Source organism: Melioribacteraceae bacterium (assembly GCA_019638015.1).
Taxonomy (GTDB): Bacteria; Bacteroidota; Ignavibacteria; order Ignavibacteriales; family Melioribacteraceae; genus JAHBUP01.
In genome coordinates this window covers 3,575,629-3,633,299 of sequence record JAHBUP010000001.1, presented here as the reverse complement: position 1 = coordinate 3,633,299, position 57,671 = coordinate 3,575,629, and the positions used below count along the sequence as shown (strand labels likewise).

The window sequence follows — 57,671 nt, the reverse complement described above, 5'->3', positions numbered from 1 at the left end:
AAGTAGTACAAGGAGGAAAGTTTGTTGTTAATGAATCACTAACAAATATGACTCCGAAAGAGTGGATAATCCATGGTGGATTTTCAGCCGACGAACCACAGGTTCCAGCGTCTCTTCGCCATTTTTATGATCCGGTTAGAATCGACGGTGTTTCATATTTAACTGACCTTGTTGAAAATTACGCAATAACTTATAATCAACCTCTACCTAAAATGGATGCAAAAGAATGGGCGTTGACAGCTGTTGATAATCCTTATAATTGGAAATATGCTAAAGAGTATTTGAGTAACGCCTTTTATAATGATACTAAAAGAAGCCAATACTTAGGCGATGCATACAGGGCTTTAGGGGAAACAATGCATCTGTTTGCGGATATGGGATGCCCTCCACATGTAAGAAATGATGCTCATCCAGCTTTTGCGAATGGGTATGTTGGTGATCCTGATCCCTATGAAGAATTGATAAAATCAGCTCAAGTTTTGGACTATGGTACTTCAAATATTCAACCTGATCAGGTAAGTGCGGCGGCTTTCAAAAATGCGAGAACTGCTGATGCAATTTTCGAAACAATGGCATTATTTACAAATAAAAATTTCTTTACTCTCGATACACAATATGGTACAGGAATCACTCCAACAATAAACGACCGAATGCCTTATACTTCCCCCGCGGTTGGATCCGATGTGCTTCTTAACTCGAGCGACAGTTATTACTACAAAACAATCAATGGTAAACAAATTAAAATGCTTGGAAAGAGAAGCTTTTTTGGATGGGGCAATCATACTATTGATTTGGCGTGTGTTAAATCGCAGGCAAGCGTACTTATCCCCACAATTGTTGAGGGAGGTGCCAATTTAATAAAACTGTTTATTCCTGTAATGTCTGTTACTATTTCTGATGCAAAAGACGATGGCAGTTTGTCGGGATTAATTAAGCATACACTAAATTCGGAATACACTAAAGAAATTAAGTATAATGGAAAAATAAAAATATATAAAGGAAGTGCTATAATTGGTGAAGCTACATGTGTAAATAATGTTGTCAGCGGAACTGGATTGAGTATAAAGAAAGATGAGAAGATTTATGCTCAACTAGAAATTGGAGGAATTTTCTACAAATCGGATGACTTCACAGTTAAAGCTAGTTCTTCAGGAGGTGATAATTCTGAATGCATGAACACCATTAAGTCAAGAAAATTTATTAGTGCTAATTTGGATATTGAAGGCGTCGGAAAGGATGGCTCGGCAATTTGGTTAACAATATATATCCCAAAATCTTCCAACATTCATGAATCACTTAAATCGACCGATATCGAACAAATTAAATGGAATGGAAATACGTTTAAGCAGGAACAAACAATTATTCGGACACACAATAATCCGTCAGCACAACTTTATACAACAACTTCGGATACAATTCACTATAAAGTAGAGGGAACTATTTCAGCTGATGTAACAAACATTCAGAACGCAACGGTAACATGGACTCAAAGGTCGTCGGGCTATTCAACTGATAAACAATTTTTAATGAGAGATACCTATGAATTTAGTTATAAAATCACAAATCTTAGCTCAAATACATACTGCGGCGGATTTAATTTGTCCGATGATAATCAAATAAAATCAACCGTGTCGGATTTGAAATATCTTGAATCTCGAATTACATATTTTAAGAATGCTTCAACAGGAAAGTATGAGATGCCAAATGTGATAACTAATAAACAGTTGGATAAAGTAACAAAGTGGAAAAAATTAAATGTTTCATACATGAATTCACCATTTTAACAAAGTATTCTAGAGGTCAAAAATATAGTATAGATTTGAGGGTACAAAGCCTGACTTCTATTCTGGGTCAGGCTTTTTTATAAGCCGAACTACTTTCTTGATTCAATTATACTAATGGCGCAACCGCCCCCTTCAGCAAGATTTATTTTCAATAAATCTTTTGATGTAACTTGCTTAGTACTAATTTCATAAGCCATTGGATTTTTTTCCCAGTGTGCATCTTTTGAATCGGCATAGACTGTTGCTTTATAAGATTTATCTTTATCTAAAAATGACAGATCAATATTTGCAGTTCTTGAATTTTCATCCGTAATAGCACCCACAAACCAATTGTTTGTACCTTTTGCTTTTCTTGCTATAGTAATATAATCTCCCGGTTCTGCTTCAAGATATTTTGTATCATCCCAATCTACCGCTACATCCTTAATAAATTGAAACGCGTCGAGATGTTTTTCATAATTCTCAGGTAAATCCGCCGCCATTTGTAGAGGGGAGTACATTGTTAAATAAAGAGCCAGCTGTTTTGCCAATGTAGTGTGAACCTGTTCTTTTTTATTTGAATCATAATAGCTCATCTTAATTTGAAATATTCCCGGCGTGTAATCCATCGGTCCCCCCATTAATCTGGTAAATGGGAGAATTGTTTCATGCTCGGGGGGATTCCCAACACTCCATGCATTAAATTCGTTACCGCGAGCGGCCTCGGATGAAATCCAATTTGGATAAGTTCGGTGTAACCCGGTTGGTCTTACTGATTCATGTGAGTTAAGCATCAATTTATTTTTAGCTAAACTCTCGGCGACGCGAATGTAATGCTGCACCATCCATTGCCCGTCGTGAGCTTCGCCTCTTGGAATTATTCTTCCCACATAACCGGTTTTTACTGCGGGGTAATCATACTTTTTCATTAATGAATAAGCTTCATCCATTCTCCGCTCATAATTTGTAACAGAAGAGGAAGTTTCATGATGCATAATTAGTTTTACATTCTTTTCTTTTGCATACTTTGATAATTCATCAATATCAAAATCGGGGTAGGGAGTTACGAAATCAAAAACCTCCTCTTTCCATGAGCCGAACCAATCTTCCCAGCCAACATTCCATCCTTCAATTAAAACTGCATCAAAACCATGTTTAGAAGCAAAATCGATATACCTTTTAGTATTTGCTGTAGTTGCCCCATGTTTACCATTTGGTTTTAATGATAACCAATCGAATCCCTCCAATTTTATATTTGAGGCATCGGCGTAATTCCATGATTCAACACCGACATGCATTCCCCACCAAATGCCGATATATTTCATTGGTTTTATCCAATCGGTGCTTTCAATTTTTGAAGGTTCATTCAAATTAAGAATCATTTTTGATGCGAGAATTTCCTCTGCTTTATCGCTAATTATTATTGTACGCCAGGGTGTTTTGCATGAAGTTTGTAGATATGCTTTGTTCCCATATGCATCCGGTACAAGTTGAGATTTTAGAACAAAATTTACTTGATCAACTTCTAAATGCATTGCGGAGTAATCAACTAAAGCGGCTTCGAAAATGTTAATATATAATCCATTCTGAGATTTCATCATTAAAGGAGTTTGCACATAATTTTTCCCAATAACTCTGCGCGTGGAAATTTCTGTAACTGAATTTCCATATAGAGCATCAACTTCGCTTAATTTTGATTTCTTGTAATAATATTCATTAGAATCATAATCACCAGGAATCCAAAACGCAGTATGATCTTCTCCCAAATTAAATTGGGTTAATTCATCAATAACAGTGAAGTAAGACAAATTAGGTTGTGCGGGAAATTCATAACGGAATCCGAGTCCATCATCAAACAAACGGAAAGTTAATATTATAAAACGGTTGGCCGACTCAACCTGAGTTAATGTAATTCTTAATTCATTATAATTGTTTCGTATCGATTTTACCTCTCCCCAAACCGGCTCCCATGTTTCATCGAAGCTCAAAGTTTCTGTTTTGGAGACTGTAAATCCCTTTGCTAATGAATTACCTTCTGCCAATATTAATCCCAGTTTACTTGGCAATAATATTTTATGTTCATTCCTAGATAATTCATAAATGGGTTCGCCAGAACTTGTAACTGAAAATTTCAATTCCAGGCTTCCGTTCGGAGATTTTAATGTCTGTGCCTTAACAGCATTAAAAGAAACTATTAATAGAAATAATGTTATGTAATTAATATTGGGTCTCATTTTTTCCTCAAGCTTATAGTCTATCAATTAAAACTTATCGAATTAATCTCTGATGGGTTAATAACTTTGTGTACTGGATAAGGCAAAAATCCGCTTCCCCATTGGGGAATAATCCATCTGTCTAAAAAATTCCAGATCAATAATCCATCATCCGATTCGGGTTCTAATAAATAGGTAACAAGATTTCCCAGTGGCTGTGCAGTTCTTACAAGAATAATTCCTTTTGCAAATTCTTTTGTCTCGGAAAAAAAATCTCCTTTTAGTTGATTCATGTAATGTCCTTGATTGGAGCGGGGTGAAGGTTTTAATTCAATCATTTTATATGACTCAACTTCAAGTGTAACAGTCTGAGAGAGTTTTTCCAGCTTAATTCCGTGAGCGGTTAATAAATTTATTATCAACGGGTCTGAAATAGTTAAAATATATGCAAAAGGATACTTTACACTTTTAACAGGAATATAATCTGCAAAGAATGGAATTGTAACTTTTTTCTTCACATCAGTCTTTCTTAATCTTTCTCTTCCGTTTTGATCTGTATATTTCTCAAGTTCATAGGAATTCACTGTTACCGGTTTCTTGAGAGGAATCGCCTTTTGCGTAACGGCGAATGAATCTTTGAGTCCTGGGTTCATTCCTTTGGCTATTGTTTTCTTATCGGCATCGTTAATTTTTGATATCATCTCATTCTTGTTTTGAGCCGAGTATTCTACAATTGACCACAATAAATTATAACATCCTATTACTCTAGATTTGAAATCAGCGTAAACATAGTTCTCATTCAATATAGCCAGTCGATTTCGAAGTCCCACATAATTAACAATATATCTAGGTTCGAACGCGTATGAAATCCACCCTTTTGAATAATCGCGCTGATCAATAAACTCGCCATAAAAACAATTTAATGTATTATACTTATTTGATAGAGTTGATGAAACTTCGGGCATCATTTTGTCTCGCATGTACGAAATAAGAGAGGTATCGCCATTGCAATTCATTTGCCACACAAAAGTAACCGGTTCTTCATGATATGATCCATTTGTAGTATGGCAATCAACAAATACAGCCGGATCATATTTATTTAAAACATTTTTAACTAATCCTCTCACTTCGGGGGATTCAAGCTTTATTGCATCTCGATTAAGATCCAGATTTTGTCCATTATACCTTATTCCAACTCCATTTTTAGGTCCGTTTTGATTAGTTCTATTTTTAGGGGAAATTGGCTCATTGCCATCTGCATTAAAAATTGGGCATAGTAGAAGAATTACATCTTTTAACAATTCCTTGTTTCCATTTAAAATGTCGCGCGCAAACATTAGGATAGCTTCCTTTCCCTCAACTTCACCGGCATGAATATTTCCTTGGATATATACTTTAATTCTATTGTCAGATTTAATTTGTTCAAGACTTCTTGGTAAAGGATCTGCAATAATAATGAGGGGAATTTCATTTCCTTCCACAGTGGTGGCAATATTCTCAACATGTACAAGATCAGAATATTTTTTTAACATAGATATAAAATGAATTACATCATTATAAGTTGAGGTGGATTCATAATTAGATAATTCCGCTATAGTTTTTAGTGATTTGATTTCATGTCCAAAGAGAAAAGCAGGTAAAAGTATGAGTGCAACTACAAAATACATTTTCTTCATATTCAGCCTTATAGAATTAAATTAATACTTAAAAATAAAATTGTTATTTTGAGATACCAAACGGTCGGATTATAAAGATGGCAAAACTTAAAATGAGTCAAATTCAAATGCTGAATGAATTTTTAAGTATCAAAGAGGAAGCTAATAAACTATTTAGCTCTATATCTGATGAACAATTCAATAAAAAACCAAATGAAGATAGCTGGTCGGCCGCTGAATGTATTGCCCATTTAAATTTAATCGCACATGGCTACACAAAATATTTCCCTGTAGAACTAAATACACGTAAAGAGTTACCTAATTTATCCGATAAACAATATCAAACTAGGATACTTGCAGGAATATTTATTTCGAAGATGATGCCTGAATCAAAATTAAAGCTTCATACCCCCTCGGAGTATCAAGCGGCTGAATCAGAGCTCCCAAAATCAATAGTTGTTGACTTTCAGACAATTCAGGATCAGTTTATTCATTTACTCAAAAGAACAGAATTTATTGAACTTAAAGCGCGATCGGTCCGAAGTCCAGTTGCCTCATTTCTAAAATTTCAATTAGGTGAATTATTTATACTCCACATCGGTCATCAAAAGAGGCACTTAAATCAAGCAAAAAATGCCATTAAATTTTAAAAGATTGCTTTGATTGTAATCCGGGGAATAAATTAACTATATGCACACTTCAGTTATATAAAAGTTACATTACTTTGAAAGGATGTTGATATGAGGAAAATAAAAAACACAACTCTTCTTCTACTTTTCTTTGCGGCACAATTTGTAATTGCACAGCAGCATAAGGCTTCTCCCGAATCGCTGCAAAAATTATTTGATGGAAACTCAAGGTTTATTTTGGGTAAGTCTATTCACGCCAATCAATCATTAGATAGAGTTAAAGATGTAGTTAAAGGACAACATCCATTTGCTATAATTGTTGGATGCTCTGATTCCCGAGTTCCTCCCGAAATAATTTTTGATCAAGGAGTTGGTGATCTTTTTGTGATAAGAACCGCAGGCAATTTGGTAGATGATGTTGCTCTCGGTAGTATTGAATATGCTGTTGAACATCTTCATGTACCATTGATAGTTGTGCTGGGACATGAAAAGTGTGGCGCGGTTGATGCAACTTTACAAGGCGGTAAAGAGCCGGGACAAATCCAAAAGCTAATCGATAAAATTAAACCGGCGGTTGATGAATCCGCTAATCTTTCCGGAGATAAATTAGATAACGCCATACTTGCAAATATTAATAGAATTGTTGATCAACTAAAGCACTCGAAGCCTATTATTGAAGAGTATCTTCATCATAGAAAACTGAATATTATTGGCGCCCGCTATGATCTTGATGAGGGTAAAGTTACTTTGGTAAATTAATGCAGACAAGCCTCTTAAAAATATTGTATGAAGATGAAAATATTATTGCCGTCGATAAGCCCGAGGGAATTTCCTCCATTGCCGAAAATGATCTATCCGCCTCAACAATTCACTCGATGCTCGAGCTATCTTTAAAACAAAAAATATTGATTGTTCATAGAATCGATAAGGATGTGAGCGGAGTTATCTTATTCGCCAAAAAAATAAATGCCCACAAACAATTAAATAAACAGTTCTTTGAAAGAAGTGTTAGTAAATTTTATACTGCGCTGGTTTCCGGACAATTGCCAAATTCATCGGGAATCATTAATAAGCCAATTAGAGAATTCGGCTCCGGTAGAATGGGCATCGATCAAAAGGGAAAACAAAGTGTTACAAACTATAAGGTTATAGAAACATTGACTGGATATTCATTAGTGGAGTTGAACCCATCAACCGGAAGAAGACATCAATTGCGGGTTCATTTATATTCAATGGGAACTCCAATTGTTGGAGATACCAAGTACGGCGATAAGAACATTCAGCAAAATTATAAGCGTTTGATGCTGCACGCTCGCAGTGTTGAATTCTCTCTCAATGATAAAATAATTAAAATTGAATCGAAACTGCCCCCTTCTTTTATTGAGGTAGTGGAACAGTTAAAAAATTTAAATATAGTATAGGAAAAACTATGTACGTAAAAAATATAGATAATGTACCTGTTGAAAAAATTGAAGCAGGCGAAAATACTTTTAAACAGGTTTTAATCGGTCATGATGAAGCCCCAAATTTTGCGATGAGAAGATTTATTATTGAACCTTATGGGTTTATGCCACTTCATACAAATGCCGTTGAACATGAACAGCTCGTTCTCAATGGTAAAGCAAAAGTAATTATTGGAGATAATGAGTTTGAAGTAAAGAAAAATGATGTTGTTTTTATTCCCGCGAATACGCCGCATTCATACAAAACCATTGGTGATGATGCATTCGAGTTTTTGTGTATAGTCCCAAATAAGGAAGATAAAATAATTGTAGTTAAGGATGAGTGTGCATAAGGGATTAACAATTAAACTTGCATCACTTTTAATTTGGATTGTTTTCTTCTCTGGTTGCAGTATTACTTCCGAACCAAATCCACAATCGGTGGAAGAGTATTTTCGAGAATGGAAATCGAAGAATATTAAAAATTATACAATTGAGCAGCAGCGGCTCTGTTTCTGTAATGAAGCAGGCTACACCGCAAAGATTAGTGTAACTAATAATATTATTACAAATGTTGTTAATACTTCTACCGGCGAGCAAGTAAAACCCGAGAGGTGGTATTTATTTAAAACAATCGAGGAACTATTCAGTATACTTTTAGAAATTGATGAAAGCAAAGTACATTCATTAAAAATAGAGTATGATGAAAAATATTATTTCCCAACATATTTTTATGTCGATCCAATTAAAGAAGCCGTTGATGAGGAGTACGGATATAGAATTCTTAATTTTACACTAAACGGGAAGTAAAATGGTTCTATCTTTTTATTCTCGCAATGATTTTTTCATTTGTTAATTCTCTAATAGCGTCACTCGCAATCCACTTAGCCGATTTTGAATTAAACTGTTTTATTTGGTAAGCGGTATCTAATGCTTCCCGATTTAGAAACATACTTCGTTTACCAATTTGTCGAAGAGCCCAATTGACAGCTTTCTTTACCATATTTCTATCATCTACAGAATGTTTAACAATCAATGGAAGAAAGGGTAAAAACTCCTCATCACCTCTTTTTTTATGATGAACCGCGACAAAAGCGATCAGTGAGAAAGCTGCACGGCGCACAAATTCTTTCTTATTGTCGGCCCATTCAAAAATCATTTCAATAGCATAATCAGTTTTCCTAAATAAATTTGAGCACGTACTATCGCAGATATCCCAGGAATATAAATCGCGTACCCATTTATTCATCATTGATTTTGTAGTTAATTTTGGATCGGCAATTAACGCCGCTATATGATGAGCTTCATGCACTCCGCAATTCCATAGTTCCTTTGCCAGTTCATGATTTTTTCCGATTTCTTTTGCGATACCCCGAATCACCGGCGCGCTAACTCCGAATGCGTTATCAACCTTAATTCCGTAACGAGCCATCCCCTTACGGTTATATACGCTTCCATTCTGCTTTAATTGCTTTACAATCTCTTTAACTGTCATCTGCTCGCTCCAATTATGATATGCAATTTAAAAGATTTGTTCATTAATTATTGATGGAGAAAAAGAGAAAGAAAAAGGGTTTAATTATTATTATTTCTTATTGTACATTTAAAGCAATAAAAATGAAAAGGGTTAATGAAAAAATTTCTACTGCTTTGCATGGTAATAATGACAATTTCAGTTAATGCGCAAAACCCGAACAGGGGAATATTGAGAGGCTTTGTTGCCGATTCTCTTAGTGGCGAAGTACTTCCATTCGCTAATGTTTATATTAAAGAATTTAATCGGGGAGCATCTACAGACCATCGTGGTTTTTTTGTGATGGCTTCATTGCCACACAACAAACTTGCGACAGTGACAATTTCATACGTCGGCTACGTTTCAAAGATTGTAAAATTGAGGCTTGATGAATTTAGAGTTACCGATTTAAAGGTAGAATTAGTTCCTGTAAGCATTGAGTTGAGAGCGATCGAAAAAATTGGAGAACGTGTGGCTAAGGAAAACGCAACTGATCTTAGTTTACAAAGAATTACGTTGCGGGATCTGGAGTCGTTACCTAAAGGTGTGGAACTCGATATTTTTAGATCAATTCAAAGTTTACCGGGTGTACAAAGCGCGGGGGATGTTTCGGCACGATACTATGTACGTGGAAGTTCTAGTAACCAAAATTTAGTGCTGCTGGATAATACTGTAATTTATAACCCCTATCATGCGCTTGGAATTTTTAGCTCGATTGATCCGGAAATGATTAACTCACTGGAATTTTACAAAGGCGGATTCCCGGCCGAATATGCACACCGGCTCTCATCTGTATTAAGAGTAGTAACAAAAGATGGGAATAGGAATAAATTTGGTGGTAAAGCAACATTAAGCTTATTAACAGCAAAAGGATTATTTGAAGGACCAATACCGGGCGGTTCATTTATTTTAAGCGGAAGAAAAAACTATTCTGATGTAATATTGAAAAAGTTTAGGAATAGTAACTCAATACCGGCAGATTTCTATGACTTATTTTTTAAAATTAATTTGGCCGATCCTTCAATTGCTGAAGATGCAAAATTTACAATAAGTGCTTTCTCCAGCAGAGATAAAATTATGAATGAAAATATAAGAAGGGAAGATTTTGAATGGGGGAACAGTTCATTTAGCTTTAATTATTTTCAAGTATCCGATTCACCATTATTTTATCAGGTTGAGGTTTCATCAAGCACATTTGATGGAAGAAGAATTCCAAACCAAACAAACGCAAAAGGGGTAGAAAATAAGATTTCTGATTTAACAATGAGAATGGATTTTAATTATATCTATGATACTAAAGATGAATTTGCCGGAGGATTTAAAATTATTGAGCTTCACTCAAAATTAATATTAGAAAATTTTAGAGGGCAGCTCACCGAAAATATAAATCATGGCGTTAATATCAGCACATATTTAAAATACAAACTGCTTCGTTGGTCCTGGTTGGGCGCTGATATTGGATCGAGATTGAATGCCACAAGATTGGCTGGAGGCGGTCCGGCATATTTTTTTGAACCGCGCGCGAGTGTTACGCTTAGACTTTTGCCTCAATTAGCTTTTAAATCCTCATGGGGTATTTATCTACAGGATCTCGTAACAATCTCGGATGAAAATGAAGTTGTCACAATATTCGAACCATGGCTGATTACCCCCTATTACCTCGACCCCTCAAATTCTACTCATTATATCAGTGGTTTCGAGTTTACTCCCTCAGAGTATTTCACGTTTAATATTGAAGGCTACTATAAAATTGTAAAGAACTTAGCAATCGTTAATGAAAATAAATTTTTTCAGGACGATAGGGATTTTGTTCCCGGAACAGGAGAATCGTATGGGCTGGAAACACAAAATAGATTTGTAATGTCACCTCTTAGTTTAACCGCCTCATACTCATTGATGTGGGCATTTAAGGATATTAATGGAATAAGATATGCGCCAAGATATGATTCCCGCCATAATGTTAATCTTTCGGCCGAATATGATTTTGGCAAAGGTTGGACTGCTAGTGTTGCATGGAGTTATTCGTCGGGATTGCCATTTACACAAATCGCTAGTTATTACGATAAACTTTCTATAGATGATCTTTCGGGAGGAGGATATCTTCTCGAATCTTATATTCCATTTATTCTCTTAGGTGAAAAAAGTATTGGTAGATTACCAGATTACCATCGACTCGATCTCAACTTATCAAAAAAAGTTCAAGTCGGAAATTTTAAATTGTACTTCGATTTGAGCGTGCTGAATGCGTATAACAGAAAGAATTTATTTTACTTCAAAAGAGACACAGGTGAAAGAGTGGATATGTTACCATTCCTACCTTCAGCATCAATAAAGGTGGAATTATGAAAAATTATTTAATTCTTCTTTTCGTTTTAATTTCAGCTTCATTTTTTGTTTCGTGTGATGATCAGGTAGAGCCAAAGGCCGAGTTTGAACAAGTATATATACTTAATTGTGTTTTAAGAGGGGATACTACATATCAAATTGCTACCCTCACAAAATCATACGAGATTGATGGATATGATCCATATTCTAATGTAACAGACCCCGCAATTTATGGTGCCAAGTTAAAAATTATTTATAATGATAAGGAGTATTATTTCAGAGATACAGTAATTAGCAGAAGTGATAATTCAAGATATAAAACCCCGCTTCATTATTATTATTTAGAAAATTTTCAACCTACTGAAACAAAAAAAATAGAGCTATTGGCGGAATTACCAGATGGTACAATTTTAAACTCTACTTCGGAAACCTTCGCAATAAATGTAATTTATTTTGAAGATGGAGTTCAGCAGATACCAGAGGTTGGAACAAAAAGAGAAGCAATATTTTTTTCATGGAAAAAATTAACAGGCTCATCATTGACCCCAAATCAATATTTTGCTCCCGAATTAGTAATTTCATATACAAGGGAAGAAAATGGAATTAATGTTCCCTACACAAAAAAAATACCCATGTTTTATATGAACAGTAATACAGGCTCATTTCCGGTCTATCCTTCGGTTCAAGCAAATACCAACAGAGTTGGATTTGATACTCTTGCTATTAATAAGGCGCTTGAAGAAATTTCATCTAATGATCCTAATAAAAAAAGATATCAGATTAAGAACGCAATATTTAGATTATTAATCCTGGATAAAAATCTTGCTGTTTATTACGCGGCACAGAAGACATTCCTTGATGAGTTTTCAGTCCGGTTTAGTCAGCCCGAGTTTACAAATATCAAAAATGGTCTGGGAATATTTGGAACCTACTCGGTGAAACAAAAAATAGTGGCTTTTGATGAGAGTTTTGTAACCAAATTTGGTTATAAACTGAGCAATTAAAAAAAGTAAGTTAGTGATACAGCGCATATGAAATTAATTCTCCAAATTATAACTTTGCCCCCGTATCGGGATACTTTGGCTGGTAGACTGATTTGTGAGGGCGTGGGAAGCATAACTAGCTTCCCATTCTTTTTATCACCACAATCACGATGAGAAGAAATTGTAATTACATAATATTAACCCTCGCTGTTTTACTATCAGCATGCGTTTCCTCCCCTCGTTTTACTAATGTTTCTTACAAACAGAATGAATCTAATGTAAGATTTGAATATGATGATCTAACTGATTCTGAAATTCTTGAAAGCAGTGAGGGCTTAGCATCTTTTTATGCGGATAAGTATAATGGCAGGCCCACCTACAGCGGAGTAATTTATGATATGAATGGGATAAGTGCGGCTCATCAAAAATACCAGATGGGTACTATTGTTCGTGTTACAAATCTTAAAAATCAAAAAAACATTGTTCTGGAAATAAATGATAGAATGCCCTACTGGGAAGATAGAATTTTGGATCTCTCACTCGGTGCCGCAAAAGAACTTGATATGATTAACGATGGACTCGTTAAAGTGAGAATCGATGTACTAAAATGGGGTGAGGGGAAAAAGTAGCATAAAAACATCTTTGTAAAATATTTATCTCACAAATTTCCACCAGTAGAAATATTTATCTTCCAATTCATTAATGGAAGGCATCGCAAAAAATTTCAATTCATCACCACTCGCAAACCAAAATCCATGTTTAATAAATTTGTATGAAATTTCTCTTAATAATCCACCAAGATGAATCGTTTTAGTGAGTTTTTCGGGATTATCATTTAATTCCTTTATGCAATCGTAAAAATGATATGGATTTACCCCCGGCATTTCAATCTTATATATCTCTCTATTTTTATTACTTTCAAAAAAATGATCAAGATCGAAATCAATTTGTGTAAATAACATTTTAGGGGCCCCTTTGGAGGTGGCTTCTGATGTTATAAATTTCCCAAATGTTCTCTGATCTTTATTAGATGCAATTAAAGTATCAAGCGGACAAATTTCCTGATAAATTCTAATTTTTTCTGGCTGTTTTACCGATGTATATTCAGCCGGTTTTATTGGAAGAACTTTCCCGTTTGTGGTAACAAGGTAAAGTGTTTGAATAGAATGAAGATCTACGAATTCTAATACCCCATAAGATTTAATAAACTTTGTTTTTTTGGGAAGCCCATCTTCGTGAGGAACAGTCATCTCCAAATATTTATCGATCTCGAAATAGGGATGCCGAAAATTAATATCAATCTCCGTAAAAATAACTTTGCCACTGTAATGCTTTGAACTTCCTGTCGTATAATGTTCTCCAAATTGCTCGGCATCCAGTTGTGAGGCAACTAAAGCATTTATAGGAAATACTATCATATATAAATGTTTTTCAAAATCGGCCATACTTTCTCCCAAATCTTAGATATTCTATCTAAAAATTAAATAAACCTAATTTTAAGAGCAAGGTAGAGATGAATCCTTTCCACGAATTCAACATCATACCAATAAAAAATGAGGAAAAAATGTTTATTGATGATAAATTAAAATCGGAGTTACAAGGAATATTTGCCGACATCACTAAGAAAGTTAAGATTGTACTTTTTACTCAAGAGCTTGAATGCCAGTATTGCCGGGAAACCAGACAATTATTAACAGAACTATCAGAAGTATCGAATAAATTTGAACTTACAGTTAAGAATTTTGTTAATGATAAAGATGATGCCGATAAATATGGCGTTGATAAAATTCCTGCTACAGTTCTGTTAGATGAAAATGATAAGGATTACGGAATTAAGTTTTATGGAATACCAAGCGGTTATGAGTTTTCTTCACTATTAGAGGGTTTAAAACTATTAGGTACCGGCAAAACGGGATTACCGGTGGAACTAGAAAACCAAATTAGAGCAATCGATAAAGATGTTCACATGCAGGTATTCGTTACTCCAACTTGTCCATACTGTCCACAAGCTGTTGTGACGGCACATAAATTTTCCTACTTAAATGAGAAAATAAAAGGAGAAATGGTTGAGGCAACAGAATTTCCCCATCTGTCTCAAAAGTACAATATTCGTGGTGTGCCGAGAACTGTAATCAATGAATCCACTTATCTTGAAGGCGCCGCTCCGGAATCAATGGTATTAAGCAAAATTTTTGAATCACTAAATTGAGTTTCAAATGCTGAATAAAAATTTCCTTCTCAAAAAAGCATTACCTGTATTTCTTGGGGCACTCGCTGGATATGCTTACTACTTTTTTATTGGATGTACCAGCGGCGGATGCCCATTGACAAGTAATCCATTTGTTTCAACTATTTACGGAGCTCTCATTGGTTTAGTTTGGGCCTTACCTAGTTCAAAAAAAGTAAAACCGGCAGAAAATGATAACCCCGCAAATTGAAATAGAAGATTTAATTAAAATTTTACCGGAATCGGTAGAATTAATGATGAATAAAGGAATTAGATGTTTAAGATGCGGAGAACCGATTTGGGGAACACTCGAAAATGCCGCAATTGAAAAGGGTTTCAACGACAATGAAATTAATTCCTTTGTAACGGAACTTAACAGTCTTCTTGAGAGTAAGTCGAATTAAGTTTTTCCATTAATGATAAATTCATATTTTTGACACCAAATTATAACGAGGATAGAATGGCTCTACAAAATAAAAAAAGTGAATCCACCGGATTGACACAAAAACAGAGGAGCTGGATTTATACCGGCTTTTTTATTACCGCTGTATTAATGCTTTTTGTATTTAATAATTTTGATTATTTAATTGGCAAAGATGAACCTAATGGACCTTATCCGCCAACTTATACGCCTCAGGCACAGGATAAATCAGTTCCGGCTCCCGGATTTAGTTTGCAGACACCAGATGGCAAAACTGTAAAACTTTCAGATTATAAGGGTAAAGTAGTTATTATAGATTTCTGGGCAACCTGGTGCCCCCCATGCCGTAAAGGGATTCCGGACCTAGTTGCATTGAAAAATGAATATGGTAAAAAAGGTTTTGAAATTATTGGTATTTCGGTTGATAGAGAAACCAAAGATGAAGTGGTCCCTTTCATGAAAAATCAAAAAATTAATTACCCTGTAGTTTTCGGCAATACAACAGTTTATAATCAATATGGAGGAATTTCCTCAATCCCGACTTCAGTTATAATTGATAAGAAAGGTAATATTGTAGCAACACATGTTGGATTGATGCCGAAGAGTGTTTACGAAGATTATTTAAAGAAATTATTATAATTCGTTGCAGCAGGGATGAGGTTCTCCTCATCCCTTTTTTTTGAGGTTCTCCTCATCCCTTTTTTAATGATGATGTTCAAAATCTTGATGAAGATTACCTTTTACATCAAGATAATCAGCGTATCTTTTTAGTAAATCCCACGAGTAAATTCCATAACTGTATCCATCTTTCCACGTTATTTGAATTGCGTAATTGCCTACCATTTCAATTTTATCAATTAAATATGATTTCTCGGTAAGTGGCTCTTTTGGAGGTGGGGCGTAATGTTTCCAAAGTATAGTTTCCCCTTTATTTCCTGCATCCGGAGATTCATCACGTAAAAATTTTAAAGGGTAATTTGATACTCTTCCGCTATCCCAAATTATCTCCAGAAAGTCCTGCTGGTGTAATTTTATTTTAACTGGTTTAATCATCTGTTCTTGTTCATTATTATAAAGTTGAAGCTGAATAATATTACTAAACAAAATTAATTAAGAATCGTTCATCAGCAAAATTATTATCCAGCCTCAATCTCAAAACATCATTCTATATGAATATCCCTATATTCTGTAACGTAATCCTGAATAGACCATTCTGCCATTCACCGGTCCCCAAATAAGAGATGCATCGAAATAACTTCCATAAGGATTCCCCGGATCAATTATCAAATTGTTCTGTTTGAAATCGAAGAGATTTTCGACACCTATATATAATTCGAGATCAAAAATTATCGTTCTGGTGATCTGCGCGTTAACTACTGCAAAAGAGGGGGAAGTTTCATCCATTCTCAAATTTGCCGGATTGGAAGCTGTTGAGGGAATTCTTTTTTCTCCAAACCAATTTAGTGTAATATCAAATTTAGTTTGAATATCCTCTTCATTGGTCGAAGATGCCCAGCCAATATTAATAAGGGCTCTATGTTTTGAACTAAGAGATTTTTGAACCCATGAGTTATTTAATAATTGATTTACATCAAGCAAACGATACGCCGCTCTAAAATCAATGCTTTCAAATGGTTTAAAGTTTAGCTCTGCCTGAAAACTATTGGAATACATTCCATTTTCAACCGATGAAAAAATTATACGCTGCGGGTTTGTATCAAGATCGGCAATTGTTACATTTTCAAATTTTGTTCTGTAAAAATCAATCGAAATAGTTCCTTCTCTATAATCAAAGAGGAAATAGTGAGTAAGATTAAATCCAAAATTCCATGCGGTTTCCAGCGGAAGTCCATATCCAAAATTTTCAGATGCATTAATCATCAAATTTCTCGAACTGGCAAATAAGGAAATATTTTCTGAAAATATATTGGAGTTTCTAAATCCTCTTCCTCCCGAAGCGCGTAAAACCCAGTCGGGACTTGGTGCATAACGAAGATGAATCCGGGGAGTGAACATCATTCCAAAATAATTATGATAATCGCTTCTCAATCCAACTACTGCGGAAAATTTATCATCATCATTATAAGAATACTCAAAATATGCGCCGGGTATTCTTTCTGTTCTGGTAAAGTTCAAAGTTGTAAATCTCTCTTCAAACTGATCAAAGAGAAAACTTACCCCGGTTCTAAATTTATGTTTTGCGTCGCCTAAATCGGATTGATAAATAAAATTCAAATATCCGTTATTATGAATACCCGAATAATCTTTTATTCCAAAAAGTGAATTTTGCTCATATCGGTTAAATGACCATTGAAAACCAAATGACTTGTACTCACTTTCCGGAAACACATATCCGGTTTTTCCATAAATATTAAATTGTTTTCCATCTGTCGAAAAATTATAAAGTGAATTCTCAAAGGAGCCCCCTTCTTTTTTATCACTCAATAATTGAAATCCCACTTGCGATTCCCATCCATTTTCAAAATGAATCTGCCACCTCTGCATCAAATTAAATATTGAGAATTTCGGCATGTCAATAAACATATCGTTATTCATATCAAATCCATGTTGACGTGAGCTTGCGTGAAGTAGAGTTACAAATGATATTTGGTCATTAATAGCATGACGGTAATTTATATTTCCTTCAACTCTTCTGTCGTAATCTCCATAAACATTTAAAAGAATTGGCTTCTCATCAATCGCGAATGGTTTAAATAAATCAACATCAATTTGACCGGTGATAGATTCAAAACCATTTACCACTGAGCCAATTCCCTTTGCGACATTTATTGCTTTTACCCAAGGACCGGGAACATAGGTTAGACCAACATTGCTTATAAGTCCACGTATATATGGTAAATTTTCGAGAGTTGATTGTGTATATATTCCCGATAGCCCCAGCATCTCAATTTGACGGGCTCCCGTAATCGCGTCTGTGAACGATACATCTATTGAAGGATTAGTCTCAAAACTTTCCGAAAGAGTACAGCATGCGGCTTTGGTTAATTCCTTTTGAGTCATAACCGATTTATTTTCTACACCAAAGTAATCTGTATAAGTCGGGCTCTGGCTTCCGGTAACACTCACTTCATTAAGTTTAACATCTTCCTGCTTCAATTCAATTTGTATGTTTGATTCATTACCAACAGTAATTGTATCTGAAATATATCCAATAAATGAAACCAGCAGTTTATTGGAAAGAGAAGAACGCTTTATTTGGAATTCTCCGTTTTCATTTGTGGATGTTCCAATATTAGTTCCAAGCCAAATAATATTAGCGCCAACAAGTGGATGCTTATGATTTTTTTCATGAGCATCATAAACTGTTCCGCTCAAACTGTTCTGAGAATATGCAAAATTGAACGCGAGCAGAACGAATAATAAAATATACTTTTTCATTTCTTACCCCGGCTTTAATTAATGAGTAGTTGGTTTATCACGGTATAAGCAGCATCCGGGTAAATTTTTATATACTTCATCATTCGCTTTGAATTTTTCAGTATCATGTCCAACAGCGGCAATTCTTTTTTGAAGTGAATCTGCTGTTATGGTTGATTCAAAAGCTACTTTTAGCATTTTTGATTTTTTATCCCACTTAGCAAATTTCACTTCAGAGATCTTCACTGCTTTTTCGATTCTGTTTTTACACATATTACAATTGCCGAATACTTTAAAATCGGTTTCAACTACTTTTTTATCCTGCGCGTTAGACATAGATAACAAAACAAATAATAGTATTAAAGAAATTGAACGTTTCATGGTTTTCTCCTTTTAAAAATTTAAAATGAATAATAACAGCCAGGCTGTTACTGTTTAAATGCTATAAAAGGAGAATATTAAATAAGATATGTACAGTAGAGAATGTTTAGTTTATTGGGCGGGGGAGAGTAAAAATCTAATAACTCATTATTTAAAGATGCTAATGAATTTGAGAAATTAGTATCGGTCGAAACCAATTCAGCTACAACTGTTAATTCCTGTTCTTCAAATTTTACTACCGGTTGCTGTTCATCGCTTACTTTAATTTGTTTCGTATCGGTGGTACAGCATGAATCATCACATTGATCTTCACAGCACCCTTCAGGTTCTTCGTTTAGATTTGAGGCGTAGAGAGAAACATCAAATACATAATCACCGCAGAAATGATACGCGAACTGAACTCCAATTGTGGAGAATAGATAAATAATCGAAATTAATATGTAAATCTTTTTTCGCATGGGGCAAAGATAAAGGATTAGTTTTTTTAATGAAAGTGCAAAAATTCATGATATTCATCATTTCGAGTCCGTTATGCTGGATTTCCGTCATGTCGAGTTGGAATGCTATTTCTTTTTGTTATCGAGACATGTCAGGGCAGCTTCATCCCTCGATAAACTCGGGATGACGGTTGTTAGTCATTTCGAGTCCATCGAGGAATTACATTGAATATCTTCACTACTGCTATTTATTAATTCCCGAGAATAATGGGTAATCCATCTTTTCCTGAACCGATAATAACAATTTTAGAGTTTGTGGAATTAGCCAGCTTTTCTGTTGCCTCAATTCCTTTCCATTGCAATAATTGTGTGCTTATACCACGCGAAACTATATCCTGGAAATCAGAAATCCCTTTTGCTTCAATTCTTTTTCTTTCAGCTTCCTGCTCTTCTCTTTTAAGAATAAATTGCATTCTTTGACTTTCCTGCTCCGATTTCAATTTTTCCTCAATTGATGCTGTTAATCCGGTTGGGAGTATAATTTGCCTCATTGGTGCCGATTCAATTAAAATTCCACGCGGACCAACTAATTTTTCCAGTTCCGATCTTATCTCATGAGCAAGCTGTTCACGGGATGCCGTGTATAATGCTTTTGCGTCATATTTGGCGGTTACACCACGCACCACCGAGCGGAATTGTGGAACAAGAATTATCTCCTGATAATTTTCCCCAACAGTCTTATAAATTTTTGAGGCGTTATCCGGATCGAGACTGAACAATAAACTTATTTCAAGTTGAACACTCAAACCCTCTTTTGAGGGAACATTCATCATCTCTTTCAATTCTTGAGTCTTAATGCTGAACTTTATAACATTTGCCAGCGGATTAACAATATTAACTCCGCTTTTAAGGGTCGTTGCGCTAACATTTCCCAGAAAATCAACAACTCCAACGGTACCGGCGGGTACAACAGTGAATAATCTGAAAAGTAGAATTAGCGCGCCTAAAAACATTCCGCCAAAAGCGAATCGAGCTTCCCGGTATCTTCCCATCTTCTTAAGATTTGAATATGCCGCAATTGATATCGCAATTATTATTATCCCAAATACAAAAAACATATATCCTCCTTTTGATTATTAATTGTCATTTCAAGAATTTTATACAATAATAGCATTATTTTAAGCAAATAGTATGTTAACAATTGGGCAAATCCATGAACACAATCAAAAATACTTTATACTTGTTTCTGCTAATGCTGACTGTAAGTTTTGCACAGGATAGAATTACGGGCAAAAAATTTGCGACCCGTTCCGAAGTAATAGCACAGCATGGAATGGCGGCAACCAGTCAGCCCCTTGCAACACAAGTGGCGCTCTATATTTTGAAAAATGGAGGCAGCGCAATTGATGCGGCAATAGCGGCTAATGCCTGTCTTGGTTTAATGGAACCTACCGGATGCGGAATTGGCGGTGATCTATTCGCGATTGTATGGAGCGCTAAAGATCAAAAATTATATGGATTAAATGGAAGCGGGCGTTCCCCCTATTCATTAACAATAGAACATTTCAAAAAAAATAATATTAAAAGAATCCCACCGCTTGGACCATTGCCTGTGAGTGTGCCCGGTTGTGTTGACGGCTGGTTCGAGCTTCATAAAAAATTTGGAAAATTAAAGATGACCGAAATTCTTGCGCCGGCAATTAAATATGCGAGAGATGGATTTCCGGTTTCAGAATTAATTTCCTACTACTGGCAGCGCAATGCTCAATCATTAAAACAATTCCCCGGCTTCGAAGAAATATTTATGAAAAATGGGAGAGGTCCGGCAAAAGGGGAAATTTGGAAGAATCTATTTTTAGCCGATACTTATCAAAAGCTCGCGGAAAATGGGAGAGATTATTTTTATAAAGGTGAAGTTGCCGAAAGAATTGAATCTTATATGAGAGAGGTTGGCGGATTTCTCACAAAAAAAGATTTTGAAGAGCATACTTCTACCTGGATTGAACCTGTTTCTACAAATTACCGTGGTTATGATGTTTGGGAATTGCCTCCTAACGGACAAGGAATTGCGGCGCTTCAAATGTTGAATATATTAGAGAAATATCCAATTAAGGATTTTGGCTTTGGTTCTAAAGAACATATTCACTATTTCATTGAGGCTAAAAAATTAGCGTTTGAAGACCGTGCAAAATTTTACGCTGATCCTGAGTTCAATAAAATTCCGGTTAAGGAATTAATATCAAAAGAGTATGCCGAGACAAGAAGAAAATTAATTAATGATAACAGAGCCGCGAGAACTGTTGATGCAGGCAATCCCGCATTGAATGAGGGGGATACAATCTATCTCACTGTCGCCGATGCTGAAGGTAATATGATCTCATTAATTCAAAGCAACTACCGTGGAATGGGAAGCGGGATGACTCCCCACAAACTGGGTTTCGTTCTTCAAGATCGTGGTGAAATGTTCACTCTTGAAGAGGGACATTTCAACTCTTACGCTCCTCATAAAAGACCATTTCATACAATCATTCCAGCTTTTGTTACTAAAGATGGAAAACCATTTTTAAGTTTTGGAGTTATGGGAGGCGCTACTCAACCGCAAGGACACGCGCAAATAGTAATGAACATTATCGATTTTGGAATGAGCATTCAGGAAGCGGGGGACGCCCCAAGAATTCTGCATGAAGGTTCATCCGAACCAACCGGCGAAAAAATGACAAGTGGCGGTGAGGTTTGTCTCGAAACCGGATTTGATTATGAGGTGATTCGTGAGCTGGTTAAGATGGGGCACAAAGTGCGTTTCGATGTTGGTAATTATGGAGGCTATCAGGCAATAATGTTTGATTACGAAAACAAAGTTTATTATGGCGCATCGGAATCGAGAAAGGATGGACAAGCGGGAGGGTTTTAAAACAGTAGAGAATAAAGAGTGTTGAGTGTAGAGTCTGTCCGCCTCGTTTAGTAAGCAAAACTTGGCAGGTTTATCCGCCTTTGGCGGAGAATCATCTAAGAACTTAGAATTAAGAAAATAGATGTAGAACTGTTTTGAGAATTTAATCTAAAGTTAAAAAGTATTTCATTTCGCCTTAGATATGCTGGACCCAATACGATATTCCATTTTTCTCAAATGCTAAATATCGCCCCATTGCTATTGCGGCTAAGCACGAATGGATTGGAATAATGCCAATTATACCGCCAATACTATACTTGTTAAATATTTTATCTGTAGCGCGAATAATTCCATGTTCTTGACTTAGACTAATTACATGGCATTCTTCTTCAAAAAATGTCCAGCCATTATCATTTAAATTAACTACTAACCCATAGCTCGTCTGTCCATTACTTACAATAGCTGAATCTTTCGAAAAATGATGACTACCACCATAAATTACAATTTCATTTCGTGATGAATGTTTTGCTACAATCGGGCATGCCATTGCCGTAACAATTTCATCAAGTGAGCATGAACCAATTAAATATTGTGTGTAATCATAAAAAACAAAATTACCTGGACGCACCTCGTCAATCCCCGCAAAATCATTTGTAACACTGCATGAGGGAGTATCTCCAATAGATATCACCGGATTAAGTGAAGCAAAATCTTGCTTTAGTTTTATCATTACATCCTTACTTGAACTGTGCACATTTTCTATTTCTTCAATTCCACGACACTTGTAAGAATGCCCGGCATGTGTTAAAAATCCGGCAAACTTTAACTTGGGATTTTTATCTGACGCCTCGATAATATCAGAAATTAATTTTGTGTCCTGCGGATCAACCCCGGTTCTATGATATCCGCTGTCTATCTTTATAAAATAATTTACAGGACAAGTAAGCTTCGAATTCAAAAATATAATTGCTTCAACCGATTCAACAAGTATATTCAACTTAATTTTCGCCGCTAATAAATTAATCCTTTCTATTTCTCTAATATTTATAGGGAATGCAACGGTTATATCCTTCCATCCATCATCGGCAAAATACTCTCCCATCTGTAATGATGAAACTGTAATCTTATTAACACCAAACTCTCTAAACCACTTACCAATTTCTAATGATTGATGAGTTTTAAAATGGGGGCGGAAAATTAAATTTTGCTTTTTTGCTTTCTCTGCCATTCTGGAAATATTAGCGACACATTTTTCTTTATCGAGAAATAGAGTCGGTGTTTTAATATCATCAAAAATATTTTTCATCACTTAATTATTGTCTTTATTAATGAAACCGGCTCACACTTTTTAGAAGAGATAGTAATTGAATTAATAATTTTGGTTTTAGTCTCTTCAACCATAAACTTTTTATCTGTAAAAATTTCGGCAATCAACTCACCTTTAGATATTTTCTGCCCGATTTTAGGATAGAAGATAATCCCGGCTTTCGGGTCAATTACATCATCTAATTTTAATCTGCCTCCACCCAGCATCAATGAAGCCATTCCAATTTCAAATGAATTAATTGATTTGATGTAGCCGGTTTTCCCCGCTAATATTTTATCATGAATTTTTGATTTTGGATATTTCTCCGGATTGTTAATAAAGGAAATATCTCCTCCCTGAAGTTTTACTATTTCCACAAACTTTTTAAACGCGTTGCCATTTTCGATTTGCCTGCGTGCAATCTCAATTCCCTGTTCAACCGATTTCGATTTGCCTCCTAAAAATATCATTGCCCCCGAAAGCAATAAGCTCAGTTCCATCAAATCACCAGGCTGTTCATTTTTCAATACTTTGATGCTTTCATAAACCTCAAGCCAATTGCCGATATAATTTCCAAGAGGTTGATTCATATCGGTTACATAAGCAATAACTTTTTTTCCGAATGCCTTAGCCGTATTTGTCAATGAATTAGCAAGTTGAACCGCGTCATCGTAATTTTTCATAAAAGCGCCGCTGCCTGTTTTTACATCGAGAACTAATCCATCAATTCCCTCGGCTAATTTTTTACTCATGATACTTGCGGTAATTAATGGAATTGATTCAACTGTAGCGGTAACATCGCGAAGAGCATAAATTAATTTATCAGCCGGGGCAATATCTTTTGTCTGCCCAATCAAAACCGCGCCGCATTTTTTAATCACCGATTTATATTTAGGCAGAGTTAAATTTGTAATAAAACCGGGGATTGCCTCAAGTTTATCTAAAGTTCCGCCGGTATGCCCCAAACCCCGTCCGCTAATCATTGGAACATTAACACCCGCGGCGGCAACAATAGGCGCCAATATTAATGATGTTTTATCTCCAACTCCACCGGTAGAATGTTTATCTACTTTTTTCCCTTTAATTTCATTTAGGTTAATTACTTTACCGCTGTATAGCATGGAATTAGTTAGTTGAGCAGTCTCCTCTTTATTCATTCCCTTAATAAACGCCGCCATTAAAAAAGCGGAGAATTGATAATCGGGGATTTTACCATTAGTGTAATTTGTAATTAAATATTCAATCTCATTTTTTGAAAGCGAGAACCCATCTCTTTTTCTTCTGATAATTTCAATTGCGTTCATTAAAGCTCCTAATTTGGAATTTATCAAATGGTTTGTTTATCACACCAATTTTCTATTAACTTGCATAAAAAGATTCAATAACACTTACAGTGAGGTTTCTATGTTCGATCCTAATTATGCATTTACGGTTGTTGACCGCTTTCTAAAATACGTAAAATATGAGACTACTTCAGATGAAGAATCGGTTTCCTTTCCCAGTGACTTAAAACAATTGGAGCTTTCTAAAGCATTAGTAGATGAATTAAAGCAGATTGGTCTGGCCGATGTTGAAATGGATGAATATGGCTATGTAATGGCAACTTTACCCTCGAACATTGATAAAGATGTGCCGGTTATTGGATTTATTGCTCATGTTGATACCTCTCCCGCTGTTAGTGGAAAAGATGTAAATCCAATAATTCATAATAATTATAAGGGGGGAGATATTGTTCTTCCTCAAAACTCACAAGTAATTGATGCCGCAGGTAATCCTGAATTAAGTGAAATGATCGGGTTTGATATAATTACATCTGACGGCTCCACACTTTTAGGCGCCGATGATAAAGCCGGTATTGCCGAAATTATCGACGCGATGAATTATTTAATACAGCATCCCGAAATTAAGCATGGTAAAATTAGAATATGCTTTACTCCCGACGAGGAAGTTGGGCGCGGTACCGAAAAATTTGATGTTCAAAAATTCGGCGCAAAGTTTGCCTACACAATTGATGGCTCTACCCGCGGTGAAGTTGAAACAGAAACATTTAGCGCCGATGCGGTGGTAATTAAATTTAATGGTAAAAACGTGCATCCCGGTTATGCTAAAAATAAAATGATTAATGCTGTTAAAGTCGCTGCCAGATTTTTGGAGATGCTGCCCAAAAATACACTTTCCCCCGAAACAACTGAAAAGAGGGAAGGATATGTTCATCCAAACCAGATTAACGGTAATGAAACAGTAACTACGCTTAAATTTATTATCCGTGATTTTACCGCTGAAAAACTGGTTGAATTTGAAAACTTTTTGAAAGAAATGTGCGAGAGAACAGTACTTGAATTCCCCGGTTCCTCCTTCGATTTTGAAGTAATACAACAATATCGCAATATGAAATATGTACTTGATAAACATCCTGAAGTTGAAGCCAACGCAGTTGAAGCTTTGAATAGATTGGGAATAAAACCTATTAACTCGGCTATTCGCGGAGGTACAGATGGATCAAGATTGAGTTATATGGGATTGCCAACCCCTAATTTATTCGCCGGCGGTCATAATTTTCATGCATATACAGAATATGTAGCCGCGCAGGATATGGAAGCCGCAGTTAAAATGATTGTAACTCTTGCTGAGGTTTGGGGAGAGAAATCGTAATTAATATTAACCCATTTTTAAACAACTATAATTTGATATTATAATGTCTCATAGATTAAAACGCGCGACCGATGTCGCGCTTATAATAAATACTTTTCTTTTTATTATAAAGGCAATCGTGGGTGTGCTTTCAAATTCGATTGCTGTAATTTCGGAAGCGCTTAATTCATTTACCGATGTTCTTGTTTCAATAGGAATAAAAATATCAGTACAAATGAGCCGTGAGAAACCGGATCACAAACATCAATTCGGTCATAACGCCGCTCAACCTATTGCGGCTTTCATTCTTTCTGTTTTTGCGTTTGTGGTTGGTATTAATATAATTGAAGAATCGGTAAAACGTTTAATCGACCCTCAAGATGTAAGCACAAATCCAATTGTTTATATTGTTCTAATTACTACAATTATTACAAAGATAGTTCTAAGCCGGTATCAGGTTAAAATTGGTAAGTTGTTTAATAGTCCCGCTGTTCGAGCCGCATCGGTTGATAGCGTAAATGATGTTCTGGCGTCATCAATAGCTTTAGTGGGAATTATTGGCACATCCTATAATATTAATTCATTTGATAGCATTGCGGGAATCCTAGTAGCATTTTTTATTTTTAAATCAGGATACGAAGTAGCCAAAGAAAATTTAGATTATTTAATGGGGCGTTCTGCTTCAGCCGAATTTGAAGATAATATTAGAAAGATTACATGTGGTATTAAGGGGGTTAAAGGTATTAATGATATCCGGTCTCACTATGTCGGGAATAAATTTCATATAGAAATTCATATTGAAGTAGATAAAGACAGCGCTACTTCAATTACCCATGATATCGGCAATACTGTTCGGTTTAAGTTGGAAGAAATGGAAGAAGTTCAAAAAGTTTTTGTTCATGTCGACCCGGTTTGAGAGGGTTCATTAAAAACTAATTGAATTTATTTGTTAATCATTCCAAAATCTTTCCGTAAATTTTTGATAAATAAATGAGAAGAAGATGTCAGATATAAAAAAACTAACGCTGCATCATGTTTTAAACTCCAGCACTGAAAAATGGGGAGAAAGAACCTTTGTATCATTTGTTGATGGCAAGGAAATTAGTTACCATCAATTTAAAAAGAGTGTTAATATCCTCACTAATTTTTTGAAAGAAAGTGGAATCATAGCCGGTGATAAGGTGGCAATTTTAAGCGAGAACCAGCCTAACTGGGGTATAGCTTATTTTGCCATTACCACAATTGGCGCTATTGCTGTTCCAATTATGGTTGAGTTTAGCACAATAGAAATTGCCCATATCCTAAGACATTCTGAAAGTAAAGTAATATTGGTTTCCGCAAAGTTGTACAATAAAATTGAGGATATTCAATCTGATACATTAAGCACACAATTACTGCTTGATGATTTTTCTATAATACCCCCCAACACAAAAAACGATATTGTTAAAGAAGTAATTTCCGGCGGTAAAAAGGAATTTGCTAAAATAAAAGAAGCGGCATTAAAACTTGTTGGTATTATTCCATCGGAAGTTGAAGAAGATAATATTGCTCTAATTCTCTATACCTCCGGTACTACAGGTCATTCAAAAGGAGTTATGCTTACTCATAAAAATATTGTTTCAGACGCTCTCTCAACTCTTGATATGATTCATATGGACGAAAATGATAGAATGCTCTCCATTCTTCCATTATTTCATACGATGGAATCAACATTGGGACTCGTAGTTCCATTCATTAAAGGTGCATCGGTAACTTATATTGATAAACCCCCAACCGCGGCGGCACTGCTTCCCGCTCTCAAAAAAGTAAAACCTACTGTAATGCTGGCAGTACCATTAGTAATAGAAAAAATATACCGGCTTAGAATCCTTCCCGAAATAAAGAAAAAGTTTTTAGTGAGGTCTTTGTACAAACTGCCTGCTGTAAGAAAAAAACTTAATCACATCGCTGGTGGTAAATTAAAACAAACATTTGGCGGCGAGTTAAGAATGTTTTGTATCGGCGGAGCGGCAATTTCGGCCGATGTTGAAACATTTTTAAGAGAAGCCGGATTTCCTTATGCAATTGGGTATGGACTTACAGAAACATCTCCTTTGGTAACCGGAACCGGTCCGGAAAATGTCCGCTTTCGATCCTGCGGTAAACCAATGAAATGGATGCAAGTGAAAATTGATAGTCCCGATCCAATTAATGGAGAAGGGGAAATATTAATAAAGGGTCCAAATGTAATGAAGGGATATTATAAAGATCCCGATAAAACGAATGAGGTCTTTACTAAAGATGGATGGTTTAAAAGCGGCGATTTAGGCGTGTTTGATAAAGATGGTTTTTTGTATATAAAGGGAAGAAGCAAAAATGTAATTATTGGTTCAAACGGAAAGAATGTTTATCCCGAAGAAATCGAATCTATAATTAATGAAAATCCAATTGTACTCGAATCTTTAGTTCTTCCCAAAGGGGATCAGCTTGTTGCCAGAATATTTCTAAATTATGAGGTAATTGAAGCGGAACATAACATCGCAAAGTTAAATGATCATAAAGCGCGCGAGATAATTAATTCTGTCATCGATTCAATATTGTTAGATGTTAATGCTAAAATAAATACTTTCTCAAGAATTCATAAAGTTATAGAACAGAGAGAACCTTTTGAAAAAACTCCAACTCAAAAAATTAAACGATATTTATACATCGATTAATCTTTGATTAACACCGGATGCTAAATTTTGGCGTCCGGTGTTCTTATTATTCTCCCTCACCAATTTCAAGTCTAATCTTTTTCGGAAGTGAAACAAAAACCAAATTATAAGAATGGTCAATCATTTCAAGAATCTCCTTATCGGGTATAGAGCCGTCGAAGTTCACAGTGTTCCAATGTGTTTTATTCATATGAAAACCGGGAGTAATAGCGTCATACTTTTCCCGTAATTCAACGGCAAGTTCAGGATCGCATTTCAAATTTATACGGAATGGCTCAGTAACACTAATTAACGCGAACATCTTTTTCCCCACCCTTAATACAAGGGTATCTTCATCGAAAGGGAAATCTTCGCTTGTTCCCTTTTTCGCTAAAGAATGTTTTCTCACAATATCAATATTCAATTATTCCCCTTAAATACTTAATTGAATTTAATGTATTTTTGAGTAGAAATAAATTGAATTACTTAAGGAGGTAGAATGTTTAGAACTTGCATAGTTATTACCATTCTATTATTGATATTAATAAATAGATCACTATCTGCTCAGCAGTCTGTATTTCAAAATTTTATTACTGCTAAAGAAGGTAAGTTATACGACGGCGATAAAGAATTCCGCTTTATATCCTTCAATATTCCAAACCTTAATTATGTTGAAGATGAATTTGCTCCTGAAGTAAAACATCCCTACAGAATGCCCAATACATTTGAATTAATTGATGCGATGGAAAGCGTTAAACAGCTTGGGGGACAAGTAATACGCAATTATACAATTCCAGTTAGAAATATTAGGGAAGAGTCCTATCCAACTTATGTTCTTGCACCAAATAAGTTTGATGAGGAGTCATTCAAAACAATGGATACGATGCTGGCTGTTGCGAATAAAGTAGGTATCAGATTGATACTTCCATTTGTAAACTGCTGGCAATGGATGGGAGGAAGACCACAGTATGCCGAATTCCGGGATAAAACAGAAGATGAATTTTGGACCGATCCCCAGCTAATTGAAGATGTAAAAGCAACAATAAAATTTGTTATTAATAGAATTAATTCAGTCACGGGAATTCCATATAAAGATGACAAAGCAATATTATGCTGGGAGACGGGGAATGAATTAACCGCTCCTTTTTCATGGACGAGAGAAATTACCAGGTACATTAAAAGTTTAGATCAGAATCATCTTGTTATGGATGGATTTAACGCAATTAATAACACTCCCTTTTTTGAAGAAGCTCTAAATGAGCCATCAATCGATATTGTAACAACACATCATTACGAAGTAGATCCATCTGAATTATTTCAAAATTTGGATGACCGGATTACCCAGTTGGGAAATCGTAAAGTGTATGTAGTTGGTGAATTTGGATTTATTGGAACGCCGGCAATTGAACATGCACTTAATAAAATTATTAATTCAAATATTGCCGGAGCTATGATTTGGAGTTTGAGATATCACAGAAGAGAGGGTGGATTTTATTGGCATTCCGAACCGCTCGGTTTTGGAATATATAAAGCTTATCATTGGCCAGGATTTAATTCCGGTAATGAATATGATGAAAAAAATCTTTTATCCTTAATGAGAAAAAAAGCTTTTGAAATTAGAGGACTACCAGTTCCTCAGTTGGAAATTCCTATCGCACCTAAATTATTACCCATTGAAAACCCTGCTCATATTTCCTGGCAGGGTTCTGTTGGTGCGGCTACTTATGATGTTGAAAGATCTGAGACTGTAAATGGAAATTGGCAAATAGTAGGTTTTGATATCGATGATTCCGAGGTTCAATATTTCCCTCTATTTAATGACGAAAGTTCAGAGATTGGGAAAAGTTATTTTTACAGAGTAACAGCAAAAAACTCCGCTGGAAAATCCGAATACTCCAATATTGTTGGTCCAGTTAACGTTGAAAATAAATGTTTAGTTGATAATGGAAATAATCATGGGAATCTATTTTACTGGAGAGGTGATGTTCGAATTGATTCGGAAAACGACAGAGTATTTAGAGAGGATATGTATAGATTACACGCTGAAGAGGATACTGAAATTATTTATATGGTTAATGGAAAATTGAGCGAAATTAATCTTTTTACATTTGCCGAAATGAATGAATCGGTGCTCGAATTTTTTGTTTCGCTCGATAATCTGAATTATGAAAGTCTGGAAATGTCATCAAATTCGAATTTTTCTGGACAAGAATATTATGGGTACTGGGTTCCAATTAATTATCATACTCAATTAAGTGATGCTTCTAATTATAGATATCTGAAAATAGTATTCAAAGAAAAAGCTCAAATTGGCAGAGTCGAATTATTCTATAAAAATTAAAATAGAATTTATTTTTGATTTTATTTGTTATTGATAGGGATCAAGTTTTACACGAAACATTGATCGACTAAGTTTGTATGAAAGACTCAATAATTTAACTATCGGGAAATAAATGAAAAAACTTATCGTATTTACCCTTTTCGTTTTGGCTATAAATATATTTGCTCAAAACCCTGAAGCGGTATTAAATAAAAATCATAAAATTGATTCATCGGCAGTAGTAATACCGGACGAATTTCACAAAAGGACTAGTCAGGTAATTACACAAATGCTTTCTAGTTACCACTATAAAAAGCAAGTGTTAAATGATTCATTATCTTCCAAAATCTTTGATGAGTACATTCAAAATTTAGATAATAATAAACTCTACTTTTTGAAATCTGATATTGATGAGTTTGAAACCTACAGACTTCAGTTTGATGATTTTTTAAAAGAAGGAAATTTAGAAGTACCCTTCAAAATATTTAATATTTATAAGAACAGATTAGACGAAAGAATAAAGCATGTTCGGAATCTTTTGAGTACAGAGTTTGATTTTACGGTGGATGAATCATTCGTCCCCGATCGTAAAGAGTTGCCCTGGGCGATTTCTCCTGAAGAGCTTAACGAACTATGGAGACTGCGGGTTAAAAGTGATATTCTTAATTTAGTACTTAGCGGAAAAGATCAAAAAAGTTCTGCCGAAGTTATATTGAAGCGATATCAAAATTTTCATAAAATAATTTTGCAGTACGAAGCAGAAGATGTTTTTTCATTAGCTGTTAATTCATTTACACAGGTAATTGATCCTCACACAGATTATTTTTCTCCCGCGGCTTCAGACAATTTTAATATTGCGATGAAGCTCTCTCTTGAAGGTATTGGCGCTACACTTCGTTCCGAAAATGATTATACTATTGTTGCCGGTATTGTAGCTGGTGGACCAGCATTTAAAAGCGGTCTTCTCCAGGAAGAAGATAGAATTATTGCCGTTGGACAAGGAGAAGATGGTGAACTGGTTGATATTATTGGCTGGAGATTGGATGACGCAATTCAATTAATTAGAGGTAAAAAAGGCACCACTGTTCGTTTATCTATTTTAAAAGCAAAAGATGGTATAAACGGCGCTCCTCAGGAAATAAAAATTGTTAGAGAAGAAGTAAAGTTAGAAGATCAAGCGGCTAAGGATGAAATAATTAATATTAGAAATGAAGGAATTGATTACAGATATGGAGTAATTAAATTACCCTCCTTTTACACTGATTGGGAAGGACATAGATTGGGGAAACCCGATTACCGCTCGACAACACGTGATGTAAAAAAGATACTTGATAAATTCAAAACAGAAAAAGTTGATGGGGTAATTTTAGATTTAAGAAATAATGGGGGCGGTTCGCTTCAAGAAGCAATTAGTTTAACCGGTTTGTTTATTAAAACGGGTCCCGTTGTGCAGGTGAGAAATTCAACAAATATTATCGAGGTTGAAAACGATTACGATGCCAATGTGTATTATAATGGTCCGCTCGCGGTAATTATTAATAGATTCAGCGCATCAGCCTCGGAAATTTTTGCCGGCGCTATTCAAGATTATGGAGCAGGTATTGTTTTGGGTGAAAATTCGTACGGCAAAGGTACTGTTCAAAACATGATTGATCTTAATAAAATTGTTCCGGTTTCAAATAAAAAAATGGGACAGATTAAAATGACAGTCGCAAAGTTTTACAGAATTACCGGTAATTCCACTCAAAGATTAGGAGTTCAGCCGGATATAGAATTTCCGTCCCCTTACGAAACTGAAGAGATGGGGGAACGGGCTAAACCGAGCGCTCTTGCATTCGATAAAATTAATACTACACAGTTCAGCAAAGTGAATGAGTATGAAGATATTATTCAGATGCTGCTGAAAAAACATGATCATAGAATGAAAACAGATCCCGAGTATCAAATTCATTTAGATGAAATTGCCGAGTTTAATGCTAATCAATCAAAGAAAACAGTTTCTCTAAATGAGAATCAAAGAAAAGAAGAGAGAAAACTTGCCGAGGATAGAAAGAAGAAAAGGGAAGAAGAGAGAGCTAAATTGACTGGAATAAAAATCAAAGATAAAAAAGAGGTTGAGGCTGTTAAAAAAAGTGAACCGGATTTCGATTTGAAGGAAAGCGGCAGAATATTAACAGATCTAATACTTTCCAAAGTTGGATAATTTATTAATTAAAAATGAAAACTAACGCGGTACGCATTCTAGAATCAAAAAAAATAGATCACCAAACATTTGATTACGATGTAAGCGAAGATGAACTGGATGCTGTTTCCGTTGCAAAAAAAATAAATGCCGATCCGGAGTCAGTCTTTAAGACTCTTGTTACTAGAAATGAAAAAAATGAATTACTTGTTTTTGTGATCCCAGGAGACCAAGAATTAAATCTGAAGAAAGCTGCAATAGTCTCCTCTTCAAAAAAAATTGAGATGATAAAAGTGAAGGAGATTCAATCATTAACGGGTTATATTCGGGGCGGGTGTTCTCCAATTGGAATGAAGAAGCTTTTTCCAACATTTATTGATGAGACTTGTGAGATTTTCGATTTTATTTTTATAAGTGCCGGTGTGAGGGGAACGCAAATTAAAATAGCACCAGTAGATTTAAAACGCGTAATTGATGCTAAAACAGCAGATTTAATTTGATTTTAAAGCAAATAGCACAATAATTTTTATTTAAATCCTTTTTTCTATAAATTTGGGCTCAATTTTTAGGAGTATATGTAATGGCAAAACAACAATCATTTGGCGATAAAGCGAAGAAGAAAAGCCAAGTTTCCGGTGTTAATGTAAAATTCATCAAGACAATTAAAACTGCTGAAGGAAATTATAAATTCAATGAAAAGTTTGTTAAGCTTGATGATATAAGCAAAGTTACAGAGATTAAATAATTCTTTTGCTTAGTTTTTTATTGCGAGCCGGTTTAATGTCGGCTCGTTCAGTTTTAAAAATCGTATTTATAACCTTGACTTCTATCTAATTTTTCTTATTTTGTAATCACTTCAAGATTCACCGGGCAAAACTTCGCCCACTAAATTTCCTCTGCTGTCCATTATCTCAATAAAAAGGAGGTATCATGCATACCTACAAAAATTATACTCTCCGAAATTACATGGAGATTGACGCGCTAAAAAAACTCAGCAAAATTGACTATGACGCTATTGATATAGTCGGCAATGTTCTCCCTTTTAAAACCAACAACTATGTTGTTGAGAATTTAATTGACTGGTCGAATATCCCCGATGACCCGATTTTTACACTTACATTTCCGAGAAAGGAGATGCTTCAGAATCATCATTATTCTAAAGTGGAAAAAATGTTTAATGATGGGCATCAAATTGATGAGATGAAACCATTAATAAATGAGATTAGACATGAACTCAATCCCCACCCCGCGGGGCAAAAACACAATGTACCTTCAATTGATGGAATTGAATTGACGGGGATTCAGCATAAATATCGAGAAACAGTTCTTTTCTTCCCAAGTCAAGGACAAACTTGCCATGCGTATTGCACATTTTGTTTTAGATGGCCTCAATTTGTTGGAATGGCTGATATGAAATTTGCGATGAAAGAGGTTGAACTTCTCATAAAATATTTAAAGGCACATCGCGAAGTAACAGACGTTTTATTTACTGGCGGAGATCCATTAATTATGAGCACAAAAAGATTGGCTTTTTATATTGATGAGCTACTTGATGATGACCTCTATAATATTCAAACTATCCGTTTTGGTACAAAAGCGCTTGCTTATTGGCCCTATAGATTTACTAAAGATACAGATGCGGATGAGTTAATAAAACTGTTCGATAAAATTATTGCCAAAGGAAAAAACCTGGCAATAATGGCTCACTTTAATCATCCAATTGAGCTATCAACAGATGCGGTTAAGGAAGCAATTAAAAGAATTAGAGCCACCGGTGCGCAGATTAGAACACAATCGCCGGTTATGAAACATATAAATGATAAACCTGAAATTTGGAGTGAGATGTGGCGTAAGCAGGTTAATTTAAGCTGTATCCCATATTATATGTTTGTTGCGCGTGATACCGGTGCACAGCACTTTTTTGGTATGCCCTTAGTTGAGGCGTGGAATATTTTTAGAAAAGCTTACCAATCTGTGAGTGGTGTATGCAGAACTGTTCGAGGTCCCAGTATGAGTGCTACACCTGGTAAAATTCAAATGCTTGGAGTTAGTGAAGTTAACAAGCAAAAAATAATTGTAATGAGATTTTTACAGGGGAGAAATCCCGACTGGGTTGCTCGCCCATTTTTTGCAGATTACAATGAAGATGCAATTTGGCTCGATGAATTAAAACCGGCATTTGGTGAGGATAAATTTTTCTTCGAGGAAGAACTCGAGACAATATTTAATGAACATGTTTATGACGATGAATCACAGAATTTCGAATAAAAAAAAGCCGTTGAATTCAACGGCTTTCTTCTCAAAATAATAATTAAACTTATCCGGGTATTACTTCAATACTAGGGCTGACTTCTCTTCTCAATAAATTTTCAATTGCGACTAATGTACCTCGAATTGAACTTGGGCAGCTTCCGCAAGCTCCTTGATAACGTATTGAAAGAGTAGTTCCCTCTAATCCAATAACTTCCAATCCACCACCATCACCGGCCAATGCTGGACGAACTCTGGTATCCAATATTTCATTAATCTTTTTAAGAAGTTCGGTCTCTTCCTCAGATGACATTTGCGGCACTTCGACTTCTGCCGGAATTTGTGCTTTATCAAAATTTTTGATGAACTCAACAAATGGTCTCTGAATTTGACCCCATGCTGCTTTAGAATCCTTTTCAATGGTTATAAACTTATCCATATAAAAAACAGAAACTACTCCCTCAATTTCGAAGATACCTTTTGCTAAAGGATCGTTAATAGCTTGTTCTTTATTCTGGTAATTTCTGGTTTCTCTATTTAAAAGTTTTTCATTCAAAATGAATTTTAGCGCTTGGGGATTCGGTGTGAGATCCACATCCTGAACCTGTAACATATTTTCTCCAAGTTATTATATAATGTTTTTATTTGTCTGAAATCTAAGCAATTTAACCTCTACAATTCAATACAACATAGGATTAATAGAAATCGTTCTATTATTATAAATTAAGCGAATTGGATAAAACAATCATTCTTTTTTCTTATCTATTATTAATTAAAAGAACAAACTCACCTTTAAGTTTTTGTTCCTCCACTAATTTAAGGATAGCTTGGATTGTTCCTCTATAATATTTTTCGGTAGCAAGTGTCATATCGAATGAAACACAAATATGTGTGGTGGGATTAAATATCTTTTCGAGATCTGTCAATATAGTCTTTAATCGGTAGGGAGTTTCCATTATTACTATTAACTCCTTTATTGCTTTTAGGCGGATTAATTCTTTTTTGCGAATTTCTGTTTTCGGAGAAAGCCATCCGGCGTAATAAAACTTATCTAAACTAAATCCCGACCCAACGAGAGCCGGTAAAAGTGAATTAGCCCCCGGAATAGGTATTAAATCAATTTTTTCAGAAATACAGTTATGTATTAAATATTTACCCGGATCTGAAAATAGGGGAGTACCGCAATCCGATATTAAAGCCGCGGTTTCCCCCTTTTTTAATCGGGCAATTATTTCTTGGGAGGATTCCTCTTCATTATGTTCGTTAAGAGAGACAAGCTCTTTTTCAATTTGATATTGTGAGAGCAGTCTGCGGGCTTCTTTAAATTCTTCACAAATAATAAAATCAACTTCTTTTAAAACTTTTAACGCGCGTAATGTAATATCCTCATAATTACCGATTGGAGTAGAAACAATATGTAATTTGGATTTCATTAATCTTCCTACTATTTAGATCCCAAAACAAGTTCGGGATGACGGCTAAAAGAGCGATAACCATTGTCATGCTGAACTTGTTTCAGCATCAACTTGATTCAACATAACAAATTAAAAATGCTCTTGCAGTTGATTCAATAAATTATCTAATGCAATTACAATCTTGTTTCCCGTTTTACGGTTCTTCAGTTCAACTTTACCTTCTTTCAAATTCTTTTCCCCAACGATAACTTGAACCGGCATACCCAAAAGATCAGCGTCATTAAACTTAAATCCGGCACTTGCATCTGTGCGGTCATCAAACAAAACTTCGTAACCATCAGCTATTAAATCAAGATATACTTTTTCAGCAAATTTTGATACTTCGGCATTCTTCATATTTAAACCGATTAAATGAATATCGAACGGCTGAAGTGGTTCTTTCCAAATTAATCCTCTATCATCATAATTCTGTTCAATAAAACAAGCAAGTATTCTTTCTACACCAATACCATAGCTTCCCATAACAACCGGTTTTTCTTTTCCATTTTCATCAAGAAAATTTACACCAAGAGCTTCAGAATATTTAGTACCAAGCTTAAAGATATGCCCAAGCTCAATTGCTTTGAACACTTCAAGTGGAGATCCGCATCGAATACATTTTTCTCCGCTCTGTGCAATTCTTAAATCAAAATACTCAACTCCTGCCACATCGCGCGTTAAATCAATTCCACCTAAGTGATAATCATTTTTGTTTGCGCCGCTGTAAAGATTATTTGCGTTCTTTAAAAGATTATCCGCTAAAATTCTATGCTTAAATCCAATTGGTCCAATCGATCCTGCATCGGCACCACTTATCTCCTTTAATTCCTCAGGATGGCAAGGACGAACATTACCGCCCAATACATTACCAAGTTTTGTTTCGTTGACCTCATCGTTTCCATTCATTAAAACTAAAACGGGAGTACCTTCATGAATATATACTCTAGATTTGGCGGTTTCTTTTTCATTAATACTTAAAAAAGCGCAAAGTTCATCTATTGATTTTATGTTCGGCGTAGAAATTTCAAAGACAGTTTTGCTTTCATCATGTTTTTTTGCCGGTTCTGCAATTGACTGCGCAACTTCAGAGTTTGCCGCATACTGACACTTTTCACAATAAGCTACGGTATCTTCTCCGGCTTCACTCTTAACCATAAACTCTTCACTTTTACTTCCTCCCATCGCCCCGCTCGATGCTCCAACCACAAAATATTTTAACCCGCATCTATCAAAGATTGCCCTGTACGCTTTATCATGTAATGCATAACCAATATCAAGTCCCTCAAAATCTTTATCGAGAGTGTAAGCGTCTTTCATAATAAATTGTCTGCCTCGTATAACACCGCTTCGAGGTCTTGGTTCATTTCTAAATTTGGTTTGAATCTGATACCATATTTGAGGCATATCTTTATAAGAAACAATAGCTCCCTTCGCGTGATAGGCAACAATTTCTTCATGGGTAGGAGCCAGTACATAATCTCTATTTTTAATATGAAAAAGAATATCACCAAATGCTTCAACTCTTCCGGTTTGTTCCCAAATTTCTTTTGGATTTAGTGCTGGATAGTGAAATTCTTGCCCACCAATGGCATTCATCTCTTCACGAATAACATCCATTATTTTTCTTATAATTTTATAACCGAGCGGTAGCCATGAATAAATTCCTGCTGATAATTGTCGCACCAATCCAGCCCGTATCATCAAAATATGACTTGGAATTACTGCCTCTGAGGGAACTTCTTTTAAAGTAGGGATAAACGATTTGCTGATTCTCATATTATTAACTTATTATTATTAAATGTTGGGCAAAGATAAGAAATGAGGTGCTAAATGGAAAAAAGCTTTATTAAATTTTATACATCATTAATTATCTCTATTTTTGACTTGGCCAAATTAAATTACAATCACCGAGAATTATGAAAGATAATATGAACCTCAAAGAGTTTAATCCCATTTATGAAGACGCTCCACCGGATAAAAACTTTCCGGCAACTATGTCACCTTTAAAGTTTTTTAATGGCGAAAGTAAATTATTTGGAACAATGTTTATTGCATCGGGAGAGAGTATTAAGCCAACAGTGTTAATGCTGAATGGTTTTCCCGGCAATGAAAAAAATCACGACATTGCCCGAATGTTTCAGCGGTATGGATTTAATGTGATGGGGTTTAATTATAGTGGTTCATGGGGAAGTGATGGCAGCTACTCTTTTCAAAATATAGTTAGCGATACTAAAGCGGCCTTAGATTTTTTAGTTAGTGATATTTGCCTTGAAAAATTTCGTGTTGATCGAAAAAAAATTGTTATGCTAGGATATAGCATGGGAGGCTTTTCGGCACTGTACAGTTCAATAAATTACGATTATGTAAAAAATATCATCGCAATAGCTCCATTTAATGCCGGAATGTTTGGACAAATATTGGAATCTAATAAAGAAATAAAAAGTTATTCTGCTTCTCAAATGATTGACGCGATGAATTATGTTAACAATGAATCTGCCGAAAATTTATTAAATGAATTGATCGAAAATAAAGCTGATTGGAATTTATTAAACCATCTAAAATCATTTGCGAAAAAAAATATTTTATTGTTCGGAGCAAAATACGATTCAATTGCTCCGCTGCAAATCCATCATTATCCTTTATCCGAAAATTTATTGGAAGCCAATCCAAATACTGAAGTACATATTCTTGAAACAGGGCATTCATTTTCGGATAAACGGATTGAGCTTATGACTATAATTTATAATTGGATAAATAAAATTCAGTTTTAATATGAAAGAAAAAAATAATCTCGACATGCCCTCACCCGAGTTTAAAGAGGTGGGTTATAAACTAATTGATTGGTCTGCCAATTATCTCGATAATCTCGAAGCCCTTTCTGTATTGCCAAGTGTTACTCCCGGAGATATTAAAAATAAATTACCTCAGGAAGCACCGTCAGATCCGGAAAGTTTTAATGATATTATTGCAGACTTGAACAATATAATATTGCCCGGAATCACTCATTGGCAGCATCCAAAATTTATGGCTTACTTTGCTTCTACCGCTAGTGGACCCGGAATACTCGCAGATATCATAAGCTCAGCTTTCAATGTTAATGGAATGGTGTGGAAATCATCTCCTGCTCTAACAGAACTTGAACAGACAGTATTAATATGGTACCGAAAAATGCTTGCACTTCCGGAAAATTATTTGGGGATGATTTATGATACCGCGTCAATTAGTTCATTTCACGCATTGGCTTGTGCTCGGGAGTATTTGAATTTGGGAATTAGGGAAAAGGGAATGAGCGGAATCCCGAAACTTCGAGTTTATTGTTCCGAGCATGCCCACTCATCAATTGAAAAAAGCGCATTATCATTGGGAATAGGATTGGATGGAATCAAGAAAATTGAGTGCGATTCAAAATTTTCTATGATTGTTGAGAGACTTAAAGTTGCTATAGATGAAGATCGCAAATCCGGAATAGTGCCGATGTGTGTTGTTGCAACAATTGGTACAACATCGAGTACCTCAGTTGATCCAGTTGAGGAGATAGCAGAATTCTGCAATAAAGAAAATATATGGCTTCACGTTGACGCGGCGTATGCCGGTGTAACCGCTATGCTGCCGGAATGCAGACATTTTTTTAAAGGCTGGGATAAAGCTGATTCTATTGTTTCGAATCCTCATAAATGGTTATTTGTGCCAATCGATTTAAGTACTCTATTTATTAGAAAACCGGAAATATTAAAACGAGCATTTTCTCTAATACCAGAATACCTGAAGAGTAGCGAGGATTCGCAAGTAGAAAATTATATGGATTATGGGCTTCAACTGGGCAGAAGGTTTCGTGCGTTAAAACTTTGGTTTGTAATAAGATATTTTGGGATTGCCGGATTAAAAGAAAGAATTGCCGAGCACATCCGAATAGCAAATCGTTTTGCCAAATTTATTGATGAAGATAATAATTTTGAGTTGCTCGCTCCTGTAAATTTTAGTACTGTTTGTTTTAGGGCGGTAGTTGCTGACTTTGATGAATCTCAACTAAATACTTTTAATGAAAAACTATTATCACAAATCAATTCAACTGGTGAATTCTTTTTAACACACACAAAACTTAATGGGATTTTTACGATTCGGTTAGTAATTTCAGGTATAAGACAGGAGGAAAGACATATAATACGCGCATGGAATTGGGTTAACGAATGTTACCGCCACGTATTGAAAAACTAATATCAGTTTAAATTCCACATTTTAAATATTATTAGAGGGTTAATAATTCTCTAATATCATTTATTACCGGTACACCGCATGTTTCTAATGCTTCTCTGCTTTGATGACCGTTGGCTAGTAAAATACAATCAGCCCCAATTTCCATAGCTACTTCACAGTCATGAACCATATCACCAATCATTAATGATTCTCCTTTTTCAAGATTCAGTTCTTTCATTAAATCAATTCCCCGGTGCATCTTTCCTCCTGCGTAAATATTATCCAATCCTAAAATATGATCGAAGTAAGGAGAGAGTTGATAATGCTTTACAATATCTTCAAGTGTATTTTGCTTGTATCCTGATAAAACAGATTGCCCGATTCTAAGCGAGTTTATTCTCTTAATAATATCGGTTACACCATCATACAGACTGCAGCTCAATTTTCCTTTTTCATAATTATCTATCCACTTTTTACCAACAACTTCGAATGACTCAATAGAAAAATCAAAGCCGGCTTTAGCGTAATAATCTTTAACAGGAATTGTAAAAATACTTTTATACTTTTCGACAGTAAGGGAAGGTAAATTTCTCTCTATCAAAAGGTGATTAATCAATTCTACCGCGAACTCAACATCATTAAGAATTGTGCCATTCCAATCCCAGATTACGTGTTTGTATTTTTCAAGCATTAATTTCTCATTATTGTTAAAATTGCATGCACAAAATAAAAATAATTTTATTGTGAGGTTGAATAGTGGCATACTTTTCAAAAGATTTTGTAAAATTCTTTAAAGAACTTGAAAACAATAATAACAGAGAATGGTTTACAGAGAATGAACCCAGATATGAAAAGAATATCAAAGAACCATTCTTTAATCTTGTTGGTGAACTGCTCACTAGAATCAGTTTTGATGATCCATTAACTTTATCAGATCCCAAGGAGTGCATTTTCCGAATTTATAGGGATATCCGTTTCTCGAAAGACAAAACCCCTTACAAAACTTATTGCTCTGCGTTGGTTTCTCATGGTGGAAGAAAAGCTTTAAACGATCCCGGTTTTTATTTTGAATTGAATCATAAAGGGATAAATGTTTATACGGGATTATATAATGTTGATAAAGAGGGACTTGCAAAAATTAGGAGTAAAATAGCGGGTAATATCAAAGAGTTTAATAAAGTAATACTGAATAAAAGGTTTGTGGAGAAATTCGGTAATGAAATTTTAGGGACAAAATCGAAAAGGTTACCTCCGGATTTAACCGAAGCGGCAATTGTTCAGCCTTTAATTTATAATATGCAGTTCTATTCCCGTGCTGAATTAAATAAATCGTTAATTATGAGTGATGAGTTGAGCGATATTCTTTTCGATTATTACAATGCTGGGGTTCCTCTAACACAATATTTGGAAAACGCGCTTCATAATTCATGATGATAGCACAAAATGTTAAGAAAATAGTGTTGTTTACTATCCCCGATTTTCTGATAAAATGTGGGATAGGTTGCATATGGCATTCTACATTTGATTATAATGGTCTTAGAAAAGTTATACGTTAAACATTTTGAGGATTGTAACATGAAAAAAATTATTAGTCTATTATTTATAATTTTAATTTCAACTGAAGTCTTTCCCGCCGGCGTGAGTTATGAAAAACTTAAGGATGGAATAAAACTTCTACTTCCGGCATCTGTCTATGGAGCCGATCAAATTAAAATTCAAGTCTGCACCGATGAGATTATTCATGTTACCGCTGTTAAAGGTAATGATTTCTCCTCAAGAAAAAGTTTGATGGTTAGTAAAGAAAAGTGGGAAAAAACAAAATGGAACTTAAAAGAATTTCCGGATGAGCTGATTATTTCCACAAAAAAACTAGATGTTAAGATTGAAAAATCTACCGGCATAATTAAATATTATGATAAAAAGGGGAATGAAATTACATCAGAGAAAGAAAGAGAAATAAAAACTGCTGAAGTTTTTGGAGAAACAACTTTTAATGTTAGACAAATATTTAATAGTGCCGATGATGAGGCGTTTTATGGTTTGGGCGCCCATCAGAATGATTTTTTTAATTACAAAGGAAAAAATGTTGATTTATGGCAATACAATGTTATTGATATAATCCCATTCCTAACTTCGAGTAAAAATTATGGAATATTGTGGGATAATAACTCACGAACTAAATTCGGCGATGTGCGCGATTATGCTGAAATTAATCCTCTGTTAAATTCAAATCAAATAAAGGCTGAATACTTCCAGGATAGAAATTTCGAAGTACCACTAATTACAAGAAATGAAGATAATATTCCATATAACTTCATTGAAGATAAACCAAAACTTCCCGAGGGATTTGACTATAATAAAGGGAGTGCCAGATTTACTACAACATTATCTTCTCAAGAAGATGGTAATCATGAATTCAGATTTTACTCGAGCGGATACGCCTATTTTTATATTAATGATTCTTTGGTTGTAGAATCGTGGCGACAAGGTTGGATGCCCTGGACGAGAATTGTAAATCTAGATATGAAAAAGGGAATAGAATATAAAATAAGAATTGAATGGATTCCGGCTTTCGGTGAAGCTTTCCTAGGTTTGAAATATTTATCTCCCTCAAAAGAAGATTTTCAAAAAACTTTTTCATTATGGTCTGAAGTTGCTGATCAAATCGATTATTATTTTATTTATGGTGACAATCTTGATGAAGTAATAAACGGATACCGAACAATAACCGGCAAAGCTCCAATGATGCCGAAATGGGCTATGGGTTTTTGGCAGAGTCGAGAGCGTTATAAATCTCAAGATGAGCTGCTTGATGTAGTTCGTGAATATAGAAAGAGAAATATTCCAATAGATAATATTGTACAGGATTGGTTTTACTGGCCGGAAGATAAATGGGGAGATCATGATTTTGATTTGAACAGATTTCCGGATCCCCTCGCAATGAACAAAGAACTTCATGATAAATTAAATACTAATATCATGATTTCTGTCTGGCCGAAATTTTATGTAGGAACAGAAAACTATAATACCTTTAATGAGAAAGGCTGGCTATATAAACGTAATGTTGAAGTTGGGCAAAAAGATTGGGTGGGTCCAGGATATGTTTCAACTTTTTATGATGCTTACGATGAAGGCGCTAGAAAATTATTTTGGAATCAGATTGATGATAAATTATTTAGTAAAGGATTTGATGCATGGTGGCTCGACGCAACCGAACCGGATCTTCAAAGTAATCTATCAGATAATGAGAGAATATTAAGAATGGGACCAACTGCACTTGGCTCCGCATTCCGTTACGCGAATTCTTACTCATTAATGAACGCGAAAGGAATCTATGAAGGACAGAGAAAATCTGATCCGAACAAAAGAGTTTTTATTTTAACAAGATCTGCATTTGCCGGACAGCAAAGATATTCCGCGGCAACATGGAGTGGAGATATTGCATCAAGATGGTATGATCTAAAAGCACAAGTTAGCGCGGGTTTAAATTTTGCTCTGTCAGGTAATCCATATTGGACATTTGATATTGGTGGTTTTTCTGTTGAGCCAAGATTTGAAAATCAAACTGAAAAAGATACTGACGAATGGCGTGAATTAAATACCCGCTGGTTTCAGCTCGGAGCGTTTCTCCCATTGTTTCGCTCGCACGGACAGTTTCCATATCGGGAAATTTATAACATAGCTCCCGAAGATCATCCTGCTTATGAATCAATGGTTTATTATAATAAACTGCGGTATCGTTTAATGCCATACATTTATTCTCTTACCGGAATGGTGACTCAAAAGAACGGAACAATTATGCGTCCTCTCGTAATGGATTTCCCAAATGATAAAAATGTGTTGAATATTGGAACTCAATTTATGTTTGGTCCTTCTTTAATGATTAATCCCGTCACAGAATATAAATCGCGCGGGAGAGAAATCTATTTGCCAAAAGGGAATAATTGGTTTGAATTAAAAAGTGGAAAGTATTTTAAAGGCGGGGAGAGATTAAATGTTGATGCGCCTTATGAAGAAATTCCAATATTTGTTAAAGCCGGTTCAATAATTCCCTTTGGACCGGAAATAAAATATGTGACAGAAAAACCGGTAGACCCGATTGATTTATTAATTTACACCGGGCAAGATGCCGTGTTTGATTTATATGAAGATGAAAATGTGAATTTTAATTATGAAAAGGGAGCATTTTCTATTATTCGATTTGAATATTTAGAAAAGACAAAATCATTAACAATTGAAAAAAGAAAAGGTAGTTTTAAGGGAATGCTTCAAGAAAGAAATATCAGAATTCATTTTGTTAATCCTGAGGAGAATCAGTCGTTTAATTTATTGGCGGAACCGGATGCTGTCATAAAATATGCAGGCAAAAAATTAACAGTTGTTAGAAAATAATTAGTGAAATATTAAGCCGGATTTGGAATATCAAATCCGGCTATTTAAAATTGACCATATCTTTATTTTCAAATCTCTTTAATCATGCCTATTTTTTAAAAGAATAATATAAAATCAATCGAACATGAAAAAATTTATCCTTATCGTCCTTGTGATTTCATCACAAATCAATTCCCAAAATTTTACTGGGGGATTCAACTTTTATCTTCCTTCCACCGACACCACGACTCAAAAATTTTTACCAAAATTTCCAAAGCAGACCATTGGGGATAACGATTTTGTCTCAATTGATTCTGAAGGAAAATTTAGTGTTAATGGAAATAGAATACGGTTTTGGGGTACTAACAGTGGTGCCGATGCCGCGTTTCCTCCAAAAAATATTGCGGGATTACTAGCGGGCAGATTAAGAAAATATGGATTTAATCTTATCCGTCTTCATCATCTCGATAACCCCTGGTCTGATAGAAGTCTATTGGGAAAAACATATACACGTGAATTAAATTCAACCTATCTCGATCTTTTAGAAAATTATATTGCTGCACTGAAGCAGAATGGAATTTATATTAATATGAATCTTCATGTATCGCGGACATTTAGAATCTTTGATCAGGTTGCTAACTATGATTCTCTTCCCGAATTTGGAAAAGGAGTTAATTTCTTTGATCCCTATATAATATCCTTACACAAGGAATATGCGAGACAATTATTAACTCATGTAAATCCTTATACCGGAAAATCTCTCGTAAATGACCCGGTGATGGCTATGGTTGAAATTACAAATGAAAATTCTTTATATCGAATGTGGCGCGATAATCAGTTAAAGCCTATCAATAAAGGGGGAAAACTTCCGACAAGATATTCCAAAATGCTTGATAGTTTATTTAACAATTTTATTTCCCAGAAATATAACTCAACAACCGCTTTACAGTTAGCTTGGAGTAAGGGGGTAAAAAATAGCAGTTCATCAGAACAAATTAAAAACGGAAGCTTCGAAACAAACACTACAAATTGGATTTTAGAACAGCATTCTCCAGCAAGCGGAACAATTTCGGTTGATAACCAAAATACATTCAGAGGAACAGGCTCATGCAAAGTAACGGTTACAAATTCTTCGGGAATCGATTGGAATATTCAATTTAAACAGCAAACAATCACATTAAAAAGAGATTCACTCTATACGGTATCATTTGCAATTCGCGCAGATTCCCCAAAAGAGATAAATGTTTCTCTGATGAATGATCAGAGTCCTTGGAATTGGTATGGGGGAAAGTCATTTACTGTTGGCACTAATTGGGACGTTTTTACTTTTAGTGTTAAGGCTTCAGAAAATAATGCCGGGCATGCAAGACTTTCTTTTGCACTTGGAAAAAGTACCGGGAGTTTTTGGATCGACGAAGTGAGCGTTGCATATGCAAGTGTAGTTGGATTAAAGGAAAATGAACAAATTGAAAACAGAAATATAGCAAGATTGGACTATGCCGATTGTCCAGGATATTCTCCTCAAAGAGTGAGGGATATGTCGGAGTTTTATATTGAAGTTCAGCGGAATTATTTTAAGGAAATGTTAGCATATCTTAAAAATGAACTGGGTGTAAAAGTCCCTATTAATGGCTCGAACTGGAATGTTGGTCCTGCTGATTTAGCTTCAATGAGTGATGCCGATTATGTAGATAATCATTCTTATTGGGACCATCCGAGTTTTCCTAAAGAGCCCTGGTCATCAATTGATTGGACTGTAAATAATACTCCGATGGTTAAAAATTCCGAAGGAGGAACAATTCCGGCTTTATTTACGGGAGTGCCGGAAGTTGGAAAACCATTTACTGTTAGTGAATATCAGCATCCTTTCCCAAATCAATATCATATTGAATCTACAGTATTTTCACTCGGCTACTCGGCTTTCAACGATGCCGACGCGCTTATCTATTTTGCTTATGACGAACCATATGAGTGGAACATCGATAAAATTAATGGGTACTTTCAAGTTAACCGTAATTCAATTCTTATGGCGCAGTTTCCTTCTGTTTCCCACGCATTCAGAAGTGGATATATCAAACCTTCAGTAAGTCCCATTGAGCTTAGTTTTACTCGCGATACTCTATATTCAATTCCCGGGAATGATGCAGCTAATTGGAACGGGTATTCATTTTTTGATAGAAAGATTGGACTCAAACATGCAGTAAAAGTTAAAAAATATTTTTCTGGCTCAACTTCTAATTTTAACACTCTGCCTAAAGTAAGCGGTCCGATTTTCCAAACTGATACCGAAGAGATAATTTACAATACCACCGATGGAATGATTTCTCTAAATACTGATAAGTATATTGGAATTGCCGGTTATCTGGTCAACTCTAAAAATATTGCTAACACTAAGCTACAGATTCTCGATCTGAACAATTCTGATTTTGGTACGGTAAGCTGGATTAGTTTGGTTGATAAACCTCTCGAAGATTCAGAATTATCATTGATCACGATTGGGTCTAAAATTCAAAATACCGGCATGGTTTGGAATACTACCAATACTTCAATAAGCAATAAATGGGGAAGCGCGCCAACTCAGGTATATCCTCTAAAAGGAAAAGTGTTGGCAAATATTAATGCAGATTCGATATATGTTTACCCTCTCGATGAAAGAGGAGCAATAAAAAGTTCGTTGAAAATTAAACTTCTGCCAATTGCACCGAACAAATTCCAAATTTTGTTTGATCAGAGCAGAGATGTTACTTTATGGTATGGTATTGAAAAATTTGGCGATGGTACAGTCAGCAATTTAATTGGTGAAAAATCTTTACCGGATAAATTTGAACTTATGCAAAATTATCCAAATCCATTTAATCCCGAAACAGTAATTAGTTATGTAATACCAACAGGCGCAATTAATCATAAAAATTTCTCGTCAATATCATCTCACCGAAATGATAATGTTCATGTATCATTAAAAGTATATGATATTCTTGGGAGAGAAGTCGCAGACTTGGTGAATGAGGCACAGTCTCCAGGAACATATAGTGTGAAGTTCACAATTAGTTCATCTCTCTCTACCGGAATGTATTTTTATCGTTTGCAAGCGGGGGATTTTGTTTCGGTAAAAAAAATGATGCTTATGAAATAGCATGTTGATTGCCTTATTAATATTTATAAGAATTACGGCAAATCCTTTATCAAATCTATTTCAAAAGAGACTTGTGACATCGTCGGTCAATCCGATGTTTGTAATTTTTACAACCCACCTATTTTTAACCATTGCATTTATTCCAGGTTGGCTCCCTCTTTTTATGAGAGGTATTCCAGTTGAATTCTATTTTTATCTGACTCTTTGCTCCACCTTATCTGTATTAGCAAATGTATTGATTGTAAAAGCATTGGCAGTGGGACAACTATCTGTGCTGGGACCGATCAATTCATATAAATCGGTTGTAAGTATTTTTGTTTCATTTTTCTTAATTGGAGAACTGCCGGGTTTTTATGGATTTATTGGAATCATACTGATCGTGTTTGGAAGTCACTTTATTGCGGATAAAAATGCGAAAGGTTTTTCGTTAATAACTTTGTTTAAGGAGAAGAGTGTACAGTATAGAATTGGTGCATTAATTCTTTCCGCAACAGAAGCAGTGTTTCTCAAAAAAGCATTAATGCATGCCGACCCATTTTTAACTATGTCGGCGTGGAGTGCCGCCGGATTAATATTCTCATTAATAGGTTTATTAGTTCTATCAAATACAAGTATCGTTGAATTGAGAAGTTCATTAATTTCAAATAAATGGTATTTTGTTGTATTGTTTTTGAGTACCGGATTAATGCAATTAACCACACTTTTCATTTTTGAAAGAATGAATGTGAGTTATGCACTAGCATTGTTTCAAATATCATCATTAATAAGTGTTTGGATGGGTTATAAATATTTTGCAGAAACGAAAATAAAGCGAAAGTTTATAGGATCTATAATTATGATTGCTGGGGCAGTGTTAATCATTCTGTTTAATCATTAAAGAAGCAGAGACGCGTAATCTGCATCTCTGCCATCTCTATTTTAATCGATTTCGTTTTTAACTATTACTTCTTTTTTTCTTCCTTTAAGAAAAAGTGCAACAATTAATACCACAATTATTCCAATCAGTAGTATATATACCCAATTGAAAGCTCCACCCGGTGCAACTTCGGTTTTCCATCTACCAATTTTTGCGTCAATAGAATCTTTATTCGCTTCGCTCATCATACTGTTTTCAATTAGTATTGGAATCCAAATTGGCTCTACTGATTTGAAATAGACACTATCAATAAATGTGTTATAAACCCTTTCTGACTCAGAAGAACTTTTAACTTTTTGATTCTTAATTTCATCATCAATAAATGATGAAACACTATTGAAAAATTGTTCGCCGCTTTTGAATGGAAGCAACGCAAGTTGTTTTTCTCTGAATAATCGGTTTACCTGTCCCCACATTTCATCATTCAATCTCATATTCCAATCAAGAAACATATTGTCGATGTTGGCAATGTGAGAAGCCTTATCTCTTTTACTCATATAAATGTCGGCAAGCTTCGGCCCAACTTGTCGCCACACTTTATTAAAATCGCGGTACTGTTTTTTCATCTCAGAAAGATCTTCGGGAAGCAACTCGGTTACCTTCATAAATTGCACATTGTCGGCAATCGTTCTTTCTACATTATAAAAAAGATTTCCATTATCAACGCGTTCAAAGATTGATTGTTTTTCAACATCATTAAGTGTGGTTGGATATTTTACAAATTCGGCAAGTAGACTATCCACAATACCGCGAACTAATTCATCGCGCTGAGCTATATTAGCTTTTAACTGAGCAACGAGCTTAGTTAATGAAGCTATTGTTTGAGCATCTTTTGTGGCATTAATTTGTAGCAGCCTTATTTGAGAAATTAGTCCTTCATTCTTAATGCTTATTTCAGAGACTTTATCTCTCAATACTCCAACCTCAGTTCGAAGCTCAACAATCTGTCCAAAGTCGCCTCTTCTGATTCTTAAATTTTGTTCTATTCTAGCGAAAGAGGTAGACCAATCATCGGGATAAAGAGAATTATCAATTAATGTTCTAGATGGTGAGTATTCAGTCTTTAGTTTTATTATTTCATTTTCGACTATATCGCAATCTTCAATTGAAGCTGCATCTTTAATCGATTGTTCAATTAATGCTAATTTTGTTTTGAAATTTTGAATTTTCTCAAAATCGGACTGTGCGATTACCGATGAGATCGCAGCAAACATTAATACTGACAAAAACAGTTTCTTCATAATATTACCTCACAATTCCTTTGCTGTTCAGCAGATACTTCTTTGTACCATCTATAATTTCAATATTGGGGGATTTTTGATTTATTATTGGAGAATTTAGGCTTTGTTCAGATATTAAAATTTTATTTTCAAGTTTCAATCCCGATTCAACAGGAATAAAAACATACACATTTTTAAATCCGGCTCCAGTCATAAAATAAAATCCAGCTTTATCGCGAATTAATCTAACTTCTTTTCCGTTATAAGAATTCGAGTCGGCGAATTCCGCATAAAAAAGTTTTTTTACGTTGAGATTAAATGAATACCGTTTTTCCTCAACATTACCTTTTCCATCTACCTTAAGCACATTTTCGATTGGCCATGCAAAATCACCTGGTTGTAAAACCAATGATGAACAGGCGGCTAAAACAATAATACTTAGCAGACCAAGTGTAACCTTTAGCCTCATTTTTACTCTCCCAAACTTTTGTTACAAACTTAACTAATTGGAAAGTGATTTGCTTTAACCAAAACTTATCTTTACAATTATTTAAATATTTTTTGGCTTTAATGAATCCCTGGAGTTCACTTAGAAAAATACCACGGAATATTTGGTTAATATCATTTGCCACTCTTATTAATAGAAGCGGAACAATGGTATTACCCTATTTGGTTCTTTACTTAACCCGAAGTGAAGGAATAACCCCCTCAAAGGCTGGAATAGTTCTATCGTTATATGGAGCGGGAGCATTAATCACATCTCCATTTGTTGGAAGACTGAGCGATAAAATTGGCTCGATGCGTATTATGAAATTCTCTCTTCTATTTACTTCAATAACTCTAGTCTGCTATTCATTTGTTCATGAGTATATTTTATTCTTAATTATAACATTAATTTTGTCTGTAATTAGCGAAGCATTCCGCCCTGCAAATCTTTCTTACATTTCAATTGAATCTTCCCCGGATCAGAGAAAAACAGCATTTGCTCTAAATCGTCTTGCGATCAATCTTGGAATGAGCATTGGCCCGGTTATAGGTGGGCTTCTAGCTATGGTCGATTTTTCTTTACTGTTTTACGTTAATGGGTTTTCAACATTTACAGCATGGGTTTTTTTAATACTCGCTAAGTTTGAACCGCATGCTTCAATCAATAAAGAAATGAGTGAAAGCGTTACAAAGGAAGATGTAATAGAGAAAAATCACAGAAGTATATTAAAAGATAAAAACATACTTCTCTTTTATGTTGCGCTGGTTCCGGTTATGATTGTATTCTTCCAGCATATTGGCGCGTTCCCATTATATCTTGTTCATGAACTAAAACATACCGAAGTGATATTTGGATTATTGATGGCGGTTAATACAGTGCTTATAATTTTTATTGAAGTACCACTAAATAACGCGATGAGTAATTGGAGTGATAAAAAATCATTGGTACTTGGATCAATTTTGTGCGGTCTCGGTTATGGAGCTATGCTTATTTCTCCAGAATTATGGTGGATAATTATAACAATAGTAATTTGGACATTTGGAGAGATGATTTTCTTTCCAGCGAGCGCATCATATATTTCACTGGTATCGGATGAATCACGCAGAGGTGAATACATGGGATATTTTCAGATGACTTTCAGTTTCTCCTTTATGATGGGGCCTTGGTTCGGGACAATGCTTTTTGAGAACTATGGTGCGGGATCAGTATGGACAGTTTCGTTATTATTATCAATTATCTCCGGATTTATTTTCATGAGAATTCGGACTTCATAAATATTAATTAGATTTGATTCAAATATTTCTTAATTTCATCACGCACATCAATAACAATTTAGAAAGGTAATTCAATGAAAGTAATTAAGGGCACAATCACAATCCTTATACTTTTTTCATCAGTATTACTTATAGCTCAAGATCAAGCCGAAATGATGAAGAAATGGCAGGAAGCAATGAGTCCGGGGCCGATGCATCAATTATTGGCCAAAATGGTTGGCGATTGGAAAGTAACCACCAATATGCCTAACCCTATGACAGGCGAAGAAACGCCAACTATTGGGAGTGCGAAAATCGAATCTCTGCTTGGAGGCAGATATTTCAAGACAACCCAAAAAGGAGAAATGATGGGAATGCCATTTGAAGGTATTGGCATTGACGCTTATGATAATGTAGCAAAAGAATTTATTACAATTTGGATTGATAATATGGGTACTGGAATAACTACCATGAAGGGGAAGATGAATGAAACAACAAAGCATATCGAGTACAGTGGAGAAGGTTTAGACCCGATGACCGGTCAACAAATAAAATACCGATCAGTAAGTAGAATAATTAATGAAGATAATCTCGAATTTGATATGTTTCTATCTCAGGATGGTCAAGAAATGAAGATGTTCAATCAAAAATATGAGAGAGTAAAATAATTTTTTAATCTGGTTGATTGTAAACCGCATCAAAATTAAGCAGAGTTGATTAAAAATCGGCTCTGCTTTTATTTCTTTTTCTTCTCTTTCAAAAACCCATATTCTTTAATGTGCTTGTATGCGAGAAATCCAACAGCACCTACTTGAACCGCACCTAAAATTGCTTTTAACTCTTTAAGGTTCTGTGATTCAGCAAATTGCTGTTTAAGAGGATTTAGTACACTCATAGTAAAGTTGTTTTTGATCGGGTCGTTTTCTATTGAATTAGATATAAATAATTTTGCGGCAAGCAATGCGCTCGAAGAATCATAAATCATTGGATTATTAAAAATGCTATGGCGGGCAAATTCATCAAACTTCATCTGGTCTTCAGCATAGCTATTAAAAAATGAGGAAAACCCGTTTTTTATTTTGAGGGTATCTTTAATCGTTGGTTCATGCAACAATTTAATGTTTTGAGGAAAGAGTAAAACCGGAAAAACAAGTAAAAAGAATAAACTAAATATTGTTGTTTTCATCGACGTCAAAATCTTCATCTTCAAAAAGATCGGTTTCGTCAAAATCAAATTCCTCATCAATTTCCTTGGGATCAATATCTTCTGTGATATCCCCATCTTCATCACTTTTTGTGGGTTTTTCTTCTTCAACTGCAACATAACTTTCGGCAGGAGTATAGTAACTTCCCCCAGAGTAATTATCATCCATTCTATCCATAACTTGACCAAGAATTTCATTAGTCAAATCAGTTTTCATTTCAGCAGTATCGGGAGTTTGATCCATGTCCAACTTGTCCATTGCAACATCGGTACTTTCCCAAAGCTTTATAAAATCTTTTCTCTCAAGCTTGGATAACTGCTTTCCGATCTCATTTTCGATTACAAGAAGATCGGATTGATCCCACGTAGTTTCAGAGTAGAGCTGATCTTTTAAATAATCCCAGAAAGATTTCCCCTTTTTTTCTGGTGAAGGATGTTTCTTTAATGATGAGATAACTTCCCCGACAATTTTTTTCATTGATGCTGCCATAAGATATCCTAAAATTGTTGCTGCAATAAATTAGTAAATTTTAATTAAGTAAATAAGTATAAAATTAATTCTCCCTCATTATCGAAAGTATCAGATGATTTCTTAAATGATAATAAAATAAATAATTTTTATGATTACATTTAACTGTTAAAAAATGCCCCTGTATTTCAATGGATAGAATGCGAGCCTCCGGAGCTCGAGATGTGGGTTCGAATCCCGCCGGGGGTACTGCTTTAGAATTCATTATATTTTTTTTCTTATACTTTCGAGGGAATAATGATTAAAAAGTTTTTTATAACAACCATTATTGCAATATCATTTTACACAGAAACTTCAGCCCAATTTAAATTTCCATTTCAAAATCCAAACCTAACTATTAACGAAAGAGTTAGTGATTTGATTTCTCGAATGACTCTTGAAGAAAAAGTTTCGCAGATGATATATAATGCCCCCGCAATAGAAAGACTTGAAATTCCTGAGTACAATTGGTGGAATGAATGTCTTCATGGTGTAGCTCGGAATGGATTGGCAACTGTATTCCCTCAAGCTATTGGTTTAGCGGCAATGTGGGATATAGATTTAATGTATAGAATTGGAGTAGCAATTTCCGATGAAGCTCGCGCAAAACATAATATTGCATTGTCTCAAGGTAAAAGGGGAATTTACCAGGGTTTAACATTCTGGAGCCCTAATATTAATATTTTTAGAGATCCCCGCTGGGGAAGGGGTATGGAGACTTATGGAGAAGATCCCTATTTAACGGGACAACTGGCGATTCAATTCATTAAAGGATTACAAGGAAATGATCCTCGTTATTTGAAATTAGTTGCTACCGCAAAACATTTTGCTGTACACAGCGGTCCAGAACCGGAACGTCATTCTTTCGAAGTAAGTGTGAGTGATTATGATTTGTGGGAAACTTATTTACCGGCATTTAAAATGTCGGTCATTGATGCTAAAGTAGAAGCAATTATGTGTGCTTATAATAGTCTTTATGGAAATGCTTGTTGCAGTAACGATCCACTGCTAAATATTATTCTGCGAAAAGAGTGGGGATTTAAAGGTCATGTTGTTTCTGATTGCTGGGCAATCGCCGATATTTGGCAGCATCACAAACAGGCAAAAGACGCGGCTGAAGCATCTGCAAAAGCTGTGAAGGCTGGTACTGATTTAAATTGTGGAGTGTCATTTAAACATTTAGTTAAAGCAGTAAATGATGGTTTAATTAGGGAGGAAGAACTGAGCATTCCTTTACAAAGATTATTTGAAGATAGAATAAAATTAGGAATGTTTGATCCGCCAGAAATGGTCCCATATTCAAGTTACAATCGTAAACAACTTGATACTCAAGAAAATAAAAAATTAGCACTTGAAGCAGCGTATAAATCATTAGTGTTGCTTAAAAACGAAAATAATATACTTCCACTAAAGAAAGATATAAATACATTAGCAGTCATAGGTCCAAACGCTAATGACGAAGAAGTTCTTTATGGTAATTATAATGGATATCCATCGGATCCAGTAACCCCTTTGGAAGGTCTGAAAAGAAAATTCCCGGATAAAAATATTATTTATGAACCTGGCTGTTCTATAGCGGAAAATATTTACTCGTTCAATTTTATTCCTTCGAATTGTTTGTTCACTGATAATGATAAAATACAAAATGGATTAATTGGAGAATATTTTGATAATCTTGATTTCAATGGAGAGCCCTTATTTAGTCGTGTGGATAAAGAAATACATTTTAATTGGGGTGACGGATCACCATTGGAGAATTCTAATCAATTTTCTGTAAGGTGGAGTGGCTATTTAGTACCTGAGAAATCGGGGAAATATGCGCTCGGCGCGTCTGGATTAGATGGATTTCAGATAACATTCGAAGATTCAATTCTAGTAAAATTTGAAACCACCCATGGCGCTCATAAAGTTTATAAATTAATTGAACTGAATGCGGGGCAACTATATAATATTAAACTGGAATTCAAAGGATCGAACAGATATTCATTTATCCAGCTGCTATGGACCAATGTTGATGAAAATATAGAAGAGAGAGCATTAGAAGCAGTACGAAAATCAGATGTGGCAATTCTCTTCATGGGTTTATCTCCCCGGCTCGAAGGGGAAGAGATGGATGTGAAAGTAGATGGTTTTAGGGGGGGTGATAGATTAAATATTGATCTTCCAAAATCACAAGAAAATTTACTTAAAAAAATATATGAAATTGGAAAACCAGTAATTCTTGTTTTATTAAATGGAAGTGCTCTAAGTATAAACTGGGCAGATCAAAATATTCCGGCTATTCTCGAAAGTTGGTATGGTGGGCAGGCCGCAGGTACCGCTATTGCCGACGCTTTATTCGGCGATTATAATCCGGGAGGTAGATTACCAATCACATTTTATAAATCTGTTGATCAAATTCCTCCATTTATAGATTATAGTATGAAGGAAAGAACGTACCGCTATTTTACACAAGAACCTCTCTACCCATTTGGTTATGGACTGAGCTATACTTCATTCCAATATTTAAATCCAAGTCTAAATCAATCATCAATTAGTGATGGTGAAAGCGCGATTCTCTCAGTTGATGTCAAAAATATAGGCAAAGTTGACGGGGAGGAAGTTATTCAATTATATATTAGGGGAAGAGGAGTTGATAATAATAGTGCCATCAAAACATTAAAAGGATTTCAGCGTGTGCACATTAAAGCGGGGGAAGCAAAGAATATTAAGTTTGAGATAAACAAAGCAATGCTCGAGGAATTTAAAGAGGGTAAAGGATTCGCTGCCGATCCTGGCGTGTACCAAATTATGATTGGTTCCTCCTCGCGCGATGAAGATTTGAATATCGTAGATGTTGTTCTTAATTGAGCCGTAATATTTTATTGATGTGCATATGATAAAAAATACACATAGTTGATTATAATTTATCAAGAAAAATTAGTTAGATACTCAAGTGACTGGAAATTTTAAGGAATAAATTTTTTCATCATTTAAAGAAGTGGAAATTATTTCCGAAGTTAATGTAATTATAACAACAAGAATTATAAATAAACAAAAATTGTTATTAAATTGGGACTAATCCTTGGTATAGAGATTGCTGTATGATTCCATTAAATCCTTTTAAGTAAATGAAAATTATTACAGCAAGAGTTGGCAATCGGAATTTATTAGTTCAATATTCAGCGAACGTTAAAATCTCCGAGATCAAAAAAGATTTCCATGAAAAAAAGTTAAGCACTAAACAATCAACTAAATATTCCGGTTATCTATTCTTTACGCTAGATCAAAATGGGAGAAAAAGCATTTAGTTCACGCCACGTCAATTGTT

At 35.0% G+C, this 57,671-nt stretch carries 51 protein-coding genes and 1 tRNA gene (1 of these 52 running past the window's edge); 32 read left to right on the top strand and 20 right to left on the bottom strand.

What is annotated here, in order from left to right; genetic code table 11:
• Positions 1-1,784 carry the 3' portion of a hypothetical protein gene (locus tag KF816_15580; GenBank protein ID MBX3009441.1) on the top strand. Its footprint begins 199 nt before the window's first position, so 1,784 of the gene's 1,983 nt are visible here — the last part of the coding sequence; the start codon falls outside the window, past its left edge; the stop codon is at positions 1,782-1,784.
• A gap of 89 nt (positions 1,785-1,873) precedes the next feature.
• Here the strand turns inward: KF816_15580 and KF816_15575 are convergent, their stop codons facing one another.
• Together KF816_15575 and KF816_15570 are read right to left on the bottom strand one after the other, a co-directional pair.
• The gene (locus tag KF816_15575) at positions 1,874-3,997 is read right to left on the bottom strand and encodes a glycoside hydrolase family 97 protein (GenBank protein MBX3009440.1); all 2,124 of its coding nucleotides are present in this window, start codon (positions 3,995-3,997) and stop codon (positions 1,874-1,876) included.
• 23 nt (positions 3,998-4,020) lie between these two features.
• Positions 4,021-5,652, bottom strand: coding sequence for a hypothetical protein (locus KF816_15570; protein MBX3009439.1), 1,632 nt, complete (start codon positions 5,650-5,652; stop codon positions 4,021-4,023).
• A gap of 77 nt (positions 5,653-5,729) precedes the next feature.
• On the opposite strand from KF816_15570, the gene KF816_15565 reads away from it, so the two are divergent.
• The 5 genes from KF816_15565 to KF816_15545 all read left to right on the top strand — a co-directional run bounded on the left by KF816_15565 (position 5,730) and on the right by KF816_15545 (position 8,512).
• A complete protein-coding gene (locus KF816_15565) occupies positions 5,730-6,281 on the top strand; it encodes a DinB family protein (GenBank protein ID MBX3009438.1) in 552 nt (183 codons plus the stop codon).
• Between the two features lie 90 nt (positions 6,282-6,371).
• Positions 6,372-7,019, top strand: a complete 648-nt coding sequence (locus tag KF816_15560; GenBank protein MBX3009437.1) for a carbonic anhydrase — start codon at positions 6,372-6,374, stop codon at positions 7,017-7,019.
• On the top strand, positions 7,019-7,681 hold the full coding sequence (locus KF816_15555; protein ID MBX3009436.1) for an RNA pseudouridine synthase: 663 nt from the start codon (positions 7,019-7,021) through the stop codon (positions 7,679-7,681). Before KF816_15560 ends, KF816_15555 begins: the two co-directional genes overlap by 1 nt.
• A gap of 8 nt (positions 7,682-7,689) precedes the next feature.
• On the top strand, positions 7,690-8,055 hold the full coding sequence (locus KF816_15550) for a cupin domain-containing protein (protein ID MBX3009435.1): 366 nt from the start codon (positions 7,690-7,692) through the stop codon (positions 8,053-8,055).
• The gene (locus KF816_15545) at positions 8,042-8,512 is read left to right on the top strand and encodes a hypothetical protein (GenBank protein MBX3009434.1); all 471 of its coding nucleotides are present in this window, start codon (positions 8,042-8,044) and stop codon (positions 8,510-8,512) included. The genes KF816_15550 and KF816_15545 overlap by 14 nt, the downstream gene beginning before the upstream one ends.
• A 7-nt stretch (positions 8,513-8,519) precedes the next feature.
• Here the strand turns inward: KF816_15545 and KF816_15540 are convergent, their stop codons facing one another.
• Complete coding sequence (locus KF816_15540) at positions 8,520-9,197, bottom strand: DNA alkylation repair protein (GenBank protein ID MBX3009433.1); 678 nt, start codon at positions 9,195-9,197, stop codon at positions 8,520-8,522.
• Positions 9,198-9,332: 135 nt separating this feature from the next.
• Between KF816_15540 and KF816_15535 the strand changes: the two genes are divergently transcribed.
• The 3 genes from KF816_15535 (at position 9,333) to KF816_15525 (ending at position 13,152) form a co-directional block, all read left to right on the top strand.
• Positions 9,333-11,561 (top strand): TonB-dependent receptor, encoded by a 2,229-nt coding sequence (locus tag KF816_15535; GenBank protein MBX3009432.1) that lies wholly within the window; start codon positions 9,333-9,335, stop codon positions 11,559-11,561.
• Positions 11,558-12,544 carry a DUF4249 family protein gene (locus KF816_15530; protein MBX3009431.1) on the top strand — a complete coding sequence of 329 codons (987 nt, stop codon included), beginning with the start codon at positions 11,558-11,560 and terminating at the stop codon, positions 12,542-12,544. Before KF816_15535 ends, KF816_15530 begins: the two co-directional genes overlap by 4 nt.
• 149 nt (positions 12,545-12,693) lie before the next feature.
• Entirely contained in the window at positions 12,694-13,152 is a 459-nt protein-coding gene (locus KF816_15525) for a septal ring lytic transglycosylase RlpA family protein (GenBank protein ID MBX3009430.1), read from the top strand.
• 24 nt (positions 13,153-13,176) lie between these two features.
• On the opposite strand, the gene KF816_15520 is transcribed toward KF816_15525, so the two are convergent.
• Positions 13,177-13,968 (bottom strand): hypothetical protein, encoded by a 792-nt coding sequence (locus KF816_15520; protein MBX3009429.1) that lies wholly within the window; start codon positions 13,966-13,968, stop codon positions 13,177-13,179.
• A 119-nt stretch (positions 13,969-14,087) separates the two neighbouring features.
• On the opposite strand from KF816_15520, the gene KF816_15515 reads away from it, so the two are divergent.
• From KF816_15515 to KF816_15500, 4 genes are read left to right on the top strand one after another with little or no spacing between them, the layout of a single operon-like run.
• Positions 14,088-14,732: a thioredoxin family protein gene (locus KF816_15515; protein ID MBX3009428.1), complete on the top strand. Its 645-nt coding sequence runs from the start codon at positions 14,088-14,090 to the stop codon at positions 14,730-14,732.
• A gap of 7 nt (positions 14,733-14,739) precedes the next feature.
• Complete coding sequence (locus KF816_15510) at positions 14,740-14,961, top strand: hypothetical protein (protein ID MBX3009427.1); 222 nt, start codon at positions 14,740-14,742, stop codon at positions 14,959-14,961.
• Positions 14,942-15,154: a DUF1858 domain-containing protein gene (locus tag KF816_15505; protein ID MBX3009426.1), complete on the top strand. Its 213-nt coding sequence runs from the start codon at positions 14,942-14,944 to the stop codon at positions 15,152-15,154. The genes KF816_15510 and KF816_15505 overlap by 20 nt, the downstream gene beginning before the upstream one ends.
• Positions 15,155-15,210: 56 nt before the next feature.
• Complete coding sequence (locus KF816_15500) at positions 15,211-15,810, top strand: TlpA family protein disulfide reductase (protein ID MBX3009425.1); 600 nt, start codon at positions 15,211-15,213, stop codon at positions 15,808-15,810.
• 63 nt (positions 15,811-15,873) lie between these two features.
• Here KF816_15500 and KF816_15495 read toward each other — a convergent pair whose 3' ends face one another.
• The 5 genes from KF816_15495 to KF816_15475 all read right to left on the bottom strand — a co-directional run bounded on the left by KF816_15495 (position 15,874) and on the right by KF816_15475 (position 20,485).
• The gene (locus KF816_15495; GenBank protein ID MBX3009424.1) at positions 15,874-16,224 is read right to left on the bottom strand and encodes a DUF971 domain-containing protein; all 351 of its coding nucleotides are present in this window, start codon (positions 16,222-16,224) and stop codon (positions 15,874-15,876) included.
• A gap of 126 nt (positions 16,225-16,350) precedes the next feature.
• Entirely contained in the window at positions 16,351-18,570 is a 2,220-nt protein-coding gene (locus tag KF816_15490; protein MBX3009423.1) for a TonB-dependent receptor, read from the bottom strand.
• Positions 18,571-18,588: 18 nt separating this feature from the next.
• Positions 18,589-18,930 (bottom strand): hypothetical protein, encoded by a 342-nt coding sequence (locus KF816_15485; protein ID MBX3009422.1) that lies wholly within the window; start codon positions 18,928-18,930, stop codon positions 18,589-18,591.
• A 77-nt stretch (positions 18,931-19,007) separates the two neighbouring features.
• On the bottom strand, positions 19,008-19,388 hold the full coding sequence (locus KF816_15480) for a hypothetical protein (GenBank protein MBX3009421.1): 381 nt from the start codon (positions 19,386-19,388) through the stop codon (positions 19,008-19,010).
• A 230-nt stretch (positions 19,389-19,618) separates the two neighbouring features.
• Positions 19,619-20,485 carry a prohibitin family protein gene (locus KF816_15475; protein ID MBX3009420.1) on the bottom strand — a complete coding sequence of 289 codons (867 nt, stop codon included), beginning with the start codon at positions 20,483-20,485 and terminating at the stop codon, positions 19,619-19,621.
• Positions 20,486-20,580: 95 nt separating this feature from the next.
• Here KF816_15475 and ggt point away from each other — a divergent pair, with 95 nt between their 5' ends.
• Positions 20,581-22,278 (top strand): gamma-glutamyltransferase, encoded by a 1,698-nt coding sequence (gene ggt / locus KF816_15470; GenBank protein MBX3009419.1) that lies wholly within the window; start codon positions 20,581-20,583, stop codon positions 22,276-22,278.
• Positions 22,279-22,453: 175 nt separating this feature from the next.
• Here ggt and KF816_15465 read toward each other — a convergent pair whose 3' ends face one another.
• Together KF816_15465 and KF816_15460 are read right to left on the bottom strand one after the other, a co-directional pair.
• A complete protein-coding gene (locus tag KF816_15465; GenBank protein ID MBX3009418.1) occupies positions 22,454-23,563 on the bottom strand; it encodes an alanine racemase in 1,110 nt (369 codons plus the stop codon).
• Positions 23,563-24,867 (bottom strand): thymidine phosphorylase, encoded by a 1,305-nt coding sequence (locus tag KF816_15460; GenBank protein ID MBX3009417.1) that lies wholly within the window; start codon positions 24,865-24,867, stop codon positions 23,563-23,565. Before KF816_15460 ends, KF816_15465 begins: the two co-directional genes overlap by 1 nt.
• 100 nt (positions 24,868-24,967) lie before the next feature.
• On the opposite strand from KF816_15460, the gene pepT reads away from it, so the two are divergent.
• The 3 genes from pepT to KF816_15445 all read left to right on the top strand — a co-directional run bounded on the left by pepT (position 24,968) and on the right by KF816_15445 (position 28,890).
• The gene (gene pepT, locus KF816_15455; protein ID MBX3009416.1) at positions 24,968-26,215 is read left to right on the top strand and encodes a peptidase T; all 1,248 of its coding nucleotides are present in this window, start codon (positions 24,968-24,970) and stop codon (positions 26,213-26,215) included.
• 43 nt (positions 26,216-26,258) lie between these two features.
• A complete protein-coding gene (locus KF816_15450) occupies positions 26,259-27,110 on the top strand; it encodes a cation transporter (GenBank protein MBX3009415.1) in 852 nt (283 codons plus the stop codon).
• Positions 27,111-27,195: 85 nt separating this feature from the next.
• Positions 27,196-28,890, top strand: a complete 1,695-nt coding sequence (locus KF816_15445) for an AMP-binding protein (protein ID MBX3009414.1) — start codon at positions 27,196-27,198, stop codon at positions 28,888-28,890.
• 46 nt (positions 28,891-28,936) lie between these two features.
• On the opposite strand, the gene KF816_15440 is transcribed toward KF816_15445, so the two are convergent.
• Entirely contained in the window at positions 28,937-29,293 is a 357-nt protein-coding gene (locus KF816_15440) for an MmcQ/YjbR family DNA-binding protein (protein ID MBX3009413.1), read from the bottom strand.
• 75 nt (positions 29,294-29,368) lie between these two features.
• Between KF816_15440 and KF816_15435 the strand changes: the two genes are divergently transcribed.
• The 5 genes from KF816_15435 (at position 29,369) to KF816_15415 (ending at position 35,639) form a co-directional block, all read left to right on the top strand.
• Complete coding sequence (locus KF816_15435) at positions 29,369-31,210, top strand: hypothetical protein (GenBank protein MBX3009412.1); 1,842 nt, start codon at positions 29,369-29,371, stop codon at positions 31,208-31,210.
• A gap of 112 nt (positions 31,211-31,322) precedes the next feature.
• Positions 31,323-33,392: a carboxy terminal-processing peptidase gene (locus KF816_15430; protein ID MBX3009411.1), complete on the top strand. Its 2,070-nt coding sequence runs from the start codon at positions 31,323-31,325 to the stop codon at positions 33,390-33,392.
• A gap of 14 nt (positions 33,393-33,406) precedes the next feature.
• Complete coding sequence (gene ybaK / locus KF816_15425; GenBank protein ID MBX3009410.1) at positions 33,407-33,871, top strand: Cys-tRNA(Pro) deacylase; 465 nt, start codon at positions 33,407-33,409, stop codon at positions 33,869-33,871.
• 80 nt (positions 33,872-33,951) lie between these two features.
• Positions 33,952-34,116 (top strand): hypothetical protein, encoded by a 165-nt coding sequence (locus KF816_15420; protein ID MBX3009409.1) that lies wholly within the window; start codon positions 33,952-33,954, stop codon positions 34,114-34,116.
• 185 nt (positions 34,117-34,301) lie between these two features.
• Positions 34,302-35,639, top strand: coding sequence for a lysine 2,3-aminomutase (locus KF816_15415; GenBank protein MBX3009408.1), 1,338 nt, complete (start codon positions 34,302-34,304; stop codon positions 35,637-35,639).
• Positions 35,640-35,688: 49 nt separating this feature from the next.
• Here KF816_15415 and KF816_15410 read toward each other — a convergent pair whose 3' ends face one another.
• The 3 genes from KF816_15410 to KF816_15400 all read right to left on the bottom strand — a co-directional run bounded on the left by KF816_15410 (position 35,689) and on the right by KF816_15400 (position 38,851).
• The gene (locus KF816_15410) at positions 35,689-36,234 is read right to left on the bottom strand and encodes a NifU family protein (protein MBX3009407.1); all 546 of its coding nucleotides are present in this window, start codon (positions 36,232-36,234) and stop codon (positions 35,689-35,691) included.
• Positions 36,235-36,379: 145 nt separating this feature from the next.
• Positions 36,380-37,054, bottom strand: a complete 675-nt coding sequence (rsmI, locus tag KF816_15405) for a 16S rRNA (cytidine(1402)-2'-O)-methyltransferase (protein ID MBX3009406.1) — start codon at positions 37,052-37,054, stop codon at positions 36,380-36,382.
• Between the two features lie 111 nt (positions 37,055-37,165).
• Complete coding sequence (locus KF816_15400; GenBank protein MBX3009405.1) at positions 37,166-38,851, bottom strand: proline--tRNA ligase; 1,686 nt, start codon at positions 38,849-38,851, stop codon at positions 37,166-37,168.
• 140 nt (positions 38,852-38,991) lie between these two features.
• Between KF816_15400 and KF816_15395 the strand changes: the two genes are divergently transcribed.
• Together KF816_15395 and KF816_15390 are read left to right on the top strand one after the other, a co-directional pair.
• Positions 38,992-39,846 (top strand): alpha/beta fold hydrolase, encoded by an 855-nt coding sequence (locus tag KF816_15395; GenBank protein MBX3009404.1) that lies wholly within the window; start codon positions 38,992-38,994, stop codon positions 39,844-39,846.
• Position 39,847: 1 nt separating this feature from the next.
• Positions 39,848-41,290 carry an amino acid decarboxylase gene (locus tag KF816_15390; GenBank protein ID MBX3009403.1) on the top strand — a complete coding sequence of 481 codons (1,443 nt, stop codon included), beginning with the start codon at positions 39,848-39,850 and terminating at the stop codon, positions 41,288-41,290.
• A gap of 31 nt (positions 41,291-41,321) precedes the next feature.
• On the opposite strand, the gene KF816_15385 is transcribed toward KF816_15390, so the two are convergent.
• Positions 41,322-41,960, bottom strand: coding sequence for an HAD family hydrolase (locus KF816_15385; GenBank protein ID MBX3009402.1), 639 nt, complete (start codon positions 41,958-41,960; stop codon positions 41,322-41,324).
• A gap of 65 nt (positions 41,961-42,025) precedes the next feature.
• Here KF816_15385 and KF816_15380 point away from each other — a divergent pair, with 65 nt between their 5' ends.
• The 4 genes from KF816_15380 to KF816_15365 all read left to right on the top strand — a co-directional run bounded on the left by KF816_15380 (position 42,026) and on the right by KF816_15365 (position 49,650).
• Positions 42,026-42,700 carry a DUF2461 domain-containing protein gene (locus KF816_15380; protein MBX3009401.1) on the top strand — a complete coding sequence of 225 codons (675 nt, stop codon included), beginning with the start codon at positions 42,026-42,028 and terminating at the stop codon, positions 42,698-42,700.
• A 144-nt stretch (positions 42,701-42,844) separates the two neighbouring features.
• Positions 42,845-45,661: a DUF4968 domain-containing protein gene (locus tag KF816_15375; GenBank protein ID MBX3009400.1), complete on the top strand. Its 2,817-nt coding sequence runs from the start codon at positions 42,845-42,847 to the stop codon at positions 45,659-45,661.
• A gap of 124 nt (positions 45,662-45,785) precedes the next feature.
• Positions 45,786-48,773, top strand: a complete 2,988-nt coding sequence (locus tag KF816_15370) for a carbohydrate binding domain-containing protein (protein ID MBX3009399.1) — start codon at positions 45,786-45,788, stop codon at positions 48,771-48,773.
• A 1-nt stretch (position 48,774) separates the two neighbouring features.
• Complete coding sequence (locus KF816_15365; protein MBX3009398.1) at positions 48,775-49,650, top strand: EamA family transporter; 876 nt, start codon at positions 48,775-48,777, stop codon at positions 49,648-49,650.
• 41 nt (positions 49,651-49,691) lie between these two features.
• On the opposite strand, the gene KF816_15360 is transcribed toward KF816_15365, so the two are convergent.
• Positions 49,692-50,930 (bottom strand): hypothetical protein, encoded by a 1,239-nt coding sequence (locus KF816_15360; protein ID MBX3009397.1) that lies wholly within the window; start codon positions 50,928-50,930, stop codon positions 49,692-49,694.
• Between the two features lie 4 nt (positions 50,931-50,934).
• Positions 50,935-51,378 (bottom strand): hypothetical protein, encoded by a 444-nt coding sequence (locus tag KF816_15355; protein MBX3009396.1) that lies wholly within the window; start codon positions 51,376-51,378, stop codon positions 50,935-50,937.
• 92 nt (positions 51,379-51,470) lie between these two features.
• Here KF816_15355 and KF816_15350 point away from each other — a divergent pair, with 92 nt between their 5' ends.
• Positions 51,471-52,670, top strand: coding sequence for an MFS transporter (locus KF816_15350; protein MBX3009395.1), 1,200 nt, complete (start codon positions 51,471-51,473; stop codon positions 52,668-52,670).
• Between the two features lie 74 nt (positions 52,671-52,744).
• The gene (locus KF816_15345) at positions 52,745-53,317 is read left to right on the top strand and encodes a DUF1579 domain-containing protein (GenBank protein MBX3009394.1); all 573 of its coding nucleotides are present in this window, start codon (positions 52,745-52,747) and stop codon (positions 53,315-53,317) included.
• A 68-nt stretch (positions 53,318-53,385) separates the two neighbouring features.
• Here KF816_15345 and KF816_15340 read toward each other — a convergent pair whose 3' ends face one another.
• A complete protein-coding gene (locus KF816_15340; protein MBX3009393.1) occupies positions 53,386-53,835 on the bottom strand; it encodes a hypothetical protein in 450 nt (149 codons plus the stop codon).
• The gene (locus KF816_15335; protein MBX3009392.1) at positions 53,816-54,331 is read right to left on the bottom strand and encodes a hypothetical protein; all 516 of its coding nucleotides are present in this window, start codon (positions 54,329-54,331) and stop codon (positions 53,816-53,818) included. Before KF816_15335 ends, KF816_15340 begins: the two co-directional genes overlap by 20 nt.
• Before the next feature lie 168 nt (positions 54,332-54,499).
• On the opposite strand from KF816_15335, the gene KF816_15330 reads away from it, so the two are divergent.
• Together KF816_15330 and KF816_15325 are read left to right on the top strand one after the other, a co-directional pair.
• A tRNA-Arg gene (locus tag KF816_15330) sits at positions 54,500-54,571 on the top strand.
• A gap of 48 nt (positions 54,572-54,619) precedes the next feature.
• A complete protein-coding gene (locus tag KF816_15325; protein MBX3009391.1) occupies positions 54,620-57,211 on the top strand; it encodes a glycoside hydrolase family 3 C-terminal domain-containing protein in 2,592 nt (863 codons plus the stop codon).
• Positions 57,212-57,671 lie beyond the last annotated feature (460 nt).

Coding starts and splice junctions, on each gene's coding strand:
- KF816_15575 (MBX3009440.1), bottom strand. CDS start 3,997: ATGAGACCCAATATTAATTACATAACATTATTTCTATTAATAGTTTCT.
- KF816_15570 (MBX3009439.1), bottom strand. CDS start 5,652: ATGAAGAAAATGTATTTTGTAGTTGCACTCATACTTTTACCTGCTTTT.
- KF816_15565 (MBX3009438.1), top strand. CDS start 5,730: ATGGCAAAACTTAAAATGAGTCAAATTCAAATGCTGAATGAATTTTTA.
- KF816_15560 (MBX3009437.1), top strand. CDS start 6,372: ATGAGGAAAATAAAAAACACAACTCTTCTTCTACTTTTCTTTGCGGCA.
- KF816_15555 (MBX3009436.1), top strand. CDS start 7,019: ATGCAGACAAGCCTCTTAAAAATATTGTATGAAGATGAAAATATTATT.
- KF816_15550 (MBX3009435.1), top strand. CDS start 7,690: ATGTACGTAAAAAATATAGATAATGTACCTGTTGAAAAAATTGAAGCA.
- KF816_15545 (MBX3009434.1), top strand. CDS start 8,042: ATGAGTGTGCATAAGGGATTAACAATTAAACTTGCATCACTTTTAATT.
- KF816_15540 (MBX3009433.1), bottom strand. CDS start 9,197: ATGACAGTTAAAGAGATTGTAAAGCAATTAAAGCAGAATGGAAGCGTA.
- KF816_15535 (MBX3009432.1), top strand. CDS start 9,333: ATGAAAAAATTTCTACTGCTTTGCATGGTAATAATGACAATTTCAGTT.
- KF816_15530 (MBX3009431.1), top strand. CDS start 11,558: ATGAAAAATTATTTAATTCTTCTTTTCGTTTTAATTTCAGCTTCATTT.
- KF816_15525 (MBX3009430.1), top strand. CDS start 12,694: ATGAGAAGAAATTGTAATTACATAATATTAACCCTCGCTGTTTTACTA.
- KF816_15520 (MBX3009429.1), bottom strand. CDS start 13,968: ATGGCCGATTTTGAAAAACATTTATATATGATAGTATTTCCTATAAAT.
- KF816_15515 (MBX3009428.1), top strand. CDS start 14,088: ATGTTTATTGATGATAAATTAAAATCGGAGTTACAAGGAATATTTGCC.
- KF816_15510 (MBX3009427.1), top strand. CDS start 14,740: ATGCTGAATAAAAATTTCCTTCTCAAAAAAGCATTACCTGTATTTCTT.
- KF816_15505 (MBX3009426.1), top strand. CDS start 14,942: ATGATAACCCCGCAAATTGAAATAGAAGATTTAATTAAAATTTTACCG.
- KF816_15500 (MBX3009425.1), top strand. CDS start 15,211: ATGGCTCTACAAAATAAAAAAAGTGAATCCACCGGATTGACACAAAAA.
- KF816_15495 (MBX3009424.1), bottom strand. CDS start 16,224: ATGATTAAACCAGTTAAAATAAAATTACACCAGCAGGACTTTCTGGAG.
- KF816_15490 (MBX3009423.1), bottom strand. CDS start 18,570: ATGAAAAAGTATATTTTATTATTCGTTCTGCTCGCGTTCAATTTTGCA.
- KF816_15485 (MBX3009422.1), bottom strand. CDS start 18,930: ATGAAACGTTCAATTTCTTTAATACTATTATTTGTTTTGTTATCTATG.
- KF816_15480 (MBX3009421.1), bottom strand. CDS start 19,388: ATGCGAAAAAAGATTTACATATTAATTTCGATTATTTATCTATTCTCC.
- KF816_15475 (MBX3009420.1), bottom strand. CDS start 20,485: ATGTTTTTTGTATTTGGGATAATAATAATTGCGATATCAATTGCGGCA.
- ggt (MBX3009419.1), top strand. CDS start 20,581: ATGAACACAATCAAAAATACTTTATACTTGTTTCTGCTAATGCTGACT.
- KF816_15465 (MBX3009418.1), bottom strand. CDS start 23,563: ATGAAAAATATTTTTGATGATATTAAAACACCGACTCTATTTCTCGAT.
- KF816_15460 (MBX3009417.1), bottom strand. CDS start 24,867: ATGAACGCAATTGAAATTATCAGAAGAAAAAGAGATGGGTTCTCGCTT.
- pepT (MBX3009416.1), top strand. CDS start 24,968: ATGTTCGATCCTAATTATGCATTTACGGTTGTTGACCGCTTTCTAAAA.
- KF816_15450 (MBX3009415.1), top strand. CDS start 26,259: ATGTCTCATAGATTAAAACGCGCGACCGATGTCGCGCTTATAATAAAT.
- KF816_15445 (MBX3009414.1), top strand. CDS start 27,196: ATGTCAGATATAAAAAAACTAACGCTGCATCATGTTTTAAACTCCAGC.
- KF816_15435 (MBX3009412.1), top strand. CDS start 29,369: ATGTTTAGAACTTGCATAGTTATTACCATTCTATTATTGATATTAATA.
- KF816_15430 (MBX3009411.1), top strand. CDS start 31,323: ATGAAAAAACTTATCGTATTTACCCTTTTCGTTTTGGCTATAAATATA.
- ybaK (MBX3009410.1), top strand. CDS start 33,407: ATGAAAACTAACGCGGTACGCATTCTAGAATCAAAAAAAATAGATCAC.
- KF816_15420 (MBX3009409.1), top strand. CDS start 33,952: ATGGCAAAACAACAATCATTTGGCGATAAAGCGAAGAAGAAAAGCCAA.
- KF816_15415 (MBX3009408.1), top strand. CDS start 34,302: ATGCATACCTACAAAAATTATACTCTCCGAAATTACATGGAGATTGAC.
- KF816_15410 (MBX3009407.1), bottom strand. CDS start 36,234: ATGTTACAGGTTCAGGATGTGGATCTCACACCGAATCCCCAAGCGCTA.
- rsmI (MBX3009406.1), bottom strand. CDS start 37,054: ATGAAATCCAAATTACATATTGTTTCTACTCCAATCGGTAATTATGAG.
- KF816_15400 (MBX3009405.1), bottom strand. CDS start 38,851: ATGAGAATCAGCAAATCGTTTATCCCTACTTTAAAAGAAGTTCCCTCA.
- KF816_15395 (MBX3009404.1), top strand. CDS start 38,992: ATGAAAGATAATATGAACCTCAAAGAGTTTAATCCCATTTATGAAGAC.
- KF816_15390 (MBX3009403.1), top strand. CDS start 39,848: ATGAAAGAAAAAAATAATCTCGACATGCCCTCACCCGAGTTTAAAGAG.
- KF816_15385 (MBX3009402.1), bottom strand. CDS start 41,960: ATGCTTGAAAAATACAAACACGTAATCTGGGATTGGAATGGCACAATT.
- KF816_15375 (MBX3009400.1), top strand. CDS start 42,845: ATGAAAAAAATTATTAGTCTATTATTTATAATTTTAATTTCAACTGAA.
- KF816_15370 (MBX3009399.1), top strand. CDS start 45,786: ATGAAAAAATTTATCCTTATCGTCCTTGTGATTTCATCACAAATCAAT.
- KF816_15365 (MBX3009398.1), top strand. CDS start 48,775: ATGTTGATTGCCTTATTAATATTTATAAGAATTACGGCAAATCCTTTA.
- KF816_15360 (MBX3009397.1), bottom strand. CDS start 50,930: ATGAAGAAACTGTTTTTGTCAGTATTAATGTTTGCTGCGATCTCATCG.
- KF816_15355 (MBX3009396.1), bottom strand. CDS start 51,378: ATGAGGCTAAAGGTTACACTTGGTCTGCTAAGTATTATTGTTTTAGCC.
- KF816_15345 (MBX3009394.1), top strand. CDS start 52,745: ATGAAAGTAATTAAGGGCACAATCACAATCCTTATACTTTTTTCATCA.
- KF816_15340 (MBX3009393.1), bottom strand. CDS start 53,835: ATGAAAACAACAATATTTAGTTTATTCTTTTTACTTGTTTTTCCGGTT.
- KF816_15335 (MBX3009392.1), bottom strand. CDS start 54,331: ATGAAAAAAATTGTCGGGGAAGTTATCTCATCATTAAAGAAACATCCT.
- KF816_15325 (MBX3009391.1), top strand. CDS start 54,620: ATGATTAAAAAGTTTTTTATAACAACCATTATTGCAATATCATTTTAC.